This window comes from Streptococcus sp. oral taxon 061 (genome assembly GCF_964211575.1).
Lineage (GTDB): Bacteria > Bacillota > Bacilli > Lactobacillales > Streptococcaceae > Streptococcus.
Window position 1 is genome coordinate 230,687 of sequence record NZ_CAXOQQ010000001.1, and the last position, 57,671, is coordinate 288,357.

Consider the following 57,671-nt stretch of genomic DNA (forward strand, 5'->3'; position numbering starts at 1 on the left):
TGTATCCAATTACCATTGTGATTGTTATGATTGTGATTGTGAACAAGTTTGTACCACTTTCAAAACCAGGCATGCAATTGACGATGGGTCTTGTTACAGCTATTGCCGTAGCTAGTGTCTTGGGAAGTTCATTTGAAGTGACCTTCCTTGCCAACATTGTGAATGCTCTACCATTTGCTAAGGCTTCATTGCCATGGTTAGTACCAGCGATCATTGGGATTTTACTTTCTCTTGTTCTTCCAAATAAGCAAAAGAGTGAAGCTTTTGAGATGGAATAAAAAAAATCTTGGCTTATGCCAAGGTTTTTTATTACTCTTAGTTCGTTTTTTCAGTATATCCAAGGTCCTCAAGCATCTTTTTAGTTTTTGAAAAACTCACTCGTTTTCCAGCTCCTGAATATTCATTAGGCATTGCTTTTTTCATCTCATCAAGATTGACTACAGTCATGTCAATGACCATGGTATGGATGACTTTTCCATCTTTGAATTCGATATTTTGTGTAACACCTTTGATTCCCTCATACCCTTTATAAGTTTTCACGATAAGTTCTTTAAGCTCATCAGCGCTCTTATTGAGTATCTCAGGTTCAAAAACATTATAAACTTCTTGTTTCATAACGTCATCACCCTCAACAGTATATGTCAAGGTAGAATGTCTTCCTGGATTGCTGTCATGAACAAAGACTACAGTTTTTGATTCAGCTTTCTTTTCTGTAGTTTCAGCTTCAGTCGTTTTTACCTCAGTTGTCTCTGCTTTTGAGGAGTTAGAAGTTATTGATGATTGTTTAGAACATCCCAACAAGAATGCCAACGGTAAGGCTAAGAGAAGCGTCATTTTGAAATATCTGTTCATATTTTTTCCTTTCATCATAAGAACTTTTTTCATTATATCATAAAATACTTTTGCAATCAAAGTATTTTCGTTTTTCCTTTTTACACATACTCAGATGGGAAAAGTGATATAATGGTAAGAAGAGGTGAAGAAATGAATCAAACTGTAGAATATATCAAAGAACTAACTGCTATCGCGTCGCCAACTGGTTTTACACGTGAGATTACGAATTATTTGGTTGAGACTCTTGAAAAACTAGGTTATCAACCAATCCGTACTGCCAAAGGTGGTGTCAACGTTACTGTCAAAGGAAAAAATGACGAGCAACAGCGTTATGTGACCGCCCATGTGGATACCTTGGGAGCTATCGTTCGCGCTGTTAAACCAGATGGTCGTCTTAAAATGGACCGTATTGGTGGCTACCCTTGGAATATGATTGAAGGCGAAAACTGTACAGTTCATGTGGCTAGTACAGGTAAAACGGTATCTGGAACGATTTTGATCCACCAGACTTCTTGTCATGTATACAAGGACGCTGGAACTGCTGAACGCACGCAGGACAATATGGAAGTGCGTTTGGACGAAAAAGTGACCAATGAAAAAGAAACACGCGCACTTGGTATTGAGGTTGGTGACTTTATCAGCTTTGACCCACGAACTGTCGTAACTGAGACAGGCTTTATCAAATCGCGTCATTTGGATGATAAGGTCAGTGCAGCTATCCTTCTAAATCTCCTTAAAGTCTATAAGGAAGAAGGGATTGAACTTCCTGTCACTACGCATTTTGCCTTCTCGGTCTTTGAAGAAGTGGGGCATGGTGCTAACTCAAGTATCCCAAGTCAAGTTGTCGAATATCTAGCAGTAGATATGGGAGCGATGGGAGATGACCAGCAGACGGATGAGTACACAGTGTCAATCTGTGTCAAAGATGCTTCAGGTCCTTATCACTACGAATTCCGTCAACATCTGGTTGCCTTGGCAAAAGAGCAGGACATTCCATTTAAACTAGATATCTATCCATTTTATGGTTCGGATGCTTCTGCAGCTATGTCAGCTGGAGCAGAAGTCAAACACGCCCTTCTCGGAGCGGGTATTGAGTCTAGTCACTCTTACGAGCGAACTCATATTGATTCTGTTCTTGCTACTGAGCGTATGGTAGACGCTTACCTCAAGAGTGAGTTGGTGGACTAAGATGTGCTTGATTTGTCAACGAATTGAATGGATAAAGTCAGGGGATAATCCCTACTTTGTGAAAGAACTGGAAACAGGCTATGTTGTCATTGGAGACCACCAGTATTTTGAAGGCTATACTCTATTCCTGGCAAAGGAGCATGTGACAGAATTACACCATATGGATACTCCTGTCAAACTACGATTTTTAGAGGAAATGAGCCTAGTTCAGGAAGCTGTCTCTAAGGCCTTTTCTGCTCAAAAGATGAATGTAGAGTTGTTGGGAAACGGTGATGCACATGCCCACTGGCATATTTTTCCGAGACGAGAGGGTGATATGAAGGGACACGGTCTTAATGGTCGTGGTCCAGTTTGGTGGGTTCCTTGGGAAGAAATGGTCGCTGAAGAATATCAGGTTAAGGGAAGCAAATTAGAAGGTTTGGTTGAAACCTTATCTGAAACTTTGGACCAAATGATAGAAATGAAAGGATAAACAATGAAAAAAAGATACCTTGTATTATCAGGATTGCTAGCCTTGACATTGGCAGCTTGTTCGCAAGAAAAACCAGCGACTTCAGAAACGCAGACTTCAACTGAAGAAAAAACCGTCCAAGAAGGGACTGTCGGTAGTAAATCTCAAGAAGCAAGCCAGAAAAAGGCAGAAGTAGTTAATAAGGGAGATTACTATAGCGTTCAAGGGAAGTACGATGAGATTGTTATCGCTAATAAGCATTATCCCTTGTCTAAGGACTATAATCCTGGAGAAAATCCTACAGCAAAGGCGGAGTTATTGAAGCTTATTGCAGCTATGCAGGAAGCAGGTTTCCCAATCAGCGACCACTATAGTGGTTTTAGAAGTTATGAAACTCAAACTCAACTTTATCAGGACTATGTCAACAAAGATGGAAAGGCAGAGGCTGACCGCTATTCTGCTCGGCCTGGATACAGTGAACACCAAACAGGACTAGCATTTGACCTTATCGGTACAGATGGTGATTTAGTGACAGAAGAAAAAGCAGCCCAATGGCTTTTAGATCATGCTGCTGACTATGGTTTTGTCGTTCGCTATCTCAAAGGTAAGGAAAAAGAAACGGGCTATATGGCTGAAGAATGGCATCTTCGCTACGTCGGAAAAGAAGCCAAGGACATCGCTGCAAGTGGTCTCAGCTTGGAAGAGTATTACGGCTTTGAAGGTGGGGACTATGTTGATTAGTCGCAAAATATCTTGCAAGAATGCTTGAAATTTGATAAAATGAATAATAATTAAATAGGAATCTGCAAGACTAGTATCTCAGGGGAAGTATATCAGGGAGGAGAGCCGTGACTGAAAGCTCTCTATATGAAAGCTGGGTGAATTCACTTGCCTATGGATTCGGAAATAAAGGTCTGACTTGTCAGATAAAAACGGATGGTACCGCGTGTCAACGCTCCGAGTGTGGAGTTTTTGGCATGTGGTTTTCTTTTTATCTACGAGAGACTGATGGAGGAATTATGTCAACTATTGAAGAACAATTAAAAGCGCTTCGTGAAGAAACGCTAGCTAGCCTGAAGCAGATTACTGCTGAAAATAAAAAAGAAATGCAAGAATTGCGCGTCTCTGTCCTTGGTAAAAAAGGTTCTCTTACTGAAATTCTTAAAGGGATGAAAGATGTTTCAGCTGAAATGCGCCCTGTTATCGGAAAACACGTTAATGAAGCACGTGATGTTTTGACAGCTGCCTTTGAAGAAACAGCTAAGCTCTTGGAAGAAAAGAAAGTGGAAGCACAACTTGCCAGCGAGAGCATCGATGTGACGCTTCCAGGTCGCCCAGTTGCGACTGGTCACCGTCACGTTCTCACACAAACCAGTGAAGAAATCGAAGATATTTTCATCGGTATGGGTTACCAAGTCGTGGATGGATTTGAAGTGGAGCAAGACTACTATAACTTTGAACGTATGAACCTTCCAAAGGATCACCCAGCTCGTGATATGCAGGACACTTTCTATATCACAGAAGAAATCTTGCTTCGTACTCACACGTCTCCAGTTCAGGCGCGTGCTATGGATGCTCATGATTTTTCTAAAGGTCCTTTGAAGATGATCTCACCAGGACGTGTATTCCGTCGTGATACGGATGATGCAACCCACAGTCACCAGTTCCACCAAATCGAAGGTTTGGTTGTTGGGAAAAACATCTCTATGGCTGACCTTCAAGGAACCCTCCAGTTGATTGTACAAAAAATGTTTGGTGAAGAGCGTCAAATCCGTTTGCGTCCATCTTACTTCCCGTTCACTGAGCCTTCTGTTGAGGTTGATGTTTCGTGCTTTAAGTGTGGAGGAAAGGGCTGTAACGTATGTAAGAAAACTGGTTGGATCGAGATTATGGGTGCCGGTATGGTTCACCCACGTGTCCTTGAGATGAGTGGCATCGATGCAACTGTTTACTCTGGTTTTGCCTTTGGTCTTGGTCAAGAGCGTGTAGCTATGCTTCGTTACGGAATCAACGATATCCGTGGATTCTACCAAGGAGATGTCCGCTTCTCAGAACAGTTTAAATAAGATTGAAACCTGAAACACAATCCTATACTGTACTAATCATCTTCTCTCAATGAGAAATGGTGAGGACTGCCTCAAAGAAAAAGAAAGGAATTGAAAAGGTCTCTCTTACTGGGATCTTACAATCAGAATTATGTTAGTATCTTATAAATGGTTAAAAGAATTGGTGGACATTGATGTGCCATCACAAGAGTTGGCTGAGAAAATGTCAACTACAGGGATCGAAGTAGAAGGTGTGGAATCACCGGCTGCCGGTCTCTCAAAAATTGTTGTCGGTGAGGTCTTGTCTTGTGAAGATGTGCCAGAAACTCACCTCCATGTTTGTCAGGTTAACGTTGGCGAAGAAGAAGCTCGTCAAATCGTCTGTGGAGCACCAAATGTGCGTGCAGGCATCAAGGTTATGGTGGCTCTTCCAGGTGCTCGTATTGCTGACAACTACAAGATCAAAAAAGGAAAAATCCGTGGCTTAGAGTCACTTGGAATGATCTGTTCTCTTGGTGAATTGGGGATTTCTGATTCAGTTGTACCTAAGGAATTCGCAGATGGTATCCAAATCTTGCCTCAAGATGCTGTTCCAGGGGATGAAGTCTTCTCTTACCTCGACTTGGATGATGAAATTATCGAACTTTCCATCACCCCTAACCGTGCGGACGCTCTTTCTATGCGTGGAGTAGCGCACGAAGTGGCAGCCATCTATGACAAGGCAGTCAACTTTAAAGAATTCTGTTTAACAGAAACCAATGAATCTGCAGCAGACGCTCTTTCTGTCAGCATTGAGACAGACAAGGCGCCTTACTATGCCGCTCGTATCTTGGACAATGTGACGATTGCACCAAGTCCACAATGGTTGCAAAATCTTCTCATGAACGAAGGCATTCGTCCCATTAATAATGTCGTCGACGTGACCAACTATATCTTGCTTTACTTTGGTCAACCAATGCATGCCTTTGACTTGGATACCTTTGAAGGGACTGACATCCGTGTGCGTGAAGCTCGTGCTGGTGAAAAATTAGTAACCTTGGACGGGGAAGAGCGTGAGTTGGAAACAAATGACCTCGTGATTACAGTTGCTGACAAAGCAGTAGCCCTTGCAGGTGTCATGGGTGGTCAGGCTACAGAAATCTCTGAAAAGTCTAGTCGTGTAGTCCTTGAAGCTGCTGTCTTCAATGGTAAATCGATCCGTAAGACTAGCGGTCGCCTCAACCTTCGTTCAGAATCTTCTTCTCGCTTTGAGAAAGGCATCAACGTGGCAACTGTCAATGAAGCCCTTGATGCGGCAGCAAGCATGATTGCAGAGTTTGCAGGTGCAACCGTTCGTAAAGGTATTGTTTCAGCAGGCAAGCTTGATACTTCTGATGTAGAAGTTTCTTCAACTCTTGCTGATGTCAACCGTGTCCTCGGTACAGAGCTTTCCTACGCAGATATTGAAGATGTCTTCCGTCGCCTTGGTTTTGGCCTTTCTGGAAATGCAGAAAGCTTTACAGTGAGCGTTCCTCGTCGCCGTTGGGATATCACTATCGAAGCGGATCTTTTTGAAGAAATCGCACGTATCTATGGTTATGACCGCTTGCCAACCAGTCTTCCAAAAGACGATGGGACAGCAGGTGAGTTGACTGCGACTCAAAAATTGCGTCGTCAGGTTCGTACCATTGCTGAAGGGGCTGGATTGACAGAAATCATTACCTACGCTCTTACAACTCCTGAAAAAGCCGTTGAATTTACGATTCAGCCAAGCAACTTAACAGAGCTCATGTGGCCAATGACTGTGGACCGTTCAGTTCTCCGCCAAAATATGGTTTCAGGTATCCTTGATACAGTTGCCTACAACGTAGCACGTAAGAATAAAAACTTGGCTCTTTATGAGATTGGAAAAGTCTTCGAGCAAACTGGTAATCCAAAAGAAGAATTGCCAAATGAAATCAACAGCTTTGCCTTTGCCTTGACAGGTTTAGTCGCTGAAAAAGACTTCCAAACAGCAGCAGTTCCAGTTGATTTCTTCTATGCTAAGGGAATCCTTGAAGCCCTCTTTGCTCGTTTGGGTCTTGAAGTGACTTATACAGCAACCTCTGAAATCGCTAGCCTTCACCCAGGACGTACAGCCTTGATCTCTCTCGGTGACCAAGTAGTCGGTTTCCTCGGTCAAGTGCACCCTGTGACGGCTAAGGCTTACGATATTCCAGAGACTTATGTAGCTGAGCTTAACCTTTCAGCTATTGAGGCAGCCCTTCAACCAGTTAGCCCATTTGTGGAAATTACTAAGTTCCCAGCAGTGAGTCGTGATATTGCTCTTCTTCTCAAAGCAGAAGTGACTCACCAAGATGTAGTTGATGCTATCAAATCTGCGGGCGTGAAACGTTTGACAGACATCAAACTCTTTGACGTCTTCTCAGGTGAAAAACTGGGTATCGGCATGAAGTCGATGGCCTACAGCTTGACCTTCCAAAATCCAGAAGATAGCTTGACCGACGAAGAAGTCGCACGCTACATGGAAAAAATCCAAGCATCACTCGAAGAAAAAGTGAATGCAGAAGTGCGTTAACAGATTAAAATCCATCCCTAGAGATGGATTTTTTAGTACAAAAAATCATCAAGTTTTAACTTGATGATTTAATCAACTTGGTGGGAAAACAACTCCTTTTTAATACTGTTACAAGAAAATCAGACATCGATGTTTTTTGTCATCCAATCAGCTAAGAAGTGGTAAGTATCTTGTCGATTGATCTCGTTTAGAATTTCGTGACGAGCCTCTTCAACTAATCGAAGGCTGACTTTCGAATGTGAAGCCTTTAGGAGTTTTACAAATCTCTCGATACCTTTACCATTTTCGCCCAGAGGGTCTTCTTGTCCTGAAATCACGAGAATTGGGAGTTGGGTTGGAATCTCATCGATCACTTGTTTACTCGCTACTTGGTTAGAAAAGTAAAAAATGGCTTTGTACATGGGAATAGTAGGTATGAATTGACAGAATGGATCCTTCAGATAAGCTTGGTTGGATTCTTCATTTTTTGAGAGCCAATCTACAGATGTTTTCGGATTCTTAATACTTCGATTAAAGCTATCAGTTGATAGATAAGTCAAGAGTTTACTACGGTGTTTATTCCCTTTTATAAGTCGGATGCATTCTGTTAGGATGAGAGCAAACCGAGTTAGAAACTGAGGTTGTTGACCAGTCGCCATGATAATCAAGGCATTGATAGGTGGTTTTCTTTTAGCTACATAATAGCGACACATAAGAGAACCCATAGAATGACCTAGAAGGATGATAGGGAGTCCAGGATAGCTTTCTTGAATAAAGGAGGTCACTCTTTCAATATCATCGATGAGTTCCTCGGGAGATTCAGGAAATACTCCAAGTTGACTTGGATTTTGAGCAGTATAGCCGTGGCCGATATGATCATGGCCGATAACAGTAAGTCCTTCGTTATTCATGGCTAGAGCAAATTCTTCATATCGTTCTATGTACTCTACCATCCCATGTACAAGCTGAAGAATGGCTTTTGGGTGTTCAGCTTCCCAAATGATTAAGTTATTGTTGTTTGGTTCGAGTTTAAGTCTTTTTTTCATATCAAATTCCTTGTCTATGATAATCCATTTTCTATCATAAATATATCACAAAAAAGTACGATAAGCTACAGGATGATGAAGATTACTAGTAACAATTTAGGACATAGTCAACGGATTTATCAAGAGATGAGTACAATATATTTATCACTTAAAAACTGGAGGAATAAGATATTTGGGAAGAGCAAATAAATTCTCAATCCAGTAAATATCTTTATTTAAAACCAAGATTTAAAAATGTACATAAATCCTTGTAATGCCCAAAAAAAAGAGTATAATGAAGGTAAGATTAGTAGGAGGTGGATCATGTTAGAAATCCTTAATCTTGAAAAAAGTTTTGGTCCTAAACAAGTCTTGTTTGGTGTTAACTTTCAAGCTCAACCTGGAAGAATTTTAGGTCTAGTTGGGAAAAATGGAGCTGGGAAAACAACGATTTTCCACAGTATGTTGAAATTTTTAGAGTATCAAGGAGAGATCAGTCTGGATGGGCAGGAGATTCGTCAGGAAACCTATGCTCGAATTGGCTATCTGCCTGAGGAACGTAGCCTCATGCCCAAATTGACAGTCCTTGAACAAGTTCGTTACTTGGCGACTCTAAAGGGCATGGATGCTAAGGAAGTCAAGGAAAAACTCCCTCAATGGATGGAGAAATTGGAAGTGAAGGGCAAATTGACCGACAAAATCAAGAGCCTCTCCAAAGGGAATCAGCAGAAAATTCAGTTGATTATCACCCTAATCCATGAGCCTGACTTGATTATCCTGGATGAGCCTTTTAGTGGTTTGGATCCAGTCAATACCGAGTTGCTCAAACAAGTCATCTTGAAAGAGAAAGAGCGCGGTGCAATCATTATCTTTTCTGACCATGTCATGACCAATGTTGAGGAGCTTTGCGATGATATTCTGATGATTCGTGATGGGCGTGTGGTCTTGCATGGACCAGTTCAGGATGTTCGCAATCAATACGGGAAAACACGTCTCTTTGTTTCAAGTGAACGAAGCAAGGAAGAACTGGAAAAACTTCCTCACGTGAAACAGGTGAGTTTGACCAAGCAAGGAAGTTGGAAATTGATCCTCGATGACGAGAGCGCTGGAAGGGAACTCTTCCCAATTCTCACTCAAGGTCAATATATTGCGACCTTTGACCAACAAGCTCCAACAATCGATGAAATCTTTAAACTAGAATCAGGGGTGGAAGTATGAGAAATATGTGGGTTGTAATGAAGGAAACCTATCTTCGACATATCAAGTCGTGGAGTTTCTTCTTTATGGTGATTTCGCCGTTCCTCTTTTTAGCCTTATCTGTAGGAATCGGCTATCTCCAAGGGTCTTCTATGGCCAAGAATAGCAAGATAGCAGTAGTAACAACTGTTCTATCTGTGGAGGAAGGGCTCAAATCGACCAATGGCATTAATTTTGACTATAAGGATGAAGCCAGTGCCCAAGAAGCCATCAAGGATGAAAAAATAAAAGGTTATTTGACCATTGATCAAGAAGGTAGTGTTCTCAAGGCAGTTTATCATGGTGAAACTTCCCTTGAAATAGGCGTCAAACTAGCAGTAACCAATAAGCTAAATGAACTGCAATACCAACTCAATCGTTCGGCAGCCAATTTGTCTCAAGAACAGGAAAAACGCCTGAGTCAAACCGTTGATTTTACTGAGAAAATTGATGAATCTAAGGAAAACAAAAAAATTGTTCAAACCATTGCGGCCGCAGGGCTTGGTTTCTTCCTTTATATGATTTTGATTACTTATGCTAGTGTCACTGCTCAGGAAGTAGCTAGCGAGAAAGGAACTAAAATCATGGAGGTGGTCTTCTCTAGTATCCGAGCTAGTCATTATTTCTACGCTCGCATGCTGGCTCTGCTTCTTGTGATTTTGACTCATATTGGCATTTACGTCGTGGGTGGGCTGGCTGCCATTCTGCTCTTTAAAGATATCCCTATCTTGGCACAATCTGGAATTTTAAATCATCTAGGAGAGGCTTTCTCGCTCAATACCTTATTGTTTGTCTTGGTTAGTCTCTTTATGTACGTTGTTTTGGCAGCCTTCCTAGGCTCTATGGTTTCTCGCCCTGAGGATTCAGGAAAGGCCTTGTCGCCATTGATGATCTTGATTATAGCAGGATTTGTCGGTGTGACCTCTCTAGGTGCTGCTGGGGACAATTTAGTTCTGAAAATTGGTTCCTATATTCCTTTCATCTCGACCTTCTTTATGCCATTTAGAGCTATAAATGGGTATGCAAGTGATTTAGAAGCCTGGATTTCACTTGCCATAACGGTTGTTTTTGCAGTCACTGCAACAGCCTTTATCGGACGCATGTATGCTAGTCTAGTCCTTCAAACAGATGATTTGGGAATCTGGAAAACCTTTAAACGTGCTTTGAGCTATCACTAAAAGAGACACCTTCAGTGAATACTGGAGGTGTTTTTGCTTTACGAATTCATTGCTGTCTAGTCTTCTTTACTTTATAATGAAAGAAGAATGAAAAGGAGGAGAACATGAACTATATGGATGTTGCTGAAAATGAGCATTTGTTAATCATTGTCCTTAGGATAATGCTGATTAGCTAGATGAGTGAAGATGAGGTGGAGGCGACCTTGTCGATTGGCATCAACACCTTGACCTAACGGATATCTATGGCTATGGCTAGTGTGAGGTTCTGCTGGGTAAAGTTTTCAAGCGCCGTTCGAATCTTCGGGACTAGATTTAGTATACCAGACGTCACTTGTATCAGTGGGCTGGATTTTTTGTTCTATGCTTTACAGATTTTTCTTGACAAGTTTTCTTTGTTATGGTAATCTTTTATGTAACAAGTGTTGCGCAACAAGTGTTGCGTGAAAGGAGTCTCATGCCACCTAAGGTTAAATTTAGTAAAGAGGCTATGATTGGGATAGCTTTACAATTGGTGAGAGAAGAGGGAATAGCTAGTTTAACGGCTCGAGCATTAGCGGAAAAACTGGGAGCCACACCAAGAGTCATTTTTGGGCAATTTGCAAATATGGCTGAGTTACAAGCAGAGGTTATTGTTGCTGCGGAAATGGTAGTGGTGGAGTATATACGAAAGGCTTTAGAAGATGAGAAGCCTTTTCGATCTGTCGGGGTTGCTTATATCCTTTTCGCCTCAAAAGAGCCTCAACTCTTTCAATTGCTTTTCCAAAATCCTAGTAAAGATCCCATTCGTCGCTTTCAAGATTTTCTTCCCATGAAGGATCATAGTTACCAATTGGTTCTGGATTCGATTGTCGCAGACTATTCTTTGACTGTAGAGGAGGCTAGTCGATTGTACCAGCATCTATTTATCTATTCACACGGGATGGCCTCTATGGTTGCTTCTGGTATTTATCAATTCAGCATGGAAGAAGTAATTGGATTACTGATAGAGGTTTGTCAATCGCTCATCAAAGAAATGGTAGGAAAAAAATGATTCAACTAGAAAATATTCACAAAAGTTACGGCAAAACCAAGGTTTTAAAAGGGATTGACTTGCAGATTCAAGACCAGGATAATGTGGTTATCCTCGGCCCTTCTGGATCGGGAAAGTCAACTCTCTTAAACGTGTTATCAGGCTTAGAAAAGGTAGATGAGGGGCATATCCTCATTCAAGGGCAAGATTTATCGCAACTCACGGATGCTCAATTGACAGCCTTTAGACGTGAGAAGATTGCCTTTATTTTTCAGCAGTATTATTTATTGCCGAATCTCACGGTTAGACAAAATGTTAAGATGGGAGCTGACCTGGCAGACAATCATGATTTTTTGCAGATTATCGAGGATTTGGGGCTTGGCGATAAGCTGGACAAGTATCCGAGTGAATTGTCTGGCGGCGAACAGCAGAGAGTATCTATTGCTCGTGCCTTAGCCAAAAAGCCAGAGATTCTTTTCTTAGATGAGCCGACGGGAGCCCTGGATGAAGAAACAGGTCGCAAGATTCTCGACTATATCTGGAAGTTGAAGGAAAAGCTAGGCTTTACTCTAATCATGGTGACGCACAACCAAAATATTGCGGATATGGCCAGAACCATCATTCGTGTCAATAGTGGCAAGATTACCCAAGTTGTGACCAACGATCAGCCTCATACTGCCTATGAGATTGGATGGTAAGCCATGTTTTCAGTAAAAGATATTCGAAAATTAGTTGTCGTCAGTATCATTGGGGTTTGTGCGGTTTTTGTGGCCAATCTCTTCTTGAATTTTTATCTTGATATCGAGCAGTTGGAGATTTCTAAAACCAATCCCATGATGCAGACCTACTATGATGCTCAGGTTTTGCTATCTTGGATGGTGGCCATGGTCAGTGGGGTTGTCTTATCCTTGACGTCGATCCTTCTCATGTGTTTTTATATCAAACAATTTGTCGATGACCACAAGGAACAATTAGGAATTTTAAAGGCTTTGGGCTATAGCAATGGCCAGTTGGCGAAACGATTTTGGGTTTTTGGGCTCAGTTTTGGAGTTGGAGCGCTTTTTGGTTATTTCGCTTCTTTTCTTATGATGGGTCATTTTTATGACTTTCGCAATGAGAAGGGGATTTTGCCAGACATTACCATTCATTTTCACTGGCAGCTCTTGGTCGCTTTAGTGATACTGCCAACGACTTTCTTTATGGTTCTTGCGATTGGCTATGCTAGAAGACAACTACAAACGCCGGCACTTCGCTTATTGAAAAAGTCCCCAAGTCCGATTAAAGTCAAAAGGAGAAAGAGGGCTCCTAAGAAAGAGAAAGACTTCCTAAAAGAGCTGTCTTCGTCACTGATTTGGGGAAGAAAATCGATCCTGTTTTTTGTGGTCTTTGGCTCCATGTGTTTCGCGGCCATGGTTCAATTGTCTTTTGGGCTAAGGGACTACACAGATGACATCATCCAAACGATGATGATTATGATTGGTTTGATCCTTTCTTTCTCGATCCTCTTTTTGTCATTGGGAATTGTGGTCTCAGAAAGTCGCGAAACCTTGGCTCTTATGAAGGCTTTTGGCTACACCGATCGTGAATGCCAAGGTCATATTCTCGCTCCTTATCGTTTTTGGGCTTATTTAGGATTTGTTCTTGGGACAGCTTATCAATATGGCATCATGGAAATCTTGATTGGTGTGATCAAAGATACGGTTCCTGAAAAGATTGAGCATCACTTTGATGGGAATGTGTGCTTTTGGACCTTGATAGGTTTTGCTTTGATTTATGAAAGCCTCTTTTATCTATCCAACAGAAAACTCCAAAAACAAACCATCAAAGAAGTGCTCTTAGCAGAATAAATAGAAAAGAGAGTGGGACAGAAATCAGTAATTCGTTAGAATTCGATTTCGTCGTCCCACCTCCGCACAGTTGAGTAGGGCTGTAAAAGCTGATGAAATCAGCGTAGTAGAGCCCACTCAACCACTGCGTCTTGCTCGACAATCTAAAGACAATTGAGAGGTTTTTCCGCTATTCTAAGGGAATAAAAGAAATGAAAGAGAGACAGCATGAAACGGAGTTACTGGCAGGACCTAAAGGGGGCCTTTTACTTAATCTGGCGCAACAAATGGTCCTTTATCTCAGTGGGGATTCTTCTGCAGTTTGTGGTTGGTATTGGGGCTGCGGCCTTGTGTCATAAATAAATAAAAAGACCTGTGAGTGTATCTCCCAGGTCTTTTTATTCGCTGAAATATTTCACATTAATTTCTTCTAAACCTTTGACTAATAAAGAAAATTATCGTACAATAAAGAGTACGTGATAAAATGAGACCAGAGTTTATATACTCTGGCGTTAGTAGTAAAAAAAGAGGAGAAACGCTTTGGAATTAGAAGTATTTGCTGGGCAAGAAAAAAGTGAACTATCTATGATTGAGGTGGCTCGTGCCATCTTGGAACAACGTGGTCGCGACCACGAAATGCATTTTAGCGATTTGGTCAATGAAATCCAAAACTATCTTGGTACCTCTAATAGCGATATTCGCGAAGCACTACCTTTGTTCTATACAGAGTTGAACTTTGATGGGAGCTTCATCTCTCTTGGAGATAACAAATGGGGCCTTCGTTCATGGTATGGAGTTGATGAAATTGACGAAGAAATCATTGCTCTTGAAGAAAGTGACGATGAAGAAGTAGCACCTAAGGCTAAGAAAAAACGTGTTAATGCCTTTATGGATGGAGATACGGATGCCATTGATTACAGCGCAGATGATCCAGAAGATGAGGATGCCTACGAAGAAGATCCAGCTCTTTCTTATGATGATGAAAATCCAGACGATGAGAAGAACGAAGTAGAAGCCTACGACGCTGAAATCAACGAAATCGCACCAGACGATCTTGGGGAAGATGTTGAACTCGTTGAAGAAGATGACGAAGATTCTGAGGAAGAAGAAGAATAATACCAAACAACAAGGGAATTCCCTTGTTGTTTTTCTTTTCTGCAGTAGAACTATAAATCTAGCAAAGAATGACATTTGACAAATGTACCAAATTGAGGTAAGATATTGTTCGGGCACCTCTTTTTGAGGTCGGAGCTTCCTAGTTTTTAGGGAGCTATTTTTGTTTTTCCAGGGAAATTATCATACTGGATTGTAGTTGTCGGTGAAGGTCTTGTTTTCTTAGTCCCCCTCTAGGGAACAAGATCTTGAGCAGTTTAGAAAGAGGAATCTATGTCTACGAAATATATTTTTGTAACTGGTGGTGTGGTGTCGTCTATTGGGAAAGGGATCGTTGCGGCGAGCCTAGGACGGCTCTTGAAAAATCGTGGTTTGAAGGTAACCATCCAAAAATTTGACCCTTATATCAATATTGACCCAGGGACCATGAGCCCTTATCAGCACGGGGAAGTTTTTGTAACAGATGATGGGGCTGAGACAGATTTGGACTTGGGTCACTATGAACGTTTTATCGATATCAATCTTAACAAATACTCAAACGTGACAACTGGTAAAATCTACAGCGAAGTTCTTCGCAAGGAACGTCGTGGAGAATACCTTGGAGCAACTGTCCAAGTCATTCCACATATTACAGATGCCTTGAAAGAAAAAATTAAGCGTGCAGCTCTAACGACAGACTCTGATGTCATTATTACAGAGGTTGGTGGAACAGTTGGAGATATCGAGTCCCTTCCATTTTTAGAGGCGCTTCGTCAAATGAAGTCTGATGTCGGCGCAGAAAATGTCATGTATATCCATACAACCTTACTTCCTTACCTCAAGGCGGCTGGAGAAATGAAGACCAAGCCGACTCAACACTCTGTCAAAGAATTGCGTGGTTTGGGAATCCAGCCAAATATGTTGGTCATTCGTACTGAAAAGCCGGCTGGACATGGGATTAAAAATAAACTAGCTCAATTCTGTGATGTGGCACCAGAAGCTGTTATCGAGTCATTGGACGTGGATAATCTTTACCAAATCCCACTTAATCTGCAAGCACAAGGCATGGATCAAATCGTCTGTGACCATTTGAAGATTGATGCACCAGCAGCAGATATGACAGAGTGGTCAGCTATGGTCGACAAGGTCATGAATCTCAAAAAACAAGTCAAAATTGCTCTTGTTGGTAAGTATGTCGAGTTGCAAGATGCCTACATTTCTGTCGTAGAGGCCTTGAAACACTCAGGTTATGCCAATGATACAGAAGTCAAGATTGATTGGATTAATGCTAATGACGTGACAGCTGGCAATGTAGCAGAACTCCTAGCTTATGCTGATGGAATCATCGTTCCAGGTGGTTTTGGTCAACGTGGTACTGAGGGTAAGATTGAAGTGATTCGCTATGCGCGTGAAAATGATGTACCAATGCTAGGAGTATGCTTGGGTATGCAATTGACCTGTATCGAGTTTGCCCGTAATGTCTTAGGTCTTGAAGGAGCTAATTCAGCAGAGCTTGATCCTGATACAAAATATCCGATCATCGATATCATGCGTGATCAGATTGATGTTGAGGACATGGGGGGTACCCTTCGTTTGGGACTTTATCCTTCTAAGCTAAAACGTGGTTCCAAGGCAGCGGCAGCTTATCATAACAAAGAGGTTGTACAGCGCCGTCACCGTCACCGTTATGAATTTAACAATGCCTTCCGTGAACAGTTTGAAGGAGCAGGATTTGTCTTCTCAGGTGTTTCACCAGACAATCGCTTGGTCGAAATTGTTGAAATCCCAGAAAACAAATTCTTTGTGGCTTGTCAGTACCATCCAGAGCTTTCAAGTCGTCCAAACCGTCCAGAAGAACTTTACACTGCTTTTGTAACAGCAGCAGTTGAAAATAGTAAATAGATTCATAAAAACCTTTGAGAGTCATCTCAGAGGTTTTTAATTTGTTTTCAGTATTATGAAAATCTGGAAAATCAGCTCTGAATTTGGTAAGATAAGATTATGGATTTTGAAAAAATTGAACAAGCATATACCTATTTACTAGAAAACGTCCAAATCATTCAAAACGATTTGGCGACAAGCTTTTATGATGCCTTGATTGAACAAAATGGGATCTATCTCGATGGTCAAACCGCTCTGGAGCAAGTCAAAAAAAATAACCAGGCCTTAAAACGTTTGGCACTTCGAAAAGAGGAGTGGTTACGGACCTATCAATTTTTGTTAATGAAGGCAGCGCAAACAGAACCTCTTCAAGCCAATCACCAGTTCACACCGGATGCGGTTGGTCACTTGATGATTTTTATCATAGAACAACTTTTCCCTGCTGAAAATGTGAGTCTATTAGAGTTGGGGTCTGGGATGGGAATTCTGGGAGCTAGCTTCTTAACGTCCATGAACAAAAAGGTAGATTACCTGGGAATAGAACTTGATGACCTCTTGATTGACTTGGCAGCAAGTATGGCGGAAGTAATGGATCTTCAAATGGGCTTTGTCCAAGGAGATGCAGTACGTCCACAAGTATTAAAAGAGAGTGATATTATTGTGAGCGACCTGCCTGTTGGTTACTATCCAGATGATCAGACAGCCTCACGTTATCAAGTAGCGGCTAAGAATGAACAAACTTATGCTCATCATTTGTTAATGGAACAATCACTCAAGTATCTCAGAACAGGAGGCTATGCGATTTTTCTAGCTTCAACAGATCTCCTGACAAGCCCTCAGAGTGAACTTTTGAAATCATGGCTCACTGACCAGGCTCAACTAGTGGCCATTATTGCCTTACCAGAGGATCTCTTCGCTCAAGGAGCCCAATCTAAAACCATTTTTGTCCTCCAGAAGAAGACCGTAGAAGGGGTTGAACCATTTGTTTATCCACTTACCAGTCTTCGTGACCCTGAGATTTTGATGGAATTTAAGGAAAATTTTCAAAATTGGTGTCAAGGGCATGAAATCTAGTGTAAATTTTGATATAATAGTTGAAAACGCTTAAAAAGGGGAATAAATTTATGACAAAAACCATTGCAATTAACGCTGGAAGCTCTAGCTTGAAATGGCAACTATATCAAATGCCAGAAGAAAAGGTGCTTGCAAAAGGTTTAATTGAGCGAATCGGATTGAAGGATTCTGTTTCAACAGTTAAGTTTGATGGTCGTTCTGAAGAACAAGTTCTTGATATTGAAAACCATACCTTGGCTGTTAAGATTTTACTTGATGACTTGATTCGTTTTAATATTATTAAAACTTATGATGAAATTACTGGTGTCGGACACCGTGTTGTTGCAGGTGGAGAGTACTTCAAAGAGTCTACAGTTGTTGAAGGTGATGTCTTAGAAAAAATTGAAGAACTAGGACTTCTTGCTCCATTGCACAATCCTGCCAATGCAGCTGGGATTCGTGCCTTCAAAGAATTGTTGCCAGATATTACAAGTGTAGCAGTCTTTGATACATCATTCCACACAACAATGCCAGAAAAAGCATACCGTTATCCATTACCAACTAAGTACTATACAGAAAACAAGGTTCGTAAATATGGAGCACACGGTACAAGTCACCAATATGTTGCTCAAGAAGCAGCAAAACTTTTGGGACGTCCATTAGAAGAGTTGAAGTTGATCACTTGCCATATTGGTAACGGTGCTTCTATCACAGCTGTTAAAGGTGGTCAATCAATCGATACATCAATGGGATTCACTCCACTTGGTGGTGTTATGATGGGAACTCGTACAGGGGATATTGATCCAGCCATCATTCCTTATTTAATGCAATATACAGAGGACTTCAAGACTCCAGACGATATTAGTCGTATTCTAAACCGTGAATCTGGTCTTCAGGCAGTTTCAGGCTTATCAAGTGACATGCGTGATGTTCAGAATGGTGTGAACGAAGGCAATCACGATGCTATTCTTGCCTTTGAAATGTATGTTGACCGTATCCAAAAATACATTGGACAATACTTGGCAGTTCTAAACGGGGCAGATGCTATTATCTTTACTGCTGGTGTTGGTGAAAATGCAACTCTTGTGCGTGAGAAAGTTATTTCAGGTATCTCTTGGTTTGGTTGTGATCTAGACCCAGAGAAAAATGTCTTTGGAGTAACTGGAGACATTTCTACAGATGCTGCGACACTTCGTGTACTTGTCATCCCAACTGATGAAGAACTTGTGATTGCGCGTGATGTGGAGCGTTTGAAAAAATAAATGATAAGAAAATCGACCTTCTCGAAAGAGAGGTCGATTTTTATTTTACAAAAATAATTCACCATTTAGTGAGCGAAACTTCGCCACTATTGAGCCAAATTTTCTCACCAGTAGCTAATTGGATCTGTAGTTGACCCTGGTCAGAGATATCACAAGCTTTTCCTGAGATGATTTCTTGATCTTTCTTAAAGGAAATTTCTTTGCCTAAAACAATTGATTGTTTTTTATAGAGGTAAAGCAGCTCATCGGTCTCAGTTTCGTAGAAACATTTCCAGATTTCTGCAATCAGCTCGTTGCGAGTGATTGGGCTATTTTGAGAGAAGAGACTTCCAGCTTTCCCTTGTAGGTTTTTTGGAAAATCAGCGATAGAAAAGTTGATACCAACACCAATAATAACATCTGTGACAAGGCCGGTTTCGACAGAAGTGATGGCTTCGGTTAGAATACCGGCTATTTTTTTATGATTTAGGTATAAATCATTTACCCATTTGATATCTAAATCAATCAGACAAAGGTTTTTAACAGCCTTATAAATTGCGGCTGCAGTCAGGAGTGTATAAGCTGGTAGATCTAGATAAGAGAGATTGGGCTTGAGGTGGAGAGACATGTAAATCCCACCTTGTTCTGGAGAATAGTAGGGGCGTTGAAATCGACCACGTCCCATAGTTTGGCCTGTTGATAGGTAGAGTGTGTCTCCTTTGGCACCAGCTTCCATGGCCTCCTTAGCATCACTCTGGGTTGATTTGGTGATAGGTTTAAATTGAACTGAGATTGGGCTGTTGGCTTCTATTTCTTGAGGTAAGATTAGGTCACCGTGAAGAAGTTTGTAGCCACGGTTTTTGATGCTGTCAATTTCTAAACCTTCCTGCTGGAGGCGTTGGATAGCTTTCCAAACAGAGGTGCGAGAGAGGTTTAATATTTCAGCGATTTTCTCTCCGCTTAAATAATCTGTTTCATGAGCTAAGATTTTGTAAACTTCTTGGTAGGATTTCATACTAGGTCCTTTCTGGAACAACTAGATTTATTGTACCATATTTTTAAAAAAAGGATGCGCGCTTTGAGAGATATCTTAGCTCGCTATAAAATTTTACCTAGTTTTAGTCAGGATGACATGGACAAAGTGGTTTTCAAATCATTTGAAAAATGGTAAAATGTTTTAATAGTTTATTTATCTGAGCTTTATAGCGCAGAGAGAAAGGAACTGTTGTGAAATCAATAGGTATCATTGAAAAATTGAAAGGCTTATCCAAGCAAGAGCTAGTCTTACTAGCTGTTATTCTAAGTATTTTCTTGCCTTTTTATATTTTCGTTATTATTTTTATCGCCTACTTAATAGGTCTAATATTTACAGGAGAGATGAAGGGGATATTAAAACGATTATCCCACCATTCTATCTTACTTTTATTTATCGGCTATAGTGGTGTTATCTCTCTTTTAGCTCAAAATGTGATGGGGATGGTTTCCACTTTAGGAATGTTCCTCTTTGCAATTTTCTTTTACTATTATCAGGCTCATCTAACCCCTAAATTTTTTAGACTAGTATTACAAGGGATTTTATCGCTTAGTGTGTTAGCCTCGGTTTTCGCAACTTTGGAGCATTTTCAAATCGTTAAGAAATTTGATTATACCTTCTTATCACCAAAGATGCAGGTTTGGCACCAGAACCGAGCAGAAGTAGCTTTCTTTAATCCTAACTATTATGGAATTATCTGTTGTTTCTGTATCATGATTGGTTTTTATCTGATTAGTACAACCAGATTGAGATGGTTGAAAATCTTCTCAGTGATTGCAATCTTTGCGAATTTATTCGGACTCAACTTTACTCAAAATAGAACAGCCTTTCCAGCCATTATCTTTGGTGCGATTATTTATCTGTTCACAACCATTAAGAACTGGCGAGCTTTCTGGTTAAGTATTGGAGTCTTTGGTATCGGCTTGGCCTTTCTCTTCTCGAGTGATTTAGGAGTTCGAATGGGAACCCTTGATTCATCTATGGAAGAACGAGTGTCTATCTGGAATGCAGGTATGACCTTATTCAAACAAAACCCCTTCTGGGGAGAAGGTCCACTAACCTATATGCACTCTTACCCTCGTATTTTTGCTCCTTATCATGAACATGCTCATAGTATTTACATTGATACGATACTGAGTTACGGTGTAGTAGGGACGGTATTATTAGGGATTGCCTCTTCAGACCCAATCCGAAAATTAATCGATATGAGTCAGGAGCCGAGCAAGCGTCCGATTGTTGGTCTTTATCTTTCGTTTTTAACAGTAGTTGCTGTGCATGGAATTTTTGATTTGGCCCTCTTTTGGATTCAATCTTCCTTCATCTTCCTTTTGGTAATGTGTAGTTTGCCATTAAAACATAGTATGATCGGTGAATTTGTTGAATAAGCAAAAAGATAGTAGAAATGAGATTTTCTACTATCTTTTTTATTATTGAATAGCTTGAAGTAAATCTTCAGCTTGTTGTTTTAGAGAAGCAGCGACGCTATCTTCAAGGACTAACTGACCATCTGCCCATGCAGAATCATTAACACGGGCTGCAGTAAATTCACCAACAACTTGTGTACGGATAAATGGCAAGAGGTCTTTGTAAATTGCAAAGAGTTGATCATGACCTGCATTAGCTACAGAAGATACCGTAACAATCTTATCTTGAAGAGCAGATGCTCCACGAGTGTCAGATAAGTCAATTGCGCGTGAAAGCCAATCTAGTAAGTTTTTTACAGTCCCTGGAATTGAGAAGTTGTAGACTGGAGAGAAGATCCAGATAGCATCAGCAGCTTGAACAGCTTCGCGAGCCGCTGCAACAGCTGGAAGTGTAGGAACTTCAAGATCTTGGCTAAAGAGAGGAATAGCTGAGTAGTCAAGGTAGCTAACCTCAGCCTCACCTGCAAGAGCTTTTTCGGCTTCTAGTGCCATTTGGTGGTTGAAAGAACTTTCGCGTAATGAACCAACGATAAATAATACTTTTTTAGACATAGGATGTCTCCTTTTAATTTTATTCAGATTTACTCTGTTGTTACAATATATGTTACAACAAAGAAAAATCATTTGCAAGAAATTTGCTCAAAATATAAAAAGTGTTAAATTTGAAGCTATCAATCATGAGATTGTAGAGAAAGAAAAGCCTATAGCTCAATAGTTGGAGCTTATATTTGAATGCCTGAAAGTAGGTTTGAGTTCAAGAATCTCCCCCTTAATTCACTTGTAATTCACTAGGATAGATGGTAAAATAGACGAGTGAAAAAGAGACAGAAAAAAGAAAAAAATTCCCTATTATCTCAGTACATTATTGGTATAACTTTGTTAACTCTAGTCATCACTTCATCCTTTCTCTACTTAGTATGGATCAGCATGAAGCCTTATCAAACTGCAAAGGTAGAAGGTGAAAGACTGGCCAAGCAGTATGCAAGTCTAGAAACGGTTAGCCAGGTTGATATTTTCAATGGTTTAGAAAGCTATTATAGTGTTCTTGGTCAAGATAAGAACCAGAAACCAGTTGCTGTCTTAATAGAGAAAAGTAGCAATAATATTTACGTATATCAACTAGAAAATGGGACTTCTCAAGAAAAAGCAGAAGCAGTTGTCAGAGAAAAAGGAGCAACTGAGATCGACAAGATTACTTTCGGACGGTACGCTGATAAACCTGTCTGGGAAATCAAGTCTGGAGGAGACTATTATCTAGTAGATTTTGAATCTGGTGACTTAGTCGAAAAGGAGAAACAATGAAATTATCCAAACGTGTCTTAGAAATGGAAGAAAGTGTCACTCTGGCTAGTGATGCAAAGGCTAAGAAATTAAAGGCAGAAGGAAAAGATATTCTTTTCTTGACTTTAGGTCAGCCCGATTTTCATACTCCTGAAAATATTCAAGATGCTGCTGTTGCAGCCATTCGAGATGGGCGTGCTTCTTTCTATACGGTAGCGTCGGGTTTGCCTGAGTTAAAAGCAGCAGTCAATACCTATTTTGAACGTTATTATGGCTATTCTGTGGCAGCAAATGAAGTCACTTTTGCTACAGGTGCCAAGTTCTCCCTTTATACTTTCTTTATGGCTGTGATCAATCCAGGCGATGAGGTCATTATTCCAACACCATATTGGGTCAGCTATGGGGATCAGGTTAAAATGGCTGGTGGTGTTCCAGTCTTTGTTCAAGCCAAGGAAGACAATCACTTTAAAGTAACTGTAGAGCAATTAGAAGCAGCTCGCACAGATAAGACCAAAGTCTTGGTACTAAACTCACCCTCTAATCCGACTGGGATGATTTATTCTCGTGAGGAACTCTTGGCCATCGGAAATTGGGCAGTTGAACATGATATTCTCATCCTGGCCGATGATATTTATGGTCGTTTGGTCTATAACGGGAATGAGTTCATCCCAATCTCTAGTCTATCAGAAGCTATTCGCAAGCAAACCATTGTCATTAACGGGGTTTCAAAAGCCTATGCTATGACAGGTTGGCGGGTAGGTTATGCAGTTGGTGATCCAGAAATCATTGCTGCCATGAGCAAATTGACTGGTCAAACAACTTCAAATCTGACAGCAGTGTCTCAATATGCAACGATTGAAGCGCTAACTGGTCCACAAGATTCTGTAGAAACCATGCGTCAGGCTTTCGAGGAACGTCTCAATATCATTTATCCTCTCTTGTGCCAAGTCCCTGGCTTTGAAGTAGTCAAACCGCAAGGAGCTTTCTACCTCTTCCCAAATGTTAAAAAAGCTATGGAGATGAAAGGCTATACAGATGTAACAGCATTTACAACGGCTATTCTTGAGGAAGTTGGTCTGGCCCTGATTACAGGAGCAGGGTTTGGAGCACCAGAGAATGTCCGTCTCAGCTATGCGACAGACCTAGATACACTCAAAGAAGCTATTCGTCGCTTGCACCAATTTATGGAAAAATAAAAATAAGATCTTCGTCGTCTTGACGGAGATTTTTTTGGATAAAACCGGAGATTTTTCTCTGATAGAATCTAGCTATCAGGCATTATTTGTGGTACAATAGTGGGTAATAATGTCTTTAGACAAGTTAAACAAAAAAAGGAAGATAAAACATGACAAAACGTGTAACAATTATCGAAGTAAAAGACTACGTTGGTCAAGAAGTCACTATTGGTGCTTGGGTTGCTAACAAGTCAGGAAAAGGAAAAATTGCCTTCTTGCAATTGCGTGACGGGACTGCCTTCTTCCAAGGTGTGGCTTTTAAACCAAACTTTATCGAGAAATTTGGTGAAGAAGTAGGTCTTGAAAAATTTGAAACCATCAAACACTTGAGCCAAGAAACTTCAGTCTTTGTAACAGGGGTTGTAAAAGAAGACGAACGCTCAAAATTTGGTTATGAGTTGGATATTACAGACATCGAAGTCATCGGTGAATCTCAAGATTACCCAATCACTCCAAAAGAACACGGAACAGACTTCTTGATGGACAACCGTCACTTGTGGCTTCGTTCTCGTAAGCAAGTAGCTGTTATGCAAATCCGTAACGCTATCATCTATGCTACTTATGAGTTCTTTGATAAGAATGGCTTCATGAAGTTTGATAGCCCAATTCTTTCAGGAAATGCTGCAGAAGATTCTACAGAACTTTTCGAAACAGACTACTTTGGAACACCAGCTTACTTAAGCCAATCAGGACAGCTTTATCTTGAAGCAGGTGCTATGGCTCTAGGTCGCGTCTTTGACTTTGGTCCAGTGTTCCGTGCAGAGAAATCAAAAACTCGCCGTCACTTGACTGAGTTCTGGATGATGGATGCTGAGTACTCATACTTAACACACGATGAATCACTTGACTTGCAAGAAGCTTATGTTAAAGCTTTGCTTCAAGGTGTTCTTGACCGTGCTCCTCAAGCCTTGGAAACCTTGGAACGTGATACAGAGCTCTTGAAACGTTATATTGCAGAGCCATTCAAACGTATTACTTACGATGAAGCAATTGATCTTTTGCAAGAGCATGAGAATGACGAAGATGCTGACTACGAACATTTGGAACATGGAGATGACTTCGGCTCACCACACGAGACTTGGATTTCAAACCACTTTGGTGTACCAACCTTTGTCATGAACTACCCAGCAGCCATTAAGGCCTTCTACATGAAACCAGTTCCTGGAAATCCAGAGCGCGTGCTTTGTGCAGACTTGCTTGCACCAGAAGGTTACGGAGAAATCATTGGTGGTTCAATGCGTGAGGAAGATTACGATGCCCTTGTAGCGAAGATGGAATCACTCGGTATGGATCGTACAGAATATGAATTCTACCTTGACCTTCGTAAATATGGTACAGTACCACACGGAGGATTTGGTATCGGTATTGAACGTATGGTAACCTTTGCAGCAGGTACAAAACACATCCGTGAAGCCATTCCATTCCCACGTATGTTGCACCGTATCAAACCTTAATAGCCATAAAAACGCCGTCTGGCGTTTTTATACTCTTCGAAAATCTCTTCAAACTACGTCAGCTTCACCTTGCCGTATATATGTTACTGACTTCGTCAGTTCTATCCACAACCTCAAAACAGTGTTTTGAGCAGCCTGCGGCTAGCTTCCTAGTTTGCTCTTTGATTTTCATTTAGTATTACTTTAAATGAAAGAGGTGGAGAAAATGTAGGCAACTCTAAGTAAGTCTTTTAGAAAAACTCATATTACATATTGAAAGAGAGAAAACGATGTTTAAAAGAACTTACAAACGCAATATTCCACTCCTGGCAGGTCTGGAATTTACATCTTATTTTGGAATTACTAGTTTTTGGATTTTATTTTTTATTCAGAATGGTCTTTCCTTACTTCAAATCGGGCTCTTAGAGAGTATCTTTCATGGGACAAGTCTCTTATGTGAAATCCCATCTGGTATGTTGGCCGATCGATTTAGCTACAAGACCAATCTCTATTTGGCTCGCTTGGCCAGTATTGTATCCTCTATCTTGATTTTGTTTGGTCAGGGGAATTTTTGGATCTATGCTCTTGCCATGATGGTCAGTGCTTGGTCCTATAATTTTGACTCGGGAACCAGCACCGCTTTCTTATATGATTCTGCGGTTGAAGCGGGTCAAAAGGACCGATATCTTCAGATTTCTAGCTTTTTGTCTGGTGTGGCAGAAGTCACCCGAACTTTGGGTACCGTTGTCGCAGGCTTCTTTATTCACGGAGCATTGGCTTGGACCTATCTGATTGCTATTGGATTATCATTTCTTTCTATCATTTTGATTTATTTTATGAAAGAACCAATGGCTAAGAGAGAGAAAAATGAAGCCTTAACTTTTAAAACGATTGTCCTGCAAGTTCGAAAAGAATGGCATGAAAAACCAGTACTCTTTTACTGGATGATGACTTATCAGCTAGTCGGGACACTCATGTGTATGTTTTACTTTTATTATCAGCAGAAAATAAGTGACTTAGCAGGATGGCAGGTTTCGCTGGTCATGCTGATTGGTAGTGGCTTAAACCTTATAGCAGTTTATGTAGCTAGTCAAATCGGTAAAAAATGGAACAGCAATCGAGTTTTTCCGACTCTTGTTGCACTAACGGGCTTGGCCTTACTATTGGTATTTTTTGAAACTCCCTTTGCTTTTCTTCTCGTCTATCTTTTAACCGATATACTCTATGCAGTTTATCAACCAATCTATTTTAATGACTTACAAGGCTATTTACCGTCCAGTGTAAGAGCAACTATGCTTAGTATCAATTCTATGCTCTTTAGTTTATCTATGATTGTCATTTTCCCATTGACAGGTTGGTTGATTGATCGTTGGGGTCTGGTAGCTGTCTTTTTAGTTCTAGGTCTTATCTTACTATTAACCTATCCTATCTTAAGAATTGGTCTAAAAAGGATGGGCAAGCTATTAAATCAGGACTTAAAAACTGAATAAAGCACGAAACCCTATTTGCTCAAAGAAAGATCCTGTGGTACAATAGCAAGAGGAAAAGGAGAAGAGCATGATTGATGTAGAAGAAATTCTAAGCAAGATGAATCCCAATCAAAAAATCAACTATGACCGTGTTATGCAAAAAATGGTTCAAGTTTGGGAAAAAAATGAAGAAAGACCAACGATTCTCATGCACGTCTGTTGTGCTCCCTGTAGCACATACACTCTAGAGTATTTGACCAAATATGCAGATGTGACCATCTATTTTGCAAATTCAAATATCCATCCCAAAGCTGAGTATCACAAGCGTGCCTATGTAACTAAAAAGTTTGTCAGCGATTTTAATGAGCGAACTGGTAACCATGTCCAATACCTAGAAGCACCTTATGAACCCAATGAATACCGTAAATTGGTCCGAGGTTTGGAAGAAGAACCTGAAGGTGGGGACCGTTGCAAGGTTTGTTTTGACTATCGTTTGGACAAGACAGCGCAAGTGGCTATGGACTTAGGCTTTGACTACTTTGGCTCAGCCCTAACCATCAGTCCTCACAAAAATTCGCAAACCATCAATAGTATTGGGATTGATGTACAGAAAATCTACACCACTCATTATCTTCCAAGTGACTTTAAGAAAAATCAAGGTTACAAACGATCTGTAGAAATGTGTGAAGAGTACGATATTTATCGCCAATGTTACTGTGGCTGTGTCTATGCAGCTCAAGCACAGAATATTGACTTGGTACAGGTCAAGAAGGATGCAACCGCCTTTATGGTTGATAAGGATATCGAGAAAGACTATTCTCACATCAAATTTACTGTTACAAAGTTAGATATTTAAAGGAAAACCTGCCTCAAGGCAGGTTTTTTGCTTATAAAAAAACGAGGTCAGGATTTTGTTCCTGACCTCTGACAACTTTACCGATTCTTTAGTTCTACGTAGCGTTTGTACCAAATGTTGACATAGGCTTCTGAGAAGGGGCCTCGTTCATTGTTGATCCAATCAACAAGAATCTTAACATGCTCTTTCAAAATATAATCTAAATCATCAGGATAATTCATCTTACGCTTGTGACGTTCATACTCTTCGACGTCCAAGAGGCGTTTCTCGCCATCTGTAAAAACTTTAACATCTAAATCATAATCGATGTATTTTAAAGCTTCTTCGTCTAGATAATAAGGGCTAGCCATGTTGCAGTAGTAGGAAATCCCATTATCACGAATCATGGCGATGATATTAAACCAATATTTTTTGTGAAAGTAAACAATAGCCGGTTCTCGAGTTACCCAACGACGACCGTCACTTTCGGTAACAAGTGTGTGGTCGTTGACGCCGATAATAGCGTTCTCTGTTGTTTTTAGTACCATGGTGTCTCTCCAAGTACGGTGGAGACTCCCATCATGCTTATAACTTTGAATTGTAATAAAGTCGCCTTCTTTTGGAAGTTTCATAACTAACCAACTTTCTACAATTTATAAGTTTATCGTTTACTATTGTATCACATTTTTGTTTAAAGTTCTTAGTTTTTTTATGAAAAAGTTAAAGATATTCTCTGAGAGCACTGGCTATATCTGAAAAATCATAGCCTTTTCTTGCTAAAACTTGTGTCAAACGTTGTTTCAGTTCGTATCCTTCGTACTTACGTGAATATTTCCGATATTGCTTATCCAACTCTTTAAAAATAAGTTCCTGAACAGTTTCCTCTTCTACCTGACTATCCAGTTGATCAAAGGCTGTTTTGGCCTCTGAGTATGAGAATCCTTTATTGGTTAGGCTTTGGATAATCTTATCTTGTAGAGCGCGGGCAGGTAATTTACCCTGATATTTTTTCAGTAGTTTTTCGGCTGTACGCTCTGCCACTTCCGCCAGATCAAATTCTTGTAAGACTTCTTGGATGATGGATTTGGCAACTCCCTTTTGAGAAATCTTCTGCATCAGCATATAGCTTCCCTTATCTCCTGATAGCTGATTAGAGTTGATAATAGCATAGGCATATTGACGGTCATTTATCCAGTTGTCACCTTTTAGAGATTGGATGACTTTGGGTATGATGTTCTCATTGATTTCATGTTTACTTAGATAATCTCTGACTTCTTTTTCAGTACGAGCCTTGAAGGATAAGTGGTAGAGAGCCAAGTTTTTTCCGTAGGAAAATTGTGCAAAGGTCTGGATTTCTGCAAACTCTTCTGAACTAATTTCCTTATCCTTGGTCAACATAAAGCGAACAATGGTATCTTCTGTAATGTAGCAGGTTTGGTCGCTATCAAGTTCTAGCAGATAGAGACGTTTTTTCTTTTCTAGTTTTGTGATTTTCATGGTTTTCCTTTTATCCAAACGCTTCAAAGGCAGCAACGAGTCGAAGTTTATGTATATCGACCTGTTCTCTCCCGTAATAGTCAAGAAATAATTCAGCGTATTTAGGGTCATGTAGGTTATAGTTGAGGGACCAAACTGCCCAAAAGAGATCGATATGTCGGTCACTGAAATCAGCTAAGCCAAGGTCAATAAAGCAAGAGAAGTGGTCAGCATCTTTTAGAATAAAGTTCGGTAGACAGGCATCCCCGTGAATAAAGGCATCTGTCTTTAAAAGGTGCCCTTGTTCTTGGATGAGTTGGAAGGCCTCTTCGCGACTGTTGATTTGGAATTGGGGTAGGAGCACCTTGTCATAGAACTCACCTTTTTCATAGTTTTTAAAGGCTCTATCTTTATAGGTTTTTAAATGATTTTTTAAAGGAAAATTTTTCGGATTGAAGCTGTGAAGCTTTTTAAGAGCCTCTGCCATGGTTCGGTAAATTTTTTCTGGTTGATCTAAAAAAGCGAGAGCATCATGGCCAATAGCCTCTTTAGTCAGGAGGTAGTCTTTATCTGTAGATAGATAGTGGATGACTGGAGTTCCTATTCCTTCTTGTTCAAACCAACTTGCAATGCTAGCTTCTCGCTCTAAACTTCCTTTTTGGTCTATTTTTAAATAGTAACCTGAGTCAAGATAGAGAACTGTTGCGCCTGAATGAGAAGAGCTGTCAGAAAGTGTTGCCCTCTCTATATAAGTTCGTAATTGCTCAGGAAAATCCAATGGGGAAAAATGGGATGTCTCTGTATTCATGGTTTTATTGTAACATATTCTTAAACATTGAGAAACTACGTGGTATAATAGACTTATGAGTCTTAAAGTCAAACAAAAAATTCCATTAAAAATCAAGCGCATGGGGATTAACGGGGAAGGTATCGGATTTTACCAGGAAACACTCGTTTTTGTTCCAGGTGCCCTCAAGGGCGAAGATATCTATTGTCAGGTGACTTCTGTTAAGCGTAACTACGTTGAGGCAAAACTGCTTGAGGTCAATAAAAAATCTAAGTTTCGAGTGGTTCCAGACTGTACTATTTATAATGAGTGTGGTGGTTGTCAGATCATGCATCTACATTATGATAAGCAGCTGGAGTTCAAGACAGATCTTCTCCATCAAGCTCTGAAGAAATTTGCACCTGCAGGATACGAAAATTATGAAATCAGACCAACCATTGGCATGCAGAAACCAAAGTATTATAGGGCTAAACTGCAATTTCAAACACGAAAGTTTAAAGGTCAAGTCAAGGCAGGATTATATGCTCAGAATTCCCACTATCTAGTCGAGTTAAAGGACTGCCTAGTTCAAGATAAGGAGACACAAGCTATTGCCAATCGCATTGCTGAGCTCTTGACCTACCATCAAATTCCGATTACAGATGAGCGAAAAATCCTTGGAGTGCGGACCATTATGGTACGTCGAGCACGAAAAACTGGTCAAGTCCAGATCATTATTGTGACTAATCGTCAATTGAATCTGACTCAATTTGTAAAAGACCTAATCAAGGATTATCCAGAAATCGTAACTGTGGCTGTCAATACCAACACGGCTAAAACCAGTGAGATTTATGGGGACAAGACAGAGATTATTTGGGGGCAAGATAGTATACGTGAGGGTGTATTAGACTACGAATTTTCTCTTTCACCCCGGGCTTTTTACCAGCTCAATCCTGAACAGACTGAAGTCCTCTATAGTGAAGCAGTTAAGGCCTTAGATGTGACTGAGAATGACCATCTGATTGATGCCTATTGTGGTGTTGGGACCATTGGCTTTGCCTTTGCCAAAAAAGTTAAAAGTCTGAGAGGGATGGATATTATTCCAGAAGCTATTGAGGATGCCAAAGAAAATGCCAAGCGCATGGGTTATACCAATACTCACTATGAGGCTGGAACTGCAGAAGAAATTATTCCTCGTTGGTACAAGGAAGGCTATCGTGCCGATGCCTTGATTGTGGATCCGCCGCGTACTGGTTTAGACGACAAGCTCTTGGATACCATTGTCAAATACGCTCCTGAAAAGATGGTCTATGTTTCTTGCAATGTATCTACCCTAGCGCGTGATTTAGTCCGTTTGGTAGAGGTCTATGACCTCCACTATATCCAGTCGGTTGATATGTTTCCGCATACGGCTAGGACGGAAGCAGTGGTCAAATTGACCAAGCGCGAATCATTTTCTAAATAGAAAAGACGACTGGAAAGTATTTGAAAAGAAGACTTCTAGTTACAGAGTAAGGTTTGCAAGCTCCTTATAAATATGATAGAATATTAGTGAATAAAATGAAAAAAGAGGTATGTGAAATGTCACGTAAACCATTTATTGCTGGTAACTGGAAAATGAACAAAAATCCAGAAGAAGCAAAAGCTTTCGTTGAAGCCGTTGCATCAAAACTTCCTTCATCAGACCTTGTTGAAGCAGGCATCGCAGCTCCTGCACTTGACTTGACAACTGTTCTTGCTGCTGCTAAAGGTTCAAACCTTAAAGTTGCTGCTCAAAACTGCTACTTTGAAAATGCAGGTGCTTTCACTGGTGAAACTAGCCCACAAGTTTTGAAAGAAATCGGTACTGACTACGTTGTTATCGGTCACTCAGAGCGTCGTGACTACTTCCATGAAACTGACGAAGATATCAACAAAAAAGCAAAAGCAATCTTTGCAAACGGTATGCTTCCAATCATCTGTTGTGGTGAGTCACTTGAAACTTACGAAGCTGGTAAAGCTGCTGAATTCGTAGGTGCTCAAGTATCTGCTGCTCTTGCAGGATTGACAGCTGAGCAAGTTGCTGCATCCGTTATCGCTTATGAGCCAATCTGGGCTATCGGTACTGGTAAATCAGCTTCACAAGACGACGCACAAAAAATGTGTAAAGTTGTTCGTGACGTTGTAGCTGCTGACTTCGGTCAAGAAGTTGCTGACAAAGTACGCGTTCAATACGGTGGTTCAGTTAAACCTGAAAACGTTGCTTCATACATGGCTTGCCCAGACGTTGACGGAGCTCTTGTTGGTGGTGCATCACTTGAGCCAGAAAGCTTCTTGGCATTGCTTGACTTTGTAAAATAAGCCTCAAATATCTGAGACAGACAGTTCCCTCTTGAGAGGTCAAGACTGCCTGTCTTCTTTTTAGTAAAAAGGCGTGCGAAAGCACGCTCTTTTCTGCATTTTTTACTCAATGAAAATCAAAGAGCAAACTAGGAAGCTAGCCGCAGGTTGCTCAAAACACCGTTTTGAGGTTGTGGATAGAACTGACGAAGTCAGTAACACATATACGGCAAGGTGAAGCTGACGTGGTTTGAATTTGATTTTTGAAGAGTATTAGAAGAAAAAGAAAGGAGAATCATGCTGTATATTTGGTCTTATCTCAAACGTTATCCCAAGTGGCTACTATTAGACTTTATCGGAGCTATTTTCTTTGTCATTGTCAATCTCGGACTACCGACTGTTCTTGCTCGCATGATTGACCAGGGGATTAATCAAGGTAATGAAGAAAAGCTCTATTTTTGGGCTATCGTAATGTTGGTTATTATCGTCTTGGGGACATTTGGGCGGGTTGTTCTATCCTATGCTGCTAGTAAATTGACCACCAATATGGTTAAGGATATGCGAAATGATGTTTATGCTAAATTACAAGAGTATTCTCATCACGAATATGAACAAATTGGTGTTTCTTCATTGGTGACTCGTATTACTAGTGATGCCTTTGTCCTTATGCAGTTTGCAGAGCAGACGCTTAAGTTGGGTGTGATCACTCCCATGATGATGCTGTCGAGTATTCTCATGATTTTCTTAACTAGTCCCTCACTAGCTTGGATTGTCGCTTTTTCAGTTCCTTTCCTAGCTGTAGTAGTCCTTTATGTGGCAGTGAAAACGCGCCCCTTATCTGAAAAACAACAGAAAACACTGGACAAGATAAATCAATATGTCCGTGAAAATTTGATGGGGCTACGAGTGATTCGTGCCTTTGCTCGTGAAGATTTCCAAGAAATCCGTTTTGAAGAGAAAAATGCAATCTATGCGGATAATTCAAATCGTTTGTTCAAATTGACTGGTTTGACAGAGCCGCTTTTTGTGCAAATCATTATTGCCATGATTGTAGCTATCGTTTGGTTTGCTCTAGATCCTCTCAAGCAAGGAAGTTTGCAGATTGGGGATTTGGTAGCCTTCATCGAGTATAGTTTTCACGCCCTCTTGTCTTTCCTTTTCTTGTCAAACCTCTTTACCATGTATCCACGTACGGCTGTGTCTAGTGAGCGTTTGAAGGAAATCATGGATATGCCTATTTCCATTGATCCAAATGAGGATGGAGTTCAAGAGACTAAAACTCATGGTTATCTAGAATTTGATAATGTAACCTTTGCCTATCCTGGAGAAACAGAGAGCCCTGTTTTGCATAATATTTCCTTTACTGCTAAACCGGGAGAAACCATTGCTTTTATCGGTTCGACTGGGTCAGGTAAGTCTACTCTGGTTCAGTTAATTCCTCGTTTTTATGATGTTACACTGGGGAAAATTAAGGTCGATGGTGTTGATGTCCGGGATTACCGTCTCAAATCACTCCGCCAGAAAATTGGTTTTATTCCACAAAAAGCCTTGCTCTTTACAGGGACTATCGCAGATAATCTCCGTTACGGAAAAGAGGACGCCAGTCATGAGGACTTGCACCAAGCAGCTGATGTAGCCCAAGCCAAGGACTTTATCGAGAGTCGAGAAGAAGGTTTTGCAACTCATCTAGCTGAAGGGGGAAGCAATCTATCAGGTGGTCAAAAGCAACGCTTGTCGATTGCCCGCGCAGTCATCAAGGGTCCAGATATCTATATCTTTGATGATTCCTTCTCAGCCTTGGACTACCGTACTGATGCTATCTTGCGCCGTCGTCTCAAGGAAGTGACTCAAGACGCAACAGTATTGATTGTTGCGCAACGTGTTGGAACCATTATGGATGCGGACCAGATTATCGTCCTTGATAAGGGCGAAATCGTTGGTCGTGGCCGTCATGAAGAATTGATGGAGACTAATGACATCTATCGAGAAATTGCTGAGTCGCAGTTGAAAAATGCGTCTCTGACAGAAGAATAGGAGGTAAAAGATGAAACAACAATCTAGTCTAGCTCGTCTATGGAGCTATTTAAAAGCCTACCGTTTCTCTGTTTTCTTTGCAGTCTTCTTGAAAATAGTCAGCGTCATTATGAGTGTTATCGAGCCTTTCGTATTAGGGCTTGCCATCACAGAATTAACCAGCAATCTTCTTGCTATGGCAAATGGTGTTGCAGGAGCGGGTATCAATACCAGCTATATCGCAGTAATTCTAGTGATTTATCTCTTGCGTGGTCTTCTCTATGAGTTGGGTTCTTACTACTCGAACTACTTTATGACCAATGCTGTGCAGTCTATGGTACAGGATTTGCGAAATGAAATGAGTGAAAAAATCAATCGTATTCCTGTGTCTTACTTTGACAAGCACCAGTTTGGAGATTTGTTAGGCCGTTTTACCAGTGATGTAGAGACTGTTTCAAATGCCCTTCAACAATCTTTCTTACAGATTGTCAATGCAGTCTTTACCATTCTTTTTGTTATGGGAATGGTCCTCTATCTAAATCTTCAGTTGGCTATCATTGTTATCTTGTCGATTCCAGTGACTTATTTTGGAGCTAAAACGATTCTAAATCGTTCGCAGCCATACTTTAAACAGCAGGCAGCTATATTGGGACGTATGAATGGATTTGTACAGGAAAACTTGACAGGTTTCAATGTTTTAAAACTTTTCGGACGAGAAGAAAATTCTCAAGAGAGATTTGAAAAGATTACGGATGAATTGCAACAAGTCGGATTTAAGGCGAGCTTTATTTCAGGATTGATGATGCCTGCCCTTCATATCGTGTCTGATTTAACCTATCTGATTGTTGCTGTCTTAGGTGGTTTGCAGGTTATTGCAGGACGCTTGACTATTGGTAACATGCAGGCCTTCGTTCAATATGTATGGCAAGTCAGCCAGCCGATCCAAAATATCACTCAGTTAGCTGGGCAAATGCAAAGTGCCAAGTCTTCGCTTGACCGTGTCTTCGAAGTTTTAGATGAACAGGAAGAAGTCCAAACTGCTGAAGTGAAAGAACTAGCACCATTGACAGGTCAAGTTAGCTTCAAAAATGTTGATTTCCAATATGTGGAAAACAAACCATTGATTCGCAATTTTAATTTAGATGTTGAACCTGGAGAGATGGTAGCTATCGTTGGACCTACTGGAGCAGGGAAAACAACCTTGATTAACCTTCTCATGCGTTTTTACGATGTGACAGCTGGTGCCATTTTAGTAGATGGCCAAGATATTCGTGACCTGTCTCGTCAGGACTATCGTCGACAGTTTGGTATGGTCCTACAGGATGCCTGGCTCTATGAAGGCAGTATCAAGGAAAATCTTCGCTTTGGAAATCTGGATGCAACAGATGAAGAAATCGTTGAAGCTGCTAAGGCGGCCAATGTTGACCACTTTATCCGCACCCTTCCTGGTGGCTATAACATGGAAATGAACCAAGAGTCAAGTAATATTTCTCTTGGGCAAAAACAGTTGTTAACTATCGCGCGTGCTCTCTTGGCGGATCCTACAATCTTAATTTTGGACGAAGCGACTTCTTCAGTTGACACTCGTCTAGAACTCTTGATTCAAAAGGCTATGAAACGTTTGATGAAGGGGAGAACAAGCTTTGTCATTGCCCATCGACTTTCGACAATTCAGGAAGCTGACAAAATTTTGGTGCTGAAAGATGGGCAGATTATCGAACAAGGAAATCATGAAAGTCTCCTAGATGCAAAAGGTTTCTATTATGACCTTTATCAAAGTCAATTTTCGAATAAAAACAGAGAAAATAGCTAGAATACATAGCCATTCATTTTCTTAAATTATCAGTCAATTAGAACTTTTTTAATATGAGTTAATTTCCTTGCTTTTGTCTACTAGGAGTAGTATACTGATGTAGTAATCAATAAATATGGTTGCAAAAATTATATTACGAGGTGAGAAATATGGTTGAATTAAAAAAAGATGCTTTAAAAGATGTAACAACATTATCTAAATCAGCGCCTGAAGCGCTAGTAAATACAAAGGAAGTTTTGAATCAAGCCGTAGCTGACTTGTACGTAGCACATATCGCTCTTCATCAAGTACACTGGTACATGCGTGGACGTGGATTCATGGTATGGCATCCTAAGATGGATGAATACATGGATAGTCTAGATGCTTACCTTGATGAAATCAGCGAACGCTTGATTACACTTGGTGGCAAACCATACTCTACTTTGACAGAATTCCTTCAACACAGTGAAATCGAAGAAGGAGTTGGAGAATTCCGTAACGTTGAAGAAAGTTTGGAACGTGTCCTTGAAATTTATCGTTACCTTATCACTCTTTTCCAAAAAGCTTTGGATGTAACAGATGAAGAAGGTGATGATGTAACCAATGATATCTTCGTTGGTGCTAAAGCTGACCTTGAAAAAACAGTCTGGATGCTTGCAGCAGAATTAGGACAAGCACCTGGTTTGTAAGATACTGTATTTTTCTAAAAATCCGTAGAAGTTTTCTACGGATTTTTTCTATTCAAGAGGGCATTCCAAAACAGTCTTTTTTGAAGATTTTTGATAAAATAGAACTATCAATAAAAAGGATGAAAGCATGACAAAAAAAATCGTAGCCATCTGGGCTCAAGATGAAAAGGGTGTAATCGGAAAAGAGGAACGCTTACCATGGCATTTGCCTGCAGAGTTAAAGCATTTTAAAGAAACAACCTTGAATCATGCCATTTTAATGGGCCGTGTAACCTTTGATGGAATGGGACGACGTTTGCTTCCAGGACGTGAGACCTTGATTTTGACGCGCAATCCTGAAGAATCAATTGAAGGAGCACTGGTTTTCCAAAATGTTGAGGATGTTTTAGACTGGTATCATCATCAGGCTAAAAATCTCTATATCCTTGGTGGCAAGCAGATTTTTCAGCTTTTTGAACCTTATCTCGATGAGATTATTGTGACACAAATTCATGCTCAAGTTGAAGGGGATACCTATTTCCCAGAAGATTTTGACTTGACTGCTTTTGAGACTGTTGCAAGCAAATCTTATTCCAAAGATGAGAAAAATGTCTATGATTTTACCATCGAATATAGAAAGAGAAAGGAAGTCTAATGGAGCGTAGTATTTTTGGATTTTTTACAGCTCTTTTGTGTGCTGTCTGTCTTGTAGCTGGAACACACGCTTTTCGTAAAAAGCGCTTTGGACTTGCTACTCTGCTTTGGCTTAATGCTTTTACAAACTTGGTGAATAGCATTCATGCTTTTTATATGACCTTATTTTAGATAGAATGAATAGTTAGAACGGAAGGGAATCATGTCTACAAATAGGAAAAATGATATGATGGTTTATTGCTCATTTTGTGGCAAAAGCCAAGAAGAAGTTAAAAAAATAATTGCTGGGAACAATGCCTTTATCTGTAATGAATGTGTAGAGTTAGCTCAGGAAATTATTCGTGAGGAGTTGGCTGAAGAAGTTTTGGCGGACTTGTCTGAGGTACCAAAACCAATCGAACTCCTAAACATTTTGAACCACTATGTGATCGGTCAAGATCGTGCTAAACGTGCTTTGGCAGTGGCTGTATATAACCACTACAAACGCATCAATTTCCATGACACTCGTGAAGAGTCAGAAGATGTGGATTTGCAAAAATCAAACATTTTGATGATTGGCCCAACTGGATCAGGGAAGACTTTCCTTGCTCAGACTCTTGCTAGAAGTTTGAATGTACCTTTTGCTATTGCTGATGCAACGGCATTGACGGAAGCTGGTTATGTAGGTGAGGACGTTGAAAATATCCTCCTCAAACTCTTGCAGGCAGCTGATTTTAACATTGAACGAGCAGAGCGTGGGATTATCTACGTTGATGAGATTGACAAGATTGCCAAGAAGAGCGAGAACGTGTCCATCACGCGTGATGTATCTGGTGAAGGTGTTCAACAAGCACTCCTCAAGATTATCGAGGGAACTGTAGCTAGCGTACCTCCTCAAGGTGGACGCAAACATCCACAACAAGAAATGATTCAAGTAGATACCAAGAATATCCTCTTCATCGTGGGTGGTGCCTTTGATGGAATCGAAGAAATTGTCAAACAGCGTCTTGGTGAAAAAGTTATCGGTTTCGGACAAAATAACAAGGCTATTGACGAAAAGAGTTCATACATGCAAGAAATCATTGCAGAAGATATTCAGAAATTCGGTATTATTCCTGAATTAATTGGACGCTTGCCTGTCTTTGCAGCCTTGGAGCAGTTGACAGTAGATGACTTGGTTCGCATTTTGAAAGAGCCAAGAAATGCCTTGGTTAAACAATACCAGACCTTGCTTTCATATGACGATGTAGAGCTTGAATTTGACGATGAGGCTCTCCAAGAGATTGCTAACAAAGCTATTGAACGCAAAACTGGTGCGCGTGGTCTTCGCTCAATCATCGAAGAAACCATGCTAGATGTTATGTTTGAAGTTCCAAGTCAAGAAAATGTGAAAACAGTTCGTATCACAAAAGAAGCAGTTGATGGAACAGCCAAGCCAATCCTAGAGACAGCCTAGAGGTGACTATGGAAATCAATACACACAATGCTGAGATTTTACTGAGTGCTGCCAACAAGTCCCACTATCCGCAGGATGAACTTCCTGAAATTGCTCTTGCAGGACGCTCAAATGTTGGTAAATCGAGCTTTATCAATACCATGCTCAATCGAAAAAATCTAGCTCGTACCTCTGGAAAACCAGGGAAAACACAACTACTTAATTTCTTTAATATTGATGATAAGATGCGTTTTGTAGATGTACCTGGTTACGGTTATGCCCGTGTGTCCAAAAAGGAACGCGAAAAATGGGGACGCATGATTGAGGAGTACTTAACCACTCGAGAAAATCTTCGAGCAGTGGTTAGTCTCGTTGACCTTCGTCATGATCTGTCAGCAGATGATGTACAGATGTACGAATTTCTTAAATATTATGAGATTCCTGTCATCATTGTGGCGACCAAGGCAGACAAGATTCCGCGAGGTAAATGGAACAAGCACGAATCAGCTATTAAAAAGAAATTAAACTTTGATCCAAGTGATGACTTTATCCTCTTTTCATCCGTAACAAAAGAAGGAATGGACCAGGCTTGGGATGCTATTTTAGAAAAATTGTGAGGAATACATATGGCAAAAACAATTCATACAGATAAAGCTCCAAAGGCAATCGGACCTTATGTTCAAGGAAAAATCGTTGGCAACCTTTTGTTCGCTAGCGGTCAAGTTCCACTATCTCCTGAAACTGGAGAAATCGTAGGAGAAACGATTCAAGAACAGACCGAACAAGTCTTGAAAAACATTGGAGCTATTTTAGCAGAGGCAGGAACAGATTTTGACCATGTTGTTAAAACAACTTGTTTCTTGAGTGATATGAACGACTTTGTTCCTTTTAATGAGGTTTACCAAACAGCCTTTAATAAGGAGTTTCCAGCTCGTTCAGCTGTGGAAGTAGCTCGTCTTCCTCGCGATGTAAAAGTCGAAATTGAAGTCATCGCAGAGATTGGATAAGCGAGTTGAAGTTTGGTTCTTCCAAGCTTCTTTTGATATAAGGAGACTATGATGACAATGAAACAACTTCACCTGGTGATTGTAACAGGGATGAGTGGTGCAGGGAAAACTGTAGCCATTCAGTCCTTTGAAGATTTAGGATATTTTACCATTGATAATATGCCGCCTGCTCTCTTGCCAAAGTTTTTGCAGTTGGTAGAGACCAAGGACGATGACCACAAGTTAGCCCTAGTGGTGGATATGCGTAGTCGTTCTTTCTTCTCAGAGATTCAGGCTGTCTTGGATGAATTGGAAAACCAAGATGATTTGGACTTTAAAATCCTCTTTTTGGATGCGGCAGATAAGGAATTGGTGGCACGCTATAAGGAAACTAGAAGAAGTCACCCTCTTGCAGCAGATGGTCGTATTTTAGACGGAATCAAGTTGGAACGCGAACTCTTAGCCCCATTAAAAAATATGAGCCAAAATGTGGTTGACACAACAGAGTTAACTCCTCGTGAACTTCGCAAGACTATTGCAGAGCAATTTTCGGACCAAGAACAAACTCAGTCCTTCCGTATTGAGGTCATGTCTTTTGGCTTTAAATACGGCATTCCAATTGATGCAGATTTGGTATTTGATGTTCGTTTCTTGCCAAACCCATACTATTTGCCAGAACTTCGTAATCAGACAGGTGAAGATCAGGCAGTTTATGACTATGTCATGAACCATGAGGAATCTGAAGATTTCTACCGTCATTTGTTAGCCTTGGTTGAACCAATCCTACCAGGCTACAAAAAAGAGGGCAAATCAGTCTTAACTATTGCGATTGGTTGTACTGGTGGCCAACACCGAAGTGTTGCTTTTGCCAAGCGTTTAGCAACTGACCTATCAAAAAGTTGGCCTGTAAATGAAAGTCATCGTGATAAAGACCGAAGAAAGGAAACGGTAAACCGTTCATGAGAAAACCAAAAATTACGGTGATTGGTGGGGGAACTGGTATTCCTGTTATTCTGAAAAGTTTACGGGAAAAAGATGTTGAGATTGCTGCTATTGTAACAGTAGCAGATGATGGAGGCTCTTCAGGAGAACTTAGAAAAAATATCCAACAATTGACACCTCCTGGGGATCTTCGCAATGTCCTCGTAGCCATGTCTGATATGCCTAAGTTTTATGAGAAAGTATTTCAGTATCGCTTTTCTGATGAGGCAGGTGCTTTTGCTGGTCATCCATTAGGAAACATTATCATAGCTGGATTATCTGAAATGCAGGGCTCAACCTATAATGCCATGCAATTGCTGAGTAAATTTTTCCATACTACAGGGAAGATTTTCCCATCAAGTGACCATCCTTTGACACTCCATGCTGTCTTTAAAGATGGATCAGAAGTTGCTGGGGAAAGTCACATTGCAGATCATCCAGGTATGATTGACCATGTCTATGTGACAAACACTCTAGATGATGAAAAACCGCAGGCTAGCCGTCGTGTTGTCAATACCATTCTTGAGAGTGATATGATTGTTTTGGGACCGGGATCGCTCTTTACTTCGATTTTGCCTAATATTGTTATTGAAGAAATTGGTCAGGCTCTTCTGGAAACTAAGGCTGAAATTGCCTATGTCTGCAACATCATGACTCAACGTGGAGAGACAGAACATTTCTCAGATAGTGATCACGTAGAAGTCTTGCATCGTCATTTGGGCCGTCCATTTATCGATACTGTCCTTGTTAATATCGAAAAGGTTCCGAGGGACTATATGGATACCAACCGTTTTGATGAGTATTTGGTGCAGGTTGAGCATGATTTTGAAGGTTTGCGTAAGCAAGTCCCACGTGTCATTTCATCCAACTTTCTACGCTTGGAAAATGGGGGAGCCTTTCACGATGGTGATTTAATCGTAGATGAGCTCATGCGGATCATACAGGTGAGAAAATGAGTTTTACAGTAGCAGTAAAAGAAGAAATTTTAAGTCAGCATCACCTGAGTCGTCATGAATTGTCAGCTATTATCAAGATGTCGGGTAGTATTGGTTTATCGAGCTCTGGTTTGACCTTGTCCGTCATTACAGAAAATGCTAAGTTGGCCCGTCATCTCTATGAATCTTTCTTGCACTTTTATGGCATCAAGTCTGAGATTCGTCACCACCAGAGAAGTAATCTACGGAAAAATCGCGTCTATACTGTATTTACGGATGAGCGAGTCCAGGAACTTTTAGCAGATTTGCGTTTGGCCGATTCTTTCTTTGGTTTGGAGACTGGGATTGATCCAGAAATTTTAGGAGATGAGGAAGCAGGTCGTGCCTATCTCTGTGGAGCCTTCTTAGCGAATGGCAGCATTCGTGATCCCGAGTCAGGGAAATATCAGTTGGAAATTAGTTCGGTTTATCTAGACCACGCCCAAGGGATTGCTTCGCTCTTGCAGCAGTTCTTGCTAGATGCAAAGGTTATCGAACGAAAAAAGGGGGCAGTGACCTATCTTCAGCGAGCGGAAGATATTATGGATTTCCTGATTTTAGTGGGAGCCATGGAGGCGAGAGATACTTTTGAAGGCGTCAAGATTCTCCGAGAAACTCGGAATGATCTCAATCGTGCTAATAATGCAGAGACAGCTAATATCGCTCGTACGGTTTCTGCGAGCATGAAAACCATCAACAATATCAGTAAAATCATTGATACCGTAGGTCTAGATAGCCTACCAGTAGATTTGCAGGAAGTAGCGCATTTGCGTATTCAACATCCGGACTACTCTATCCAACAATTGGCAGACAGTTTGACAAATCCACTCACAAAAAGTGGTGTCAATCATCGACTGAGAAAGATTAATAAAATTGCTGATGAACTGTAAAAACCACGAATCCTAGGATTCGTGGTTCTTTTCTTATAGACTTGTAGAGTGTTTTGGTTGCACTTTTTGTTGAGGGTCAATGTAGTTAATGGCATTGTTTACAGCAGTTGGTGCTTCACCAAGACCTGTTGCAATCAAGTCAATCTTACCATCGTAGTAGCAGCAGTCACCGATAGCGTAAATTCCAGCTTGGCTTGACTCCTGCTTGCTATTGACGATAATCTTGTGACGGTTAAGGTCGAGTCCCCAGTTTTTAAGATTACCAACTGATGATTTGAAGCCATAGTTGACAAAGAGGTGGTCCAACTCAATGGTTTCAGTCTCATCGGATTTGACTTTTGCGATTTCAAGTTTGTCAAGAGTTTTTCCATCTCCAAGAAGTTGACTTGGCACAAATGGTGTTTTGATGCTAACAGATGATTCTTGAAGGGCTTGGACACTATGTTCGAGGGCCCGGAAGTTATCTCGACGATGAACAAGTGTAGTTGGAGCAATCTTTTCAAAAGCTAAGGCCCAGTCCACAGCAGAGTCTCCTCCACCCAGGATGGTTACTTTCTTGCCAGCATATTGTTGAATATTAGACACATGGTAGTGGATGTTCTCACAATTTTCAACACCTTCTAATTCCAGTGGACGCGGTTTAAAGGCACCTCCACCCATAGCGATAATGACAGCTTTGCTAGTATGAGTTCCTTTAGTGGTTGTAATCTTAAATACATCATTCTCTTTTTCAATGTCAAGAACAGTTTCATTGAGATGTGCTGGTGTATCAAAACCTTTTAGTTGTTCTAAGAGGCGATTAGTTAGTTCTTCACCAGTGAGATTTGGGAAACCTGGGACATCAAGAATTTGTTTTTCAGGATAAAGAATGGCAGGTTGGCCACCTAATTGAGGAAGAGAGTCAATGATTTGTACTTTAGCTTGACGTAAATTTGCATAAAAGGCTGCGAAAAGACCAACTGGGCCACCCCCTATGATGGTAATATCATATAATTCAGACATGGTTTCTCCTTGTTTCATTTTTATCATTTTATTCTATCATATTTTCTGCCAATTTAAAATGAGGTAGGGGGGAGAAAATTTCCATTAAAAATGGTATAATGAAGAGAAGCTTTTTTGGAGAGGGGACACAGGATGAATTTTCAGCAATTATCTAATCTTCAATACTGGTCTAGTTTATTTTCCAGTCCTTGGAGTATTGCGATAAATGTGATTGATATTCTAATCGTTGCTTATATCTTATATCAATTTACAAAATCAATTGCAGGAACCAAGATTATGATTCTGGTTCGAGGCGTTATAGTTTTTATCTTGGCTCAGATTGCGGCTAATTTTTTGGGCTTGACGACTATTTCCTGGTTGATTAATCAATTGATTACCTATGGAGTTATTGCAGCGGTTGTTATCTTTTCTCCAGAAATTCGGACAGGTTTGGAACGATTAGGTCGAGCTACGGATTTCTTTTCAAATACTCCTATGAGTTCAGAAGAGCAGATGGTCCAGGCTTTTGTAAAATCGGTTGAGTATATGAGCCCACGTAAGATTGGAGCTTTGGTAGCTGTTCAACGTGTGAGAACCTTGCAGGAGTACATCGTTACAGGAATTCCTTTGGATGCTAAGATTTCTGCTGAGTTATTAATTAACATCTTTATCCCAAACACACCTTTACATGATGGTGCAGTCATTATAAAAGGTGATCGAATAGCTGTAACATCTGCTTATCTTCCACTTACTGAGAACACTGGTATTTCTAAGGAGTTTGGGACACGACACCGTGCAGCCATTGGTTTATCAGAAGTTTCAGATGCCCTTACTTTTGTTGTGTCAGAAGAAACTGGAGGTATATCCATCACCTACAATGGTGTCTTCAAACATGATTTAAGTTTGGAAGAATTCGAGGAAGAACTACGTCGTATTCTGATACCTAAGGATTCAGATGAACCAAGCTTAAAAGAACGTTTATTGGGAGGGTGGAATAATGAAAAGAAATAGTCTTTATATCATCACCTCACTCCTCTTTGCATGTGTCCTATTTATCTATGCAACATCAATCAATTATCAAAACAATACTAATGCGAGACAAACTAAAACTGAAACCTACACCAATACAGTAGTCAATGTACCGATTGATATTCAGTATGATAGTGCGCAGTATTTCATTAGTGGATTTAGCTCAGAAGTAACGGTGTTTCTAACAGGTTCAAATCGGGTGACTTTGGCCAGTGAGATGAAAGAGAGCACTCGTAAATTTAAAGTGACTGCGGATTTATCACAAGCTACAGAAGGAACGATTGAAGTTCCCTTAACCATTGAAAATCTTCCAAGTGGTTTGACAGCTGTAGCAACACCACAAAAGATCACAGTCAAGGTTGGTAAGAAAGTTACTCGAGATAATGTACCTGTTGTACCTCAAATTGATTCTAGTCAAATTGATGAGAAGATTATAATCGAACGTGTGACTGTTTCTGATGAAAAAGTTTCAGTAACCAGCGACGCAGATACTTTGTCTAAGATTGATCGCATTGTTGCAGTTTTGCCAACGAGTGAAAAAATAACTGGGAATTATTCAGGGTCAGTACCTTTACAAGCTGTCGACAGGAATGGGACCGTTTTACCAACAGTTATTACTCCTTTTGAGGTTACTATGAAAGTAATAACTAAACCAGTCCGAACAACAAATAGTTCAACGACAACAAGTAATGCTTCAACTGTAGAAAACTCATCAACGACAGCAGCAGAAACGAAGCCAGATAATTCAAAGCAAAATTAACATTAAACTAGAAAAGGATTATAAAAATGGGTAAATATTTTGGAACGGATGGAGTCCGTGGAGAAGCAAACGTAGAATTAACACCTGAATTGGCTTTTAAACTAGGCCGATTCGGAGGATATGTTCTTAGTCAACATGAGACAGAAGCGCCTAAGGTTTTTGTAGGACGCGATACTCGTATTTCAGGGGAAATGTTAGAAGCAGCCTTGATTGCTGGTCTCCTTTCAGTGGGAATTCACGTTTATAAACTTGGGATACTTGCTACGCCTGCAGTAGCATACTTGGTGAAAACTGAGGGGGCAAGTGCTGGGGTCATGATTTCAGCAAGCCACAATCCAGCTCTAGATAACGGGATTAAATTCTTTGGTGGAGATGGCTTTAAACTAGACGATGAAAAAGAAGCAGAAATCGAAGCATTACTAGATGCTAGCGAAGATACTCTTCCACGTCCAAGTGCCGAAGGACTTGGTACTGTAGTTGATTATCCAGAAGGCTTGCGTAAATATGAAGCCTACCTTGTTTCGACTGGAACTCCTCTTGAAGGAATGAAAGTGGCCTTGGACACTGCAAACGGAGCAGCTGCAACAAGTGCCCGCCAAATCTTTGCAGACTTGGGTGCTCAATTAACAGTTATCGGAGAAACTCCAGACGGCTTGAACATTAATTTGAATGTTGGTTCAACTCATCCAGAAGCCTTGCAAGAACTTGTAAAAGAAAGCCAATCTGCTATTGGCTTGGCCTTTGATGGTGACAGTGACCGTCTGATTGCGGTTGATGAAAATGGCGAAATTGTCGATGGTGACAAGATTATGTACATCATCGGTAAATACCTCTCTGAAAAAGGCCAATTAGCACAAAATACAATTGTAACAACAGTTATGTCCAACCTTGGTTTCCATAAAGCCTTGGATCGTGAAGGCATTAATAAAGCTGTCACTGCTGTTGGAGACCGCTATGTCGTTGAAGAAATGAGAAAATATGGCTACAATCTTGGAGGAGAGCAGTCAGGTCACGTTATCTTGATGGACTATAATACCACAGGTGATGGACAACTTTCAGCTGTTCAATTGACTAAGATTATGCAAGAAACCGGTAAGAGTTTGTCTCAGTTGGCTTCAGAAGTGACGATTTACCCACAAAAATTGGTCAATATCCGTGTTGAAAATGCCATGAAAGAAAAAGCCATGGAAGTACCAGCTATCAAGGCTATTATCGATAAGATGGAAGAAGAGATGGCAGGTAACGGACGTATCCTTGTTCGCCCAAGTGGAACTGAGCCACTCTTGCGTGTCATGGCCGAAGCTCCAACAACTGAAGAAGTAGACTACTATGTGGATACTATTGCTGAAGTTGTGAAAGCAGAAATCGGAATTTAGGAAAGTTAGCAGAAAATAAGAAAATATGTTACAATGTCAAAGTAAATTGTAACCATGGAGAATATGATGAATTTAAAACGTGAACAAGAATTTGTTAGTCAGTATCACTTTGATGCACGTAATTTTGAATGGGAAAATGAAAACGGAATTCCTGAAACAAAGGTTGATGTCAATTTCCAACTACTTCAACATGATCAAGAAAACCAAGTGACTTCTCTCGTAGTTGTTTTGAGCTTTATGATTGTCTTTGATAAATTTGTTATCAGTGGTACTATTTCTCAAGTCAACCACGTTGAAGGTCGTATCGTTGATCAACCAAGTGACTTTAGTCAAGAAGAAGTTGAGACGCTTGCTCGTCCTTCTTTGGATATGCTAAACCGTTTAACTTATGAAGTAACGGAAATTGCACTAGATTTACCAGGAATTAATTTGGAGTTTTAAAAAAATGAAATTAGCGGTCATAACAGACTCATCTGCTTTTCTACAAGCGGAAACCTTGCGGAAAGAAGATTTATTTGTGCTTGACATTCCTGTGAATATCGACGGACAGGAGTATGTTGAAGGTGTAAATCTAACCGCTCAAGAATTTTATGAAAAAATGGCTCGTTCATCTGAACTACCTAAAACAAGTCAACCAAGTATTGCTAAGTTGGATGAAATTTTATCATCATTAAAAGAAAAAGGCTATACTCATGTTTTGGGTCTCTTCCTTTCTTCTGGAATCTCAGGGTTTCACCAGAATATCCAGTATATGACGGATGAGTTCGAAAGTCTAACCATTGCTTTTCCTGATACTCGAATTACAAGTGCACCACTAGGATTCATGGTGGAAAGTGTGTTTCAATGGTCTGAGCAGGGAGATGATTTCCAGTCTATACTAGATAAGTTAACAGAACAGATTGAAAATACTTCTGCCTTTATCATGGTAGATGACCTTGATCATCTGGTTAAAGGTGGTCGTTTATCAAATGGTGCAGCTATTTTAGGGAATCTTCTCAGCATTAAACCAATTCTCTATTTCAATGACCAAGGTGTTATCGAAGTTTATGAGAAGGTTCGTACAGAGAAGAAAGCAACAAAACGTTTGGTTGAAATTGTCAAAGAAGTAACAAGTAATGGAAATTATCAGATTACTGTCATTCACGGGAATGCTCCTCAAAAAGCAGCAGACTTGCGTCAGCTTTTGTTAGACGGCGGAGTAGCTACAGACATTTCAATTGCAACCTTCGGTAGTGTCATCGGGACCCACCTTGGAGAAGGCAGTATTGCTTTAGGTTATACACCAATCGTCTAGATTGTTCTTGCAGGCTTTGTATCTTAAATAGGAGTAAAGATGAGTATTCGAGTGATTATTGCTGGTTTTAAGGGAAGAATGGGGCAAGCTGCTTGTCAGATGGTTTTGTCTGATCCTGAACTTGAACTAGTAGCTGTTTTGGATCCTTTTGAGTCTGCATCTGAATGGCAAGGAATTCCTGTTTTCAATAATAAAAATGACTTGGCAGGTTTTGATGCCCATGTTTGGGTGGACTTTACTACACCAGCTGTCGCCTATGAGAATACACGCTTTGCTCTTGAAAATGGCTTTGCTCCAGTAGTAGGAACGACAGGTTTCACCAGCCAAGAAATTGAAGAACTAAAAGATTTTTCACGTTCCAAAGGATTGGGTGGCTTAATTGCTCCTAACTTTGCCTTGGGCGCTGTTTTGCTTATGCAATTTGCAGCACAAGCAGCTAAATACTTCCCAAATGTGGAGATTATTGAACTTCACCATGATAAGAAAAAGGATGCGCCGAGCGGGACAGCTATTAAAACAGCTGAGTTGATGGCTCAGGTTCGGGAATCAATCCAGCAAGGTGCGGCTGATGAGGAAGAACTCATTTCAGGTGCACGTGGAGCTAATTTTGATGGCATGCGAATCCATTCGGTTCGTTTACCAGGTTTGGTAGCTCATCAAGAGGTCATTTTTGGAAATCAGGGAGAAGGATTGACTCTGCGTCATGACTCTTATGATCGTAGCTCCTTCATGACAGGGGTGAATTTGGGAATCAAAGAAGTTGTCAAGCGTCATGAGCTTGTCTATGGATTAGAACACTTATTATGAGATTAACACAAATGCCTTCTGAATTTCAGAAGGCTTTACCAGTATTAGAAAAAATTAAAGAAGCAGGTTTTGAGGCTTATTTTGTTGGTGGATCTGTTAGGGATGCTCTACTCAATCGTCCTATCCATGATGTGGATATCGCGACATCATCCTATCCAGAAGAAACCAAGCAGATTTTCCCTCGTACAGCTGATATCGGGATTGAGCACGGAACTGTCTTGGTTTTAGACGGAGATGAAGAGTACGAAGTAACCACATTCAGAACAGAAGATGTCTATGTAGACTATCGTAGACCGAGTTCAGTTTCGTTTGTGCGTTCGCTAGAAGAGGACCTTAAGCGTCGTGATTTTACAGTTAATGCCTTTGCCTTAGATGAGACAGGGGAAATTGTCGATTTATTTAATGGCTTACAAGATCTAGAAAATCAAGTCCTGCGAGCAGTTGGTGTAGCGAGCGAACGTTTCAACGAAGATGCTTTACGCATCATGCGTGGATTTCGTTTCCAAGCTAGTCTTGGTTTTGAACTCGAGCAAGAAACGTTTGAAGCGATGAAGACCTTAACGCCACTCTTAGAGAAAATCTCTGTGGAGCGTACTTTTGTTGAATTTGACAAACTTCTACTAGCCCCTCATTGGCGAGTGGGTCTGTCTTCCATGATTGCAAGTAAAGCTTATGATTATCTTCCAGATATGGCTGGTAGTCAGGATAAACTCCAGTCATTATTTGATTTAGAAGATCATTTCACTTTTGAATCTTCTGAACAAGCCTGGGCAGCACTTTTATGGGTTTTAAAAGTGGAAGATGCTCAAAAATTTTTAAAACACTGGAAGACATCACGTCAATTTGCCAAACAGGTACAGGATTTGCTCGCTATTTTGGCTCTCCGAGAAGAAGGGGAACTCGACAAGCGTGATTGTTACCGCTTTGATTTGGGCTTGCTTTTACAGGCTGAAAATTTTCGCCGAGCTCAAGGGAAAGAAGTCAATCCGCAAGCTATCACAGAAACCCATGAGAGTTTGACCATTCATGATAAGAAAGAAATGCAAATCAATGGTGGCATTCTCATCAAAGAATACGGCTATCAGCCAGGTCCTGAATTAGGAGATGTTTTAGAAGAAATTGAGTATGCTATTGTTGATGGAGAATTGGAAAATGACCGTCAAGCCATCCATGACTACCTAAGGGAGAGAAAATGAGTGACTTTATCGTTGAAAAACTAAGTAAATCCGTTGGAGATAAGACAGTCTTTAAGGATATTTCCTTTATCATCCATGACTTGGACAGAATTGGTCTTATCGGTGTCAACGGAACCGGTAAAACAACCCTTTTAGATGTGCTTTCTGGAGTTTCAGGTTTTGATGGTGACGTAAGCCCATTTTCAGCAAAGAATGATTACAAGATTGGCTACTTGACCCAGGATCCGGATTTTGATGACAGCAAGACTGTCTTGGATACTGTCCTATCAAGTGATTTGAAAGAAATCCAGTTAATTCGTGAGTATGAATTGCTCTTGCTTAACTACAATGAGGACAAACAGGCCCGTTTGGAACGTGTCATGGCTGAGATGGATTCCCTCCAAGCTTGGGAAATTGAAAGTCAGGTCAAGACGGTTCTCAGTAAACTAGGTATTCAAGACTTGTCAACTCCTGTTGGAGCTTTGTCTGGTGGTCTCCGTAGACGGGTTCAGTTGGCGCAAGTCCTTCTGGGCAATCATGATCTTTTGCTTCTTGATGAGCCTACCAACCACTTGGATATTGCGACCATTGAGTGGCTAACCCTCTTCTTGAAAAATTCCAAGAAAACAGTATTATTTATCACCCATGATCGCTATTTCCTAGATGCTCTTTCTACGCGAATCTTTGAGTTGGACAGAGCAGGTTTGACAGAATATCAAGGAAATTACCAAGATTATGTTCGTCTCAAGGCGGAACAGGATGAGCGCGATGCAGCTCTACTTCACAAAAAGGAACAACTCTATAAACAGGAATTAGCCTGGATGAGAAGACAACCACAAGCTCGTGCAACCAAGCAACAGGCGCGTATCAATCGTTTCCATGACTTGAAGAAGGAAGTTTCAGATTCTAGTGTTGAGACAGACTTAACCATGAATTTTGAAACTAGCCGTATCGGTAAAAAGGTCATCGAGTTTAAGGATGTTTCCTTTGCCTATGACGATAAACCGATTTTGCAAGATTTTAACCTTTTGGTGCAAGCCAAAGACCGTATCGGAATCGTTGGGGATAATGGTGTTGGGAAGTCAACTCTTCTTAATCTCATTGCGGGAAGACTTGAGCCAACGGAAGGAGAGGTCATCATCGGTGAGACGGTTCGCATCGCTTATTTCTCTCAACAAATCGAAGGTTTGGATGAAAGCAAGCGGGTTATTAACTACCTGCAGGAAGTGGCAGAAGAAGTCAAGACCAGTGGAGGTTCTATGACATCTATTGCTGAGTTGCTAGAGCAGTTCCTTTTTCCAAGATCAACTCATGGTACCTTGATTGAGAAGTTATCTGGTGGAGAGAAGAAACGTCTTTATCTCCTCAAACTACTCCTTGAAAAGCCTAATGTCCTCCTCTTAGACGAACCAACAAATGATTTAGATATTGCGACCTTAACGGTTTTAGAAAATTTCTTACAAGGTTTTGCAGGACCAGTATTGACAGTTAGTCACGACCGTTATTTTCTTGATAAGGTTGCGACTAAGATCCTTGCCTTTGAGAATGGGACCATCCGTCCTTTCTTTGGGCATTACACAGACTACCTAGATGAAAAGGCCTTTGAAGCAGAAACGGTAACTCAAATCCAAAAAACTGACAAGGAAAAAGTGGTCAAAGTTCGTGAAGAAAAGAAACGGATGACCTACCAAGAAAAGCAAGAATGGGCAAGTATTGAAGGTGACATCGAAGCCTTGGAAAATCGCATCGCTGCTATTGAAGAAGAAATGCAAGCAAATGGCTCTGACTTTGGGAAGCTAGCTACTCTTCAAAAGGAGCTAGATGAGAAGAATGAAGCCTTGCTTGAAAAATACGAACGCTATGAATATTTAAGTGAGTTGGCATAATGGAAGAAACAATTATTAAATGGAGTAGTAAGAAAATCGTTTTGAGCCTTATTCTTTACCTACTAGAATTGGCTCTTCTACTTTGGATCCTTTCGTTTTTGCTGAGCTATCCCGAAGAAACACCTATGGGATTGGTGGCCTTAATTCTCTTTATTGGTTTCTTAATCATCATCGTTGGCTTCATTTTGTATCAACATTTGCGACGGCTTTTTTCTGATAAAGAGTATTTGAAATGTACGGCTCAAGGTTTTTTCTATAAGCCACATCCAAAGAAAGACTGGCAGTTTTATTCCTGGGGACAGGTAGAAAAATTTGCTCTCACGAGAATTAAGGGTAGTAGAAATGCAAGGGATTTTTATATTATTGAGGTTCGGTTTTATGACAAGGAACTTTTAAAATCCAACTCTTTCTGGTATCGTCTTCGAAGTAGATTTACAAGTTCAAAACATTCTAACGTTTTTAAAATCCCAATCTATTTGCTGGATGTCGGTTTGCCAGAGAGAGTATTTGAAACCATGTCTTACTTTGAGCGAGAGTGGCGCATCCAACAGAATCGTCAACGGAATCAAACTTCTAAAAGCAAAAAGAAGTAAAGATTTCATTGAGTGAGCGAATCTCCGAATTTTATGAAGGGCTGAGGAGCTTTGGAAGGATATTCCAAGGTTTCTTTCTATTTTGCTTTTCTAGGAATTATGGTATAATAGGGAGTAAAAATTTTAAAAGAAAGAAACGCTATGAACTTAAAAGACTACATTGCAAGCATTGAAAATTATCCACAAGAAGGAATTACTTTCCGTGATATTAGCCCATTGATGGCAGATGGAAATGCCTACAGCTACGCTGTTCGTGAAATTGTTCAATATGCTACTAACAAACAGATCGATATGATTGTAGGACCAGAGGCGCGTGGATTTATCGTTGGATGTCCAGTCGCTTTTGAGTTGGGAATTGGTTTTGCACCTGTTCGTAAACCAGGGAAATTGCCACGTGAAGTGATTTCAGCTGACTACGAAAAAGAATATGGTGTTGATACCTTGACCATGCACGCCGATGCTATCAAACCAGGTCAACGTGTTCTCATTGTAGATGACCTCTTGGCAACAGGTGGTACTGTTAAAGCGACAATCGAAATGATTGAGAAATTAGGCGGTGTCGTAGCTGGTTGTGCCTTCTTGATTGAGCTTGATGAGCTAAAAGGTCGTGAAGCAATCGGAGATTACGACTATAAAGTCTTGATGCATTATTAATGAAAAACAGTCCTTAGGGCTGTTTTCTCTTCATCGGATATAAAAATAGGCTATATCTAGTTAGAGAAAAACTATAATTGAAAACTATATCTTCTTACAGTATAATAAAGGGAAGAAGTGTCGTCAGCTGGATTATTCCATTTGATGACAGTCAGGTTACTTGAGTCCAGTATTATACAGTTAGGAGATTTCCATGCCGATTCGAATTGATAAAAAATTACCAGCAGTTGAGATTTTACAAACAGAAAATATTTTCGTCATGGATGATCAACGGGCGGCTCATCAGGATATCCGACCCTTGAAAATTCTTATTTTAAATCTAATGCCGCAAAAAATTGTAACAGAGACTCAACTCTTAAGGCATTTGGCCAATACTCCTTTACAGTTAGATATTGACTTTTTATATATGGAGAGTCACCAATCAAAAACAACTCGCTCAGAGCATATGGAGACCTTTTATAAGACCTTCTCGGAAGTCAAAGATGATTATTTCGATGGCTTGATTATTACAGGAGCTCCAGTTGAGCACCTTCCATTTGAGGAGGTTGACTATTGGCAGGAGTTTACCCAAGTTATCGATTGGTCTAAGACTCATGTCTTTTCAACCCTGCATATTTGTTGGGGGGCACAGGCAGGTCTATACTATCGTTATGGTGTAGATAAACACCAGATGGCCCAAAAGCTTTCTGGAATTTATCCTCAGGATGTATTAAAAGAAGGGCATCTTCTGCTAAGAGGCTTTGATGATCTCTATGTATCTCCTCATTCTCGTCATACAGAAATTCTCAAAGAGGATATCTTGAATAAAACTAATTTAGAGATTTTAGCATCAGGTGAAGAGGTGGGAATCTCTATCCTTGCAAGTCGAGATTTGAGAGAAGTTTATAGCTTTGGGCATTTAGAGTATGATCGTGATACGCTCGCGAAAGAATATTTTAGAGATCTAGATGCTGGTTTAGATCCCCATATACCAGAAAATTATTTCAAAAATGATGACATCCATGAGCTTCCTTGTATGCGTTGGAGCTCGTCTGCAGCCCTCTTTTTCAGTAACTGGGTAAATTATGCAGTTTATCAAGAAACACCTTTTGAGTGGAAAAGTGCGGAAGAAGATGTGTCTCATTTTGGATATTTATAAGAGGAATTATGACATATTTAGATGCTTTCAAATCAGGAAACTTAGTGTTGCCGAGTGACCTGCTTTTACATTACAATCAACTGTTCTCGTCAAGCGATGATTTCTTGGTTTGGCAATTCTTTTACCTACAGAATACAACGGCTTTAGGTGAATTGTCTCCAAGTCAGATCGCTGAAAAAATCGGCAAAAATGTCACTGAAGTCAATCAGGCTATTTCACGCTTGACAGAAAAAGGTCTGCTTCAATACCGTACGATTGAACTTAATGGCGAAATAGAAGTTATCTTCGATGCAACTCTTGCCTTGGAGTGCCTAGACCAACTTTTAGAAAAACAAGCTCCAAACCAGGTGCAATCTGCCCCAAATGATTTAAAGAGCTTGGTAGATACTTTCCAACAGGAGCTAGGTCGTCTATTAAGCCCATTTGAAATCGAAGATTTGGAAAAGAGTTTGAAAGAAGACGGAACTAGTGCGGATTTGATAAAAGAAGCCTTACGTGAAGCTGTTTTAAATGGAAAACCAAATTGGAAATATATCCAAGCTATCCTTCGAAACTGGCGTCACGAAGGGATTAGGAGTGTAGCCCAGGTAGAAGCGAAGCGTCAGGAGAGAGAGGCAACAAACCCTCAAAATGTTCAAGTTTCATCTGATTTTAAAAATGCCATGGACCTTTGGAAAGACTAATATTTAGCAATAAAAAAACTTGCCCATGGCAAGTTTTTTTGTGTTCTTAATAAGTAAGTCCCCAAACACTTACAGAACGTTCAGCAACTGGGAAATCACCATATCCTTCAGCATTAATAGTTACTTGGTCTGAATGGTTGCCAAGTAAATCAACAAAAGTATGATCAGCCCATTCTGGACCAACAAACATAGTTTTGTAATTGTCTTGAGCATTTGAGATAAGAACAGCTAAAGGTGCTTGATTGTCAGCTCCTGAACGGACCCAACCGATACAATTAGGGTCATCAAAGTAGTCTGTCTGCTCTCCATAAGCCAAATCTTTTCGAATAGCTAGCAGATTGTCAAGAACTTCTTTAAAATCTTGCTGAGCATATTGACCAGAGATACCGTAGTAGTCTCCGTAAAATACACATGGAAGCCCCTGTTCACGCAAAAGAATGAGAGCATAGGCTGCTGGCTTAAACCATTCTTCAACAGTAGATTCGAGGGCTTGACCGCGTTGGGTATCATGGTTGTCGACAAAGGTCACAGCTCGATCCGGATTGATTTGAGCCAGACTATCATCAAAGATAGTTGTTAAATCATAGTCAGCTCCAGCCTGACCTGCCTCAAAGAGATTCATATGAAGGCGAACATCAACAAGATCAAAGCGTTCTTCAATCTTTTCAAGGTAGTCTAGGTTGGCATCCTTGTCTGGATTCCAGAATTCTCCAAAGACATAGAAGTCTTGCCCATATTTTTCCTTAATATCACGAATGAAATTACGCATAAAGAAAGAGTCAATATGCTTGACAGCATCTAAGCGGAAACCTGTTACACCAGTCGTTTCGATAAACCAATCGGCCCAGTCATAGATATTCTGGATGACTTCGGGGTGTTTGAAATCCAAGTCTGCGTACATAAGATAGTCGTAGTTTCCATTCTCATTGTCGACTAATTCTTCATGAGCCCAACCTTTGTTTTCTCCTTGAATAAGATAGATACCAGACTTCCGTCTTTTGGCATCGTAGTCAGTTCCTGTGAAGTGGTACCAGTGCCAGTGAAAATCATTGTAGGTATTTTGTCTGCCATCAAAGGTAAAACCTGTCCAGCCATTGATGGTAAATGGTTCTCCAAGTTCAATTGTGCGATCTTCTGGGTCGACTTCAATAACCTGGAAGGATTCTAAACGGTCTGCAGCTGCCTTGTGGTTTAAGACGACGTCGGCCATAGGTTGAATCCCATGTGATTTAAGTGTCTGAATGGCTTGAAGATAGTCTTCTTTAAAGCCGTATTTGGTACGGATAGTACCTTTTTGGTCGAATTCTCCGAGGTCAAAAAGGTCATAGACACCATAACCGACATCTTTTTCGTTGGTAGCTTTAAAGGCAGGTGGCATCCAGACGTGGCTAATTCCTAGATTTGCAAGGTGCTCAGCATCATCGGTAAGTCGCGTCCAGTGTTGTCCATCGTGGGGAAGGTACCACTCAAAATATTGCATTAGGGTTTGATTTTTCATAGAAAGTCCTCATACTTAACAATTTGACAATCATTTTACCACAAAGCCAAGGAATACGCAAACGTTTGCGCAAATCTAAAAAATATTTTCGACTATTTTATCAAAAGTGTTGATTTTTTTGTATCAAAATGCTAATATAATAATATAAAAAAACATAAATATAGGAGTCAGCCCATGATTGAATTTCAAAATGTTAGTAAGTTGTATGGTGATAAAGAGGCTTTGAGCAATCTCAATTTGCAGATTGAAAATGGAGAGATTATGGGTTTAATTGGCCATAATGGTGCTGGAAAATCGACCACTATAAAATCCTTAGTCAGTATCATTTCACCAAGCAGTGGTCGTATTTTGGTAGATGGTCAGGAGCTATCGGAAAATCGTTTAGCGATCAAACGAAAGATTGGCTACGTAGCAGACTCGCCTGACTTATTTTTGCGTTTAACGGCCAATGAATTTTGGGAATTGCTTGCCTCATCCTATGATCTAACTAGCTCTGACTTGGAGTATAGTCTAGCTAGGCTATTGAGTGTTTTTGATTTTGCTGAAAACCGCTATCAGGTTATTGAAACTCTTTCTCACGGAATGCGTCAGAAAGTCTTTGTCATCGGGGCACTCTTGTCTGATCCTGATATTTGGGTCTTGGACGAACCCTTGACTGGTTTGGATCCCCAGGCTGCCTTTGATTTGAAGCAAATGATGAAGGAACATGCACAAAAAGGTAAAACAGTTTTGTTTTCGACCCATGTCTTAGAGGTAGCCGAGCAAGTCTGTGATCGGATTGCCATTTTGAAAAAGGGGCATTTGATTTATTGTGGTAGCGTGGAGGACTTGAGAAAAGACCACCCAGATCAGTCTTTGGAAAGTATCTACCTTAGCCTTGCTGGTAGAAAAGAGGAGGTTGCAGATGCGTCTCAAGGTCATTAAAAAATTAGTTGATATCAATATTCTCTATTCATCTAAAGAAGCTAATTTGGCTAACCTACGAAAGAAGCAAGCTAAGAATCCTGATAAAAAGGTTGATGTATCAGGGAAATTGTTGCGTTCTTATCTTGCTTCTAGTTTGTTGCTACTCATCTTATTTTCTAATCTAGCCTTTCGTTTTCCTTTTGAGGAAATGCCAAGTTTTTTTAGTACCATGGTTGCTATTTTACTGGTGCTTGCCTTTTCAACGTCTTTCACTGCATTTTACAATGTCTTTTATGAGAGTAAGGACTTGGCCTCCTATAGTCCCTATGCCTTTAAAAAATCAGAGATTATAATTGCTAAAGGACTGTCTGTCCTCTTGCCAGCTCTAACTGGAATTGTACCAATCCTAGCTTATTTTCTAGTCCTCTACATTAGGCTAGCTCCTACTCTTTGGCTGGGTTTGCCCTTGATGTTGCTGTCCTTGGCCTTATTATTTGTCTCTGTGACTCTAATGATAGTAGTGGCAGTGCATTTCTTGGCTCAAACTGCGGTTTTTAGAAAGTATCAGTCTATTTTTGCGAATGTGATGATTGGGATAGGGGTTATCACGCCTTTATTATTTGTCTTCTTTCTACAGTCGACTTCTGGAGATA

58 protein-coding genes (2 of these 58 running past the window's edge) are annotated in these 57,671 nt (G+C 40.4%); 49 read left to right on the plus strand and 9 right to left on the minus strand.

Annotated features, from left to right (window positions below; all coding sequences use genetic code 11):
- Positions 1–278: the final stretch of a branched-chain amino acid transport system II carrier protein gene (brnQ, locus tag AB8E63_RS01155; RefSeq protein ID WP_368909548.1), read on the plus strand. Its footprint begins 1,048 nt before the window's first position; only the last 278 of its 1,326 coding nucleotides appear in the window; the start codon falls outside the window, past its left edge; it ends in the stop codon at positions 276–278.
- A 37-nt stretch (positions 279–315) separates the two neighbouring features.
- Here the strand turns inward: brnQ and AB8E63_RS01160 are convergent, their stop codons facing one another.
- The gene (locus tag AB8E63_RS01160) at positions 316–852 is read right to left on the minus strand and encodes a DUF1307 domain-containing protein (protein ID WP_254724612.1); all 537 of its coding nucleotides are present in this window, start codon (positions 850–852) and stop codon (positions 316–318) included.
- A 132-nt stretch (positions 853–984) separates the two neighbouring features.
- Here AB8E63_RS01160 and AB8E63_RS01165 point away from each other — a divergent pair, with 132 nt between their 5' ends.
- From AB8E63_RS01165 to pheT, 5 genes are all read left to right on the plus strand, one after another.
- Positions 985–2,022: a M42 family metallopeptidase gene (locus AB8E63_RS01165; protein WP_368909549.1), complete on the plus strand. Its 1,038-nt coding sequence runs from the start codon at positions 985–987 to the stop codon at positions 2,020–2,022.
- A 1-nt stretch (position 2,023) separates the two neighbouring features.
- A complete protein-coding gene (locus tag AB8E63_RS01170) occupies positions 2,024–2,494 on the plus strand; it encodes an HIT family protein (RefSeq protein WP_368909550.1) in 471 nt (156 codons plus the stop codon).
- Positions 2,495–2,497: 3 nt separating this feature from the next.
- Entirely contained in the window at positions 2,498–3,214 is a 717-nt protein-coding gene (ldcB, locus tag AB8E63_RS01175; RefSeq protein ID WP_314943457.1) for an LD-carboxypeptidase LdcB/DacB, read from the plus strand.
- A gap of 278 nt (positions 3,215–3,492) precedes the next feature.
- A complete protein-coding gene (gene pheS, locus AB8E63_RS01180) occupies positions 3,493–4,539 on the plus strand; it encodes a phenylalanine--tRNA ligase subunit alpha (RefSeq protein ID WP_368909551.1) in 1,047 nt (348 codons plus the stop codon).
- Between the two features lie 130 nt (positions 4,540–4,669).
- Positions 4,670–7,075: a phenylalanine--tRNA ligase subunit beta gene (gene pheT, locus AB8E63_RS01185; protein WP_368909552.1), complete on the plus strand. Its 2,406-nt coding sequence runs from the start codon at positions 4,670–4,672 to the stop codon at positions 7,073–7,075.
- A gap of 119 nt (positions 7,076–7,194) precedes the next feature.
- Here pheT and AB8E63_RS01190 read toward each other — a convergent pair whose 3' ends face one another.
- Positions 7,195–8,100 carry an alpha/beta fold hydrolase gene (locus tag AB8E63_RS01190; protein WP_368909553.1) on the minus strand — a complete coding sequence of 302 codons (906 nt, stop codon included), beginning with the start codon at positions 8,098–8,100 and terminating at the stop codon, positions 7,195–7,197.
- 303 nt (positions 8,101–8,403) lie between these two features.
- Between AB8E63_RS01190 and AB8E63_RS01195 the strand changes: the two genes are divergently transcribed.
- The 10 genes from AB8E63_RS01195 to AB8E63_RS01240 all read left to right on the plus strand — a co-directional run bounded on the left by AB8E63_RS01195 (position 8,404) and on the right by AB8E63_RS01240 (position 18,616).
- A complete protein-coding gene (locus AB8E63_RS01195) occupies positions 8,404–9,297 on the plus strand; it encodes an ABC transporter ATP-binding protein (RefSeq protein ID WP_368909554.1) in 894 nt (297 codons plus the stop codon).
- Positions 9,294–10,493 (plus strand): ABC transporter permease, encoded by a 1,200-nt coding sequence (locus tag AB8E63_RS01200; RefSeq protein WP_368909555.1) that lies wholly within the window; start codon positions 9,294–9,296, stop codon positions 10,491–10,493. The genes AB8E63_RS01195 and AB8E63_RS01200 overlap by 4 nt, the downstream gene beginning before the upstream one ends.
- 454 nt (positions 10,494–10,947) lie before the next feature.
- Positions 10,948–11,523 (plus strand): TetR/AcrR family transcriptional regulator, encoded by a 576-nt coding sequence (locus AB8E63_RS01205; RefSeq protein ID WP_368909633.1) that lies wholly within the window; start codon positions 10,948–10,950, stop codon positions 11,521–11,523.
- Positions 11,520–12,200: an ABC transporter ATP-binding protein gene (locus tag AB8E63_RS01210; protein WP_368909557.1), complete on the plus strand. Its 681-nt coding sequence runs from the start codon at positions 11,520–11,522 to the stop codon at positions 12,198–12,200. Before AB8E63_RS01205 ends, AB8E63_RS01210 begins: the two co-directional genes overlap by 4 nt.
- Positions 12,201–12,203: 3 nt before the next feature.
- Entirely contained in the window at positions 12,204–13,349 is a 1,146-nt protein-coding gene (locus AB8E63_RS01215) for an FtsX-like permease family protein (protein ID WP_368909559.1), read from the plus strand.
- Positions 13,350–13,556: 207 nt separating this feature from the next.
- Positions 13,557–13,691: a dTDP-6-deoxy-D-glucose-3,5-epimerase gene (locus tag AB8E63_RS01220; protein ID WP_368909560.1), complete on the plus strand. Its 135-nt coding sequence runs from the start codon at positions 13,557–13,559 to the stop codon at positions 13,689–13,691.
- Between the two features lie 177 nt (positions 13,692–13,868).
- Positions 13,869–14,444 (plus strand): DNA-directed RNA polymerase subunit delta, encoded by a 576-nt coding sequence (rpoE, locus tag AB8E63_RS01225; RefSeq protein ID WP_368909562.1) that lies wholly within the window; start codon positions 13,869–13,871, stop codon positions 14,442–14,444.
- Between the two features lie 270 nt (positions 14,445–14,714).
- Positions 14,715–16,322, plus strand: coding sequence for a CTP synthase (locus AB8E63_RS01230; RefSeq protein ID WP_368909563.1), 1,608 nt, complete (start codon positions 14,715–14,717; stop codon positions 16,320–16,322).
- Between the two features lie 99 nt (positions 16,323–16,421).
- Positions 16,422–17,375 (plus strand): class I SAM-dependent methyltransferase, encoded by a 954-nt coding sequence (locus tag AB8E63_RS01235; protein WP_368909565.1) that lies wholly within the window; start codon positions 16,422–16,424, stop codon positions 17,373–17,375.
- Positions 17,376–17,425: 50 nt separating this feature from the next.
- Positions 17,426–18,616 carry an acetate kinase gene (locus AB8E63_RS01240; RefSeq protein WP_223333524.1) on the plus strand — a complete coding sequence of 397 codons (1,191 nt, stop codon included), beginning with the start codon at positions 17,426–17,428 and terminating at the stop codon, positions 18,614–18,616.
- Between the two features lie 58 nt (positions 18,617–18,674).
- Here the strand turns inward: AB8E63_RS01240 and birA are convergent, their stop codons facing one another.
- A complete protein-coding gene (gene birA / locus AB8E63_RS01245; protein ID WP_006151414.1) occupies positions 18,675–19,610 on the minus strand; it encodes a bifunctional biotin--[acetyl-CoA-carboxylase] ligase/biotin operon repressor BirA in 936 nt (311 codons plus the stop codon).
- A 212-nt stretch (positions 19,611–19,822) separates the two neighbouring features.
- Here birA and AB8E63_RS01250 point away from each other — a divergent pair, with 212 nt between their 5' ends.
- On the plus strand, positions 19,823–21,013 hold the full coding sequence (locus tag AB8E63_RS01250) for an O-antigen ligase family protein (RefSeq protein WP_368909568.1): 1,191 nt from the start codon (positions 19,823–19,825) through the stop codon (positions 21,011–21,013).
- A 42-nt stretch (positions 21,014–21,055) separates the two neighbouring features.
- Here AB8E63_RS01250 and AB8E63_RS01255 read toward each other — a convergent pair whose 3' ends face one another.
- Positions 21,056–21,604 carry an NADPH-dependent FMN reductase gene (locus tag AB8E63_RS01255; RefSeq protein WP_368909570.1) on the minus strand — a complete coding sequence of 183 codons (549 nt, stop codon included), beginning with the start codon at positions 21,602–21,604 and terminating at the stop codon, positions 21,056–21,058.
- A 261-nt stretch (positions 21,605–21,865) separates the two neighbouring features.
- Between AB8E63_RS01255 and AB8E63_RS01260 the strand changes: the two genes are divergently transcribed.
- The 5 genes from AB8E63_RS01260 to AB8E63_RS01280 all read left to right on the plus strand — a co-directional run bounded on the left by AB8E63_RS01260 (position 21,866) and on the right by AB8E63_RS01280 (position 27,326).
- Positions 21,866–22,354, plus strand: coding sequence for a DUF5590 domain-containing protein (locus tag AB8E63_RS01260; protein ID WP_368909572.1), 489 nt, complete (start codon positions 21,866–21,868; stop codon positions 22,352–22,354).
- A complete protein-coding gene (locus AB8E63_RS01265) occupies positions 22,351–23,529 on the plus strand; it encodes a pyridoxal phosphate-dependent aminotransferase (protein ID WP_368909573.1) in 1,179 nt (392 codons plus the stop codon). The genes AB8E63_RS01260 and AB8E63_RS01265 overlap by 4 nt, the downstream gene beginning before the upstream one ends.
- Before the next feature lie 149 nt (positions 23,530–23,678).
- Positions 23,679–25,022, plus strand: coding sequence for an asparagine--tRNA ligase (gene asnS, locus AB8E63_RS01270; protein ID WP_368909574.1), 1,344 nt, complete (start codon positions 23,679–23,681; stop codon positions 25,020–25,022).
- Between the two features lie 269 nt (positions 25,023–25,291).
- Positions 25,292–26,491, plus strand: a complete 1,200-nt coding sequence (locus tag AB8E63_RS01275) for an MFS transporter (RefSeq protein ID WP_368909575.1) — start codon at positions 25,292–25,294, stop codon at positions 26,489–26,491.
- 67 nt (positions 26,492–26,558) lie between these two features.
- Complete coding sequence (locus AB8E63_RS01280) at positions 26,559–27,326, plus strand: epoxyqueuosine reductase QueH (RefSeq protein ID WP_254724449.1); 768 nt, start codon at positions 26,559–26,561, stop codon at positions 27,324–27,326.
- Positions 27,327–27,403: 77 nt separating this feature from the next.
- On the opposite strand, the gene AB8E63_RS01285 is transcribed toward AB8E63_RS01280, so the two are convergent.
- From AB8E63_RS01285 to AB8E63_RS01295, 3 genes are all read right to left on the minus strand, one after another.
- On the minus strand, positions 27,404–27,937 hold the full coding sequence (locus AB8E63_RS01285) for a DUF402 domain-containing protein (RefSeq protein ID WP_004252157.1): 534 nt from the start codon (positions 27,935–27,937) through the stop codon (positions 27,404–27,406).
- A gap of 88 nt (positions 27,938–28,025) precedes the next feature.
- Positions 28,026–28,802, minus strand: a complete 777-nt coding sequence (recX, locus tag AB8E63_RS01290) for a recombination regulator RecX (RefSeq protein ID WP_368909576.1) — start codon at positions 28,800–28,802, stop codon at positions 28,026–28,028.
- A 10-nt stretch (positions 28,803–28,812) separates the two neighbouring features.
- Positions 28,813–29,589, minus strand: a complete 777-nt coding sequence (locus AB8E63_RS01295; RefSeq protein WP_368909577.1) for an aminoglycoside 3'-phosphotransferase — start codon at positions 29,587–29,589, stop codon at positions 28,813–28,815.
- A gap of 55 nt (positions 29,590–29,644) precedes the next feature.
- Between AB8E63_RS01295 and rlmD the strand changes: the two genes are divergently transcribed.
- From rlmD to whiA, 13 genes are all read left to right on the plus strand, one after another.
- Positions 29,645–31,012: a 23S rRNA (uracil(1939)-C(5))-methyltransferase RlmD gene (rlmD, locus tag AB8E63_RS01300; protein WP_368909578.1), complete on the plus strand. Its 1,368-nt coding sequence runs from the start codon at positions 29,645–29,647 to the stop codon at positions 31,010–31,012.
- 116 nt (positions 31,013–31,128) lie between these two features.
- Positions 31,129–31,887 carry a triose-phosphate isomerase gene (gene tpiA / locus AB8E63_RS01305; protein ID WP_368909579.1) on the plus strand — a complete coding sequence of 253 codons (759 nt, stop codon included), beginning with the start codon at positions 31,129–31,131 and terminating at the stop codon, positions 31,885–31,887.
- A 276-nt stretch (positions 31,888–32,163) separates the two neighbouring features.
- Entirely contained in the window at positions 32,164–33,900 is a 1,737-nt protein-coding gene (locus AB8E63_RS01310; protein WP_368909580.1) for an ABC transporter ATP-binding protein, read from the plus strand.
- A gap of 10 nt (positions 33,901–33,910) precedes the next feature.
- On the plus strand, positions 33,911–35,692 hold the full coding sequence (locus AB8E63_RS01315) for an ABC transporter ATP-binding protein (protein WP_368909581.1): 1,782 nt from the start codon (positions 33,911–33,913) through the stop codon (positions 35,690–35,692).
- A 149-nt stretch (positions 35,693–35,841) separates the two neighbouring features.
- A complete protein-coding gene (locus AB8E63_RS01320; protein WP_368909583.1) occupies positions 35,842–36,360 on the plus strand; it encodes a DNA starvation/stationary phase protection protein in 519 nt (172 codons plus the stop codon).
- Between the two features lie 127 nt (positions 36,361–36,487).
- Positions 36,488–36,994: a dihydrofolate reductase gene (locus tag AB8E63_RS01325; RefSeq protein ID WP_368909584.1), complete on the plus strand. Its 507-nt coding sequence runs from the start codon at positions 36,488–36,490 to the stop codon at positions 36,992–36,994.
- Entirely contained in the window at positions 36,994–37,164 is a 171-nt protein-coding gene (locus AB8E63_RS01330) for a hypothetical protein (protein WP_000442255.1), read from the plus strand. Before AB8E63_RS01325 ends, AB8E63_RS01330 begins: the two co-directional genes overlap by 1 nt.
- A gap of 31 nt (positions 37,165–37,195) precedes the next feature.
- Entirely contained in the window at positions 37,196–38,428 is a 1,233-nt protein-coding gene (clpX, locus tag AB8E63_RS01335; RefSeq protein WP_368909585.1) for an ATP-dependent Clp protease ATP-binding subunit ClpX, read from the plus strand.
- A gap of 8 nt (positions 38,429–38,436) precedes the next feature.
- Positions 38,437–39,024, plus strand: coding sequence for a ribosome biogenesis GTP-binding protein YihA/YsxC (gene yihA, locus AB8E63_RS01340; RefSeq protein WP_368909587.1), 588 nt, complete (start codon positions 38,437–38,439; stop codon positions 39,022–39,024).
- Between the two features lie 9 nt (positions 39,025–39,033).
- Positions 39,034–39,414 carry a RidA family protein gene (locus tag AB8E63_RS01345; protein WP_001140424.1) on the plus strand — a complete coding sequence of 127 codons (381 nt, stop codon included), beginning with the start codon at positions 39,034–39,036 and terminating at the stop codon, positions 39,412–39,414.
- 51 nt (positions 39,415–39,465) lie between these two features.
- The gene (rapZ, locus tag AB8E63_RS01350; RefSeq protein ID WP_006151650.1) at positions 39,466–40,356 is read left to right on the plus strand and encodes an RNase adapter RapZ; all 891 of its coding nucleotides are present in this window, start codon (positions 39,466–39,468) and stop codon (positions 40,354–40,356) included.
- Positions 40,353–41,330, plus strand: a complete 978-nt coding sequence (locus tag AB8E63_RS01355; protein ID WP_368909588.1) for a YvcK family protein — start codon at positions 40,353–40,355, stop codon at positions 41,328–41,330. The genes rapZ and AB8E63_RS01355 overlap by 4 nt, the downstream gene beginning before the upstream one ends.
- Positions 41,327–42,238 carry a DNA-binding protein WhiA gene (gene whiA, locus AB8E63_RS01360; RefSeq protein ID WP_006152058.1) on the plus strand — a complete coding sequence of 304 codons (912 nt, stop codon included), beginning with the start codon at positions 41,327–41,329 and terminating at the stop codon, positions 42,236–42,238. Before AB8E63_RS01355 ends, whiA begins: the two co-directional genes overlap by 4 nt.
- 33 nt (positions 42,239–42,271) lie before the next feature.
- Here whiA and AB8E63_RS01365 read toward each other — a convergent pair whose 3' ends face one another.
- A complete protein-coding gene (locus tag AB8E63_RS01365) occupies positions 42,272–43,240 on the minus strand; it encodes an NAD(P)/FAD-dependent oxidoreductase (protein WP_368909590.1) in 969 nt (322 codons plus the stop codon).
- Between the two features lie 132 nt (positions 43,241–43,372).
- Between AB8E63_RS01365 and cdaA the strand changes: the two genes are divergently transcribed.
- The 12 genes from cdaA (at position 43,373) to AB8E63_RS01425 (ending at position 54,614) form a co-directional block, all read left to right on the plus strand.
- The gene (gene cdaA, locus AB8E63_RS01370) at positions 43,373–44,230 is read left to right on the plus strand and encodes a diadenylate cyclase CdaA (RefSeq protein WP_368909591.1); all 858 of its coding nucleotides are present in this window, start codon (positions 43,373–43,375) and stop codon (positions 44,228–44,230) included.
- Entirely contained in the window at positions 44,217–45,008 is a 792-nt protein-coding gene (locus AB8E63_RS01375) for a YbbR-like domain-containing protein (protein WP_368909592.1), read from the plus strand. Before cdaA ends, AB8E63_RS01375 begins: the two co-directional genes overlap by 14 nt.
- Positions 45,009–45,034: 26 nt before the next feature.
- Positions 45,035–46,384: a phosphoglucosamine mutase gene (glmM, locus tag AB8E63_RS01380; RefSeq protein WP_368909593.1), complete on the plus strand. Its 1,350-nt coding sequence runs from the start codon at positions 45,035–45,037 to the stop codon at positions 46,382–46,384.
- Between the two features lie 66 nt (positions 46,385–46,450).
- Positions 46,451–46,825, plus strand: coding sequence for a DUF1149 family protein (locus tag AB8E63_RS01385; protein WP_004252208.1), 375 nt, complete (start codon positions 46,451–46,453; stop codon positions 46,823–46,825).
- A gap of 4 nt (positions 46,826–46,829) precedes the next feature.
- Positions 46,830–47,678 (plus strand): DegV family protein, encoded by an 849-nt coding sequence (locus AB8E63_RS01390; RefSeq protein WP_368909594.1) that lies wholly within the window; start codon positions 46,830–46,832, stop codon positions 47,676–47,678.
- Positions 47,679–47,717: 39 nt separating this feature from the next.
- The gene (gene dapB / locus AB8E63_RS01395; protein WP_368909595.1) at positions 47,718–48,485 is read left to right on the plus strand and encodes a 4-hydroxy-tetrahydrodipicolinate reductase; all 768 of its coding nucleotides are present in this window, start codon (positions 47,718–47,720) and stop codon (positions 48,483–48,485) included.
- On the plus strand, positions 48,482–49,681 hold the full coding sequence (locus AB8E63_RS01400) for a CCA tRNA nucleotidyltransferase (RefSeq protein ID WP_368909596.1): 1,200 nt from the start codon (positions 48,482–48,484) through the stop codon (positions 49,679–49,681). Before dapB ends, AB8E63_RS01400 begins: the two co-directional genes overlap by 4 nt.
- The gene (locus tag AB8E63_RS01405; RefSeq protein ID WP_368909597.1) at positions 49,678–51,546 is read left to right on the plus strand and encodes an ABC-F family ATP-binding cassette domain-containing protein; all 1,869 of its coding nucleotides are present in this window, start codon (positions 49,678–49,680) and stop codon (positions 51,544–51,546) included. The genes AB8E63_RS01400 and AB8E63_RS01405 overlap by 4 nt, the downstream gene beginning before the upstream one ends.
- Entirely contained in the window at positions 51,546–52,139 is a 594-nt protein-coding gene (locus tag AB8E63_RS01410; RefSeq protein WP_368909598.1) for a hypothetical protein, read from the plus strand. The genes AB8E63_RS01405 and AB8E63_RS01410 overlap by 1 nt, the downstream gene beginning before the upstream one ends.
- Positions 52,140–52,280: 141 nt before the next feature.
- Positions 52,281–52,793, plus strand: coding sequence for an adenine phosphoribosyltransferase (locus tag AB8E63_RS01415; protein ID WP_320693886.1), 513 nt, complete (start codon positions 52,281–52,283; stop codon positions 52,791–52,793).
- A gap of 193 nt (positions 52,794–52,986) precedes the next feature.
- Complete coding sequence (gene metA, locus AB8E63_RS01420; protein ID WP_368909599.1) at positions 52,987–53,931, plus strand: homoserine O-succinyltransferase; 945 nt, start codon at positions 52,987–52,989, stop codon at positions 53,929–53,931.
- An 8-nt stretch (positions 53,932–53,939) separates the two neighbouring features.
- Entirely contained in the window at positions 53,940–54,614 is a 675-nt protein-coding gene (locus AB8E63_RS01425; protein ID WP_368909600.1) for a DnaD domain-containing protein, read from the plus strand.
- A 46-nt stretch (positions 54,615–54,660) separates the two neighbouring features.
- Here the strand turns inward: AB8E63_RS01425 and AB8E63_RS01430 are convergent, their stop codons facing one another.
- On the minus strand, positions 54,661–56,112 hold the full coding sequence (locus AB8E63_RS01430) for an alpha-amylase (RefSeq protein WP_368909601.1): 1,452 nt from the start codon (positions 56,110–56,112) through the stop codon (positions 54,661–54,663).
- 174 nt (positions 56,113–56,286) lie between these two features.
- Between AB8E63_RS01430 and AB8E63_RS01435 the strand changes: the two genes are divergently transcribed.
- Positions 56,287–57,036, plus strand: coding sequence for an ABC transporter ATP-binding protein (locus AB8E63_RS01435; protein WP_368909602.1), 750 nt, complete (start codon positions 56,287–56,289; stop codon positions 57,034–57,036).
- Positions 57,017–57,671, plus strand: the 5' end (the start) of a protein-coding gene (locus AB8E63_RS01440; RefSeq protein ID WP_368909603.1) for a hypothetical protein. Its footprint extends 980 nt past the window's final position; the window shows 655 of its 1,635 coding nt (coding positions 1–655); its start codon is at positions 57,017–57,019; its stop codon lies beyond the right edge, outside the window. Before AB8E63_RS01435 ends, AB8E63_RS01440 begins: the two co-directional genes overlap by 20 nt.

Coding starts and splice junctions, on each gene's coding strand:
- AB8E63_RS01160 (WP_254724612.1), bottom strand. CDS start 852: ATGAACAGATATTTCAAAATGACGCTTCTCTTAGCCTTACCGTTGGCA.
- AB8E63_RS01165 (WP_368909549.1), top strand. CDS start 985: ATGAATCAAACTGTAGAATATATCAAAGAACTAACTGCTATCGCGTCG.
- AB8E63_RS01170 (WP_368909550.1), top strand. CDS start 2,024: ATGTGCTTGATTTGTCAACGAATTGAATGGATAAAGTCAGGGGATAAT.
- ldcB (WP_314943457.1), top strand. CDS start 2,498: ATGAAAAAAAGATACCTTGTATTATCAGGATTGCTAGCCTTGACATTG.
- pheS (WP_368909551.1), top strand. CDS start 3,493: ATGTCAACTATTGAAGAACAATTAAAAGCGCTTCGTGAAGAAACGCTA.
- pheT (WP_368909552.1), top strand. CDS start 4,670: ATGTTAGTATCTTATAAATGGTTAAAAGAATTGGTGGACATTGATGTG.
- AB8E63_RS01190 (WP_368909553.1), bottom strand. CDS start 8,100: ATGAAAAAAAGACTTAAACTCGAACCAAACAACAATAACTTAATCATT.
- AB8E63_RS01195 (WP_368909554.1), top strand. CDS start 8,404: ATGTTAGAAATCCTTAATCTTGAAAAAAGTTTTGGTCCTAAACAAGTC.
- AB8E63_RS01200 (WP_368909555.1), top strand. CDS start 9,294: ATGAGAAATATGTGGGTTGTAATGAAGGAAACCTATCTTCGACATATC.
- AB8E63_RS01205 (WP_368909633.1), top strand. CDS start 10,948: ATGCCACCTAAGGTTAAATTTAGTAAAGAGGCTATGATTGGGATAGCT.
- AB8E63_RS01210 (WP_368909557.1), top strand. CDS start 11,520: ATGATTCAACTAGAAAATATTCACAAAAGTTACGGCAAAACCAAGGTT.
- AB8E63_RS01215 (WP_368909559.1), top strand. CDS start 12,204: ATGTTTTCAGTAAAAGATATTCGAAAATTAGTTGTCGTCAGTATCATT.
- AB8E63_RS01220 (WP_368909560.1), top strand. CDS start 13,557: ATGAAACGGAGTTACTGGCAGGACCTAAAGGGGGCCTTTTACTTAATC.
- AB8E63_RS01230 (WP_368909563.1), top strand. CDS start 14,715: ATGTCTACGAAATATATTTTTGTAACTGGTGGTGTGGTGTCGTCTATT.
- AB8E63_RS01235 (WP_368909565.1), top strand. CDS start 16,422: ATGGATTTTGAAAAAATTGAACAAGCATATACCTATTTACTAGAAAAC.
- AB8E63_RS01240 (WP_223333524.1), top strand. CDS start 17,426: ATGACAAAAACCATTGCAATTAACGCTGGAAGCTCTAGCTTGAAATGG.
- birA (WP_006151414.1), bottom strand. CDS start 19,610: ATGAAATCCTACCAAGAAGTTTACAAAATCTTAGCTCATGAAACAGAT.
- AB8E63_RS01255 (WP_368909570.1), bottom strand. CDS start 21,604: ATGTCTAAAAAAGTATTATTTATCGTTGGTTCATTACGCGAAAGTTCT.
- AB8E63_RS01265 (WP_368909573.1), top strand. CDS start 22,351: ATGAAATTATCCAAACGTGTCTTAGAAATGGAAGAAAGTGTCACTCTG.
- asnS (WP_368909574.1), top strand. CDS start 23,679: ATGACAAAACGTGTAACAATTATCGAAGTAAAAGACTACGTTGGTCAA.
- AB8E63_RS01275 (WP_368909575.1), top strand. CDS start 25,292: ATGTTTAAAAGAACTTACAAACGCAATATTCCACTCCTGGCAGGTCTG.
- AB8E63_RS01280 (WP_254724449.1), top strand. CDS start 26,559: ATGATTGATGTAGAAGAAATTCTAAGCAAGATGAATCCCAATCAAAAA.
- AB8E63_RS01285 (WP_004252157.1), bottom strand. CDS start 27,937: ATGAAACTTCCAAAAGAAGGCGACTTTATTACAATTCAAAGTTATAAG.
- recX (WP_368909576.1), bottom strand. CDS start 28,802: ATGAAAATCACAAAACTAGAAAAGAAAAAACGTCTCTATCTGCTAGAA.
- AB8E63_RS01295 (WP_368909577.1), bottom strand. CDS start 29,589: ATGAATACAGAGACATCCCATTTTTCCCCATTGGATTTTCCTGAGCAA.
- rlmD (WP_368909578.1), top strand. CDS start 29,645: ATGAGTCTTAAAGTCAAACAAAAAATTCCATTAAAAATCAAGCGCATG.
- tpiA (WP_368909579.1), top strand. CDS start 31,129: ATGTCACGTAAACCATTTATTGCTGGTAACTGGAAAATGAACAAAAAT.
- AB8E63_RS01310 (WP_368909580.1), top strand. CDS start 32,164: ATGCTGTATATTTGGTCTTATCTCAAACGTTATCCCAAGTGGCTACTA.
- AB8E63_RS01315 (WP_368909581.1), top strand. CDS start 33,911: ATGAAACAACAATCTAGTCTAGCTCGTCTATGGAGCTATTTAAAAGCC.
- AB8E63_RS01320 (WP_368909583.1), top strand. CDS start 35,842: ATGGTTGAATTAAAAAAAGATGCTTTAAAAGATGTAACAACATTATCT.
- AB8E63_RS01325 (WP_368909584.1), top strand. CDS start 36,488: ATGACAAAAAAAATCGTAGCCATCTGGGCTCAAGATGAAAAGGGTGTA.
- AB8E63_RS01330 (WP_000442255.1), top strand. CDS start 36,994: ATGGAGCGTAGTATTTTTGGATTTTTTACAGCTCTTTTGTGTGCTGTC.
- clpX (WP_368909585.1), top strand. CDS start 37,196: ATGTCTACAAATAGGAAAAATGATATGATGGTTTATTGCTCATTTTGT.
- yihA (WP_368909587.1), top strand. CDS start 38,437: ATGGAAATCAATACACACAATGCTGAGATTTTACTGAGTGCTGCCAAC.
- AB8E63_RS01345 (WP_001140424.1), top strand. CDS start 39,034: ATGGCAAAAACAATTCATACAGATAAAGCTCCAAAGGCAATCGGACCT.
- rapZ (WP_006151650.1), top strand. CDS start 39,466: ATGACAATGAAACAACTTCACCTGGTGATTGTAACAGGGATGAGTGGT.
- AB8E63_RS01355 (WP_368909588.1), top strand. CDS start 40,353: ATGAGAAAACCAAAAATTACGGTGATTGGTGGGGGAACTGGTATTCCT.
- whiA (WP_006152058.1), top strand. CDS start 41,327: ATGAGTTTTACAGTAGCAGTAAAAGAAGAAATTTTAAGTCAGCATCAC.
- AB8E63_RS01365 (WP_368909590.1), bottom strand. CDS start 43,240: ATGTCTGAATTATATGATATTACCATCATAGGGGGTGGCCCAGTTGGT.
- cdaA (WP_368909591.1), top strand. CDS start 43,373: ATGAATTTTCAGCAATTATCTAATCTTCAATACTGGTCTAGTTTATTT.
- AB8E63_RS01375 (WP_368909592.1), top strand. CDS start 44,217: ATGAAAAGAAATAGTCTTTATATCATCACCTCACTCCTCTTTGCATGT.
- glmM (WP_368909593.1), top strand. CDS start 45,035: ATGGGTAAATATTTTGGAACGGATGGAGTCCGTGGAGAAGCAAACGTA.
- AB8E63_RS01385 (WP_004252208.1), top strand. CDS start 46,451: ATGAATTTAAAACGTGAACAAGAATTTGTTAGTCAGTATCACTTTGAT.
- AB8E63_RS01390 (WP_368909594.1), top strand. CDS start 46,830: ATGAAATTAGCGGTCATAACAGACTCATCTGCTTTTCTACAAGCGGAA.
- dapB (WP_368909595.1), top strand. CDS start 47,718: ATGAGTATTCGAGTGATTATTGCTGGTTTTAAGGGAAGAATGGGGCAA.
- AB8E63_RS01400 (WP_368909596.1), top strand. CDS start 48,482: ATGAGATTAACACAAATGCCTTCTGAATTTCAGAAGGCTTTACCAGTA.
- AB8E63_RS01405 (WP_368909597.1), top strand. CDS start 49,678: ATGAGTGACTTTATCGTTGAAAAACTAAGTAAATCCGTTGGAGATAAG.
- AB8E63_RS01410 (WP_368909598.1), top strand. CDS start 51,546: ATGGAAGAAACAATTATTAAATGGAGTAGTAAGAAAATCGTTTTGAGC.
- AB8E63_RS01415 (WP_320693886.1), top strand. CDS start 52,281: ATGAACTTAAAAGACTACATTGCAAGCATTGAAAATTATCCACAAGAA.
- metA (WP_368909599.1), top strand. CDS start 52,987: ATGCCGATTCGAATTGATAAAAAATTACCAGCAGTTGAGATTTTACAA.
- AB8E63_RS01425 (WP_368909600.1), top strand. CDS start 53,940: ATGACATATTTAGATGCTTTCAAATCAGGAAACTTAGTGTTGCCGAGT.
- AB8E63_RS01430 (WP_368909601.1), bottom strand. CDS start 56,112: ATGAAAAATCAAACCCTAATGCAATATTTTGAGTGGTACCTTCCCCAC.
- AB8E63_RS01435 (WP_368909602.1), top strand. CDS start 56,287: ATGATTGAATTTCAAAATGTTAGTAAGTTGTATGGTGATAAAGAGGCT.